Source organism: Lentzea sp. NPDC051838 (genome assembly GCF_040681245.1).
Taxonomy (GTDB): domain Bacteria; phylum Actinomycetota; class Actinomycetes; order Mycobacteriales; family Pseudonocardiaceae; genus Lentzea.
Map to the genome: position 1 here is coordinate 57672 of NZ_JBFAYI010000011.1, position 57671 is coordinate 115342.

A 57671-nucleotide genomic window follows, 5' to 3' on the forward strand; every position below is an offset into this window, starting at 1 on the left:
CGTCGCTGACGTCGGCCACCGCGCCGCCCACGGCCAGTTTCGCCTCGTTGGTCGACCCGGCGCAGCTCACGGTGATCGCCGCCGCGGTGCAGGCACGGCAGCGGGTGCGGTTCGGGTACGTGACGCAGGAGGCCGCTGTGTCGAAGCGGCACGTGGAGCCTGTTCAGTTGGTCGCGCTGGGGCGGCGCTGGTACCTCCTCGCCTTCGACGTGGAACGGGACGACTGGCGGATCTTCCGGATGGACCGGATCTCGGACGCGCTGAACACCGGGGCGCGGTTCACCGCCAAGCAGCCGCCGGGTGGGGACGCCACCAACTACGTGACGCAGAAGATGTACGAGTCAGCGCCGACCTACAGGGCGCGGGCGACGCTGCGGTTGCCGGTGGACCTGGCGCGGGCACGGCTGGCGGACTTCGCCGGCGATCTGGAAGCCCTCGGCGACGACGAGTGCGCGTGGCACAGCACCGAGGACACGATCGACTACCTCGCGTTCCGCCTGACCTTGCTCGGATGTGAGTTCACCGTGCACGGCCCGCCGCAGCTGATCGACCACCTGCGCGGGCTCGGCGCGCGGATCAGCCGCTCGGTGGAGACGCCCTGATGCCCAGGACCGGCTGACCGCCCTGCACACCGGCGTAGGACCGGTCCCACGGCCAGCGGCCAGACTCGTCGGCGTGGACGAGTTGCAGGGCCGCGATGCCCTCGCCGTACAGCCTGGCCGACACCAGCAGGTGCGCCCACGGCCGCTCCACGCGCACCACCTCCAGCTCCGGGCCGCCTGCCAACGCGAACCGCCGGCCTGGAGACGGGACGCAGCTGTGGGTCAGGTGTTCGGCCGTGTCGTCGAGCAGACGGCCCGCCTGAAGGACGGGCATGCCCGTGACGACGAGCTCGGGCAGGCCGTGCGCGGTCAGGCCGACCGTGTAGGCCCAGGGCGGGTGGGCCCTGTCCCGTTCGATCGCCTGGACCGCCCAGCCGCGCACGTCGATGCAGCGACGCAACGTGGCCAGGTGTTCTTCCATGCGGCTGGCGGGGTGGTCGCAGTCCCAGCACATGAGGGGCTCCTCGGGGTCGGGGTGAGTGGGCGAGGTCGTGCCTCGTCCAGTGTGCCGAGGAGCACCGACAAGATCGTTTGGGCAGTTCGTGGACAGAAAGTGGACAAACGATCTGTCGGCCGTCTGGATCGTTAATCTGCGACGCACGGAGGATCGTCCATGCGCCAACGAACGCTTCTCATCGCGTTGTCTGCCATCGCAATCGTCGCGGCGGCGGGCATCGTGATCGTGCTTCAGCCGGGCAAATCCACAACCGAACGACAGCAGCCGGGCTTCGTCGTCTCCTTCGCCGCAGCGGAAAGCGCGCTCGGAGACGACCGCGAGAACCAGCTCAGGGACTGGGCGCGGATCGGGCTCGCGTCCCACCTCGACCTGGACACGCGGGCGATGCGCGACGCGTTCTTCGACGCGTTTCCCATCAGGGACAACGGGTTCGCGGACCTCGCCAGGCAGCCGACCGGCCCCGGCAGGAGCCTGCTGCACCAGGACACCCTCCACCTGCTGATTCCACGCGACGACGTCAACGACAAGCGCACCGCGGGACTTCTGCTCGACCAGCACCGCACCGACACCGGCAGCGACCCGCGCAAGGTGCAGCTCCACCGGTACGAGATCGGCGACAGCACCATCGCGATCACCGACGAGGACGTCCAGCCCACCAACGACTTCCGCGCGAACAACGGTTATGTCAGCGAACGAATAGACGGCGGACCGGGCGAATTCCTCACCAAGGCGAAACATCTGTCCACACTGGAGCTGCGCGGCGACGAGGTGTGGGCGGGCGGCTGGACCTGGCCGGGCCCCGACGTCACCGCCGAGGACATCTCGGTGCTGCAACGCGCCTACGCCAAGCAGGAGCAGCCGGCGTTCTCCCTCGACCCGCCGCGCGAGACCCCGACGCGCGAGGACGTCCAGGCGGCGCTCAAGAACGTCCCCCGGCAGACCGTCGACCAGCTCCTCGCCGGGCAGGTCGATCCGCAGCTCGTCCAAGCAGGACTCTTCGACCAGGCCACGCCACAAGAGCTGCAGGCCGCAGGACTCCCGACCGACCGCACCGACCTGTGGACGATGCTGAACGTCCTGGAAAACCGCCCGCTCTACAACGAAGCCCGGTACGAAGGCGGCATCCAGGGCACCGAAGTCGGCATGACCCTCTTCTACACCGACCTCATCGCCAAGCAGTGGGTGGACGGTGTCGGCGACGGCGTTCCGACGATCACCGGTTTCGTGCCGGACAGCAAGGCCGTCACGCCACCAGCGCACTGCGCGACCAGCCCGACCGCCGAGAGTGGCCGCCTCTGGTTCGGCCAGAACGACAAAGCCTTCAACTTCACCAACGACAAGGCGTCGCTCGGCGCGCAGTCCACCAGGCTCTTCTCCCGTTCGGACGGCGCGGAAGGCGAGGTCGAGCCGAGCTACGCGTTCGGACGAGGCTTGAGGTGGTGGGACGAGCACTACCAGGAAGTCGCCGACCACGAGGCTCAGTACGCGCGGCTCGACCAGATCATGCGCTGGAGCGGCGCGCTGGAATGGCTGCAGAGCAAGGGAAAACAGCTCCGCGAGACCGAACCGAAGAACAGCCTCAAGTTCGCCGACTGGTACCACGACCGCAAGGACCTCAAGGAACGCGGCGACGTCCGCCCGATCCAGCCGCCGTCCGCGAAGCACGAAGCCGTGCTCACCAAGCCGTCCAAGGCCTACAAGAACTGCGGCTTCTACGGCGTGCGCGGCGGTGTCTCGCTCGGCGACGGCATCGCGCGCATCGGTGACGGCTACAAGGCCGACCTGCCGGAACCGGCCAGGCGTGCCGGACCGACCGAGAAGTCCTCGACCCTGGACAACGCCGGCGGAAAGATCACCGAGGTCAGCGTCGGCAACCAGCACGAGGTCGTCGACCGCGTCGAACGCACCCTCACCACCTCCGACGGCACGGCCAGAACGGAGACCAAGGCCACCGGCCGCGAAGTGATTCCGTTGGGCGAGCTGAAGGTCATGCAGCCGGCGACGACCGTGCGTCAGCTCGCCACCAGCCTCAAGGCCGATCGCGGCACGATCGACTACCGCGTCGACTACCAGGGCAACCACCTCGGCACCCTCACCACGGCCAAGTCCCGGTCCTTCATCTCGATCGGCTGGACCAAGGGCCTGGTGCACAGGATGATCCGTGCGCTGCTCCCGAAGCAGCACGGCACCGACGCCTTCTACAGCCAGCGCGACACCAACGGCGACACCCAGTACCGCATCGGCGGCAAGGACGAGCCGTGGCTCACCGTCGGACCCGATCGCCCGCCAACAGGATTCGCTCTCCGCACGGGCACGCAGAACCCCGACGGCATCACCACCCACCTGCTGGGAGAGCTGAAGCCACGAGCCCCGCCCACGGGCGAATACATGACGCTGAAGTCCACAAAGGACAACGCGCCCACGGTCTCGTTCAGCGACACCGCACCGACAGGCCGCCTGATCACCGTCCACACCCCGGAAGGACGGACGTCCCAGCTCCACGTCGACAACGACCAGGTCACCGTCCCCACCAACGATCCCGTGGTGGGCCACAACGGAACAGACGAAGCCGCAGCCATGCTCCGCGAGATCGCGGACGCCATCGCCACCCCAGGCCGGACGGACGGCCTGTTGCGCGCGGTCAAGTTCGGCGACGTCGGCGCCATGATCGGCGACAAGGACGTCTACCTGAGCTCGTCGGCACAACAGTGGTCCACCAGGGTCCTGGAAGCCCTCAACGGCGACACCACCATGCGCATCACCGACGGCATGGCGATCCACGTCGACAAGTCGCCGCTGCACCACGTCAGCACCAACAAGGCCGCTCTGAAGGACGTGCTCAACGCCTCCAACACGACCGTCTACGTCAACGAGAGCTTCCGAGCCACCCTGGGCACGAAAGACGGCCCGGTCGTCGCGGACGCGCTGCAGCAGGACATGACGGTCACCATCAGAGAAGTCACCGCGGAGAAGCTGCAAGAGATCCCGGCGGACGTTCTGGTCCACCGCAACGCCGAGTGGTCGCGCGTCGACACACCGCCGAGGTTCGGCGGTGTCTCCACCAGCCTCGACATCGTGATCACGCTCAACTCCAGCGTCCCACCGAGCAGCTCACCAGCGACGCCGAAACGCCCAGCCGCGCGGATCGTGCTGATCTGCCCGGAGGACGACAACGCGACCGGCTGCGGTGACTGACGTGGAACTCGAACCCGGCACGCCGCTCGCCAACGCGATCAGGTCCGCGCAGCAGGCCGCCCGGCGCGGTGACGCGCACGGGGTCGACCACGCCTACCGCAAAGCCGCCAAATTCAGCCGGATCATCGCCCACGACCACTGCGCCACCCTGCTCAACCTGGGCGAGCTGGCACTGGCCGCCGAACGGTGCGACGAGTACCTCACCACCACCGACGACACCGAACTGCGCGTCCTGCGCGCGCAGATCCGCAGTGCCGCGACGGATCACGCCGAGGCAGCACAGGACGTGCGCGACCTGCGCAAGGGCGACCTCACCGAACTGCAGCGGGCGATGCTCGCCCGCGTCGCCGCCCTGGCCGCCGCCGACCGGTACGACTACCCCACCGCGGAAAGCGAGCTGGACGCGGCGGAGCGCCACTTCCGCCGCGCGGGCCACTCCGAGCACCTGGAAGCCATCGGCGGCGACCGGCTCCTCCTCGACGTCCGCAGGGGCACCCGTGTCACGAAGATCGACGGCCCGGCCCCGCGCACCCCCGCCGATTTCCTGCTGCGGTCCGCGATCCTGCGCCGCGACGTCCGGTACGAGGAAGCGCTGGCGCTGATGACGAGGTGCGTCACCAGCTTCGACGTCGAGCCCGCACTGCGGTTCGCCGTCCTGCGCGAGCTGGCCGTGCTGCTCGTCATGACCAAGCAGGCGGGCGTGGCACTGCGACTCCTCCCGCTGCTGGTGGCGGAGGCGGGCCCGGAGGTGCTCTCCAAGCTCCCGGACGCCACGCAGGCGCTCAACCCCGAACGCCGGCTCGACCGCGTCCGCCGGTTGATCACCGAGGACGAGCTCACCAAGGCGGAAGCCCTGCTGGGCGAAGGAAACTCTCCGCTCTGGCACCTCACCGCTGCCGAGCTCGCCTACGCCAGGGGCAGGCTCGACCAGGCCGCGCGGCACTTCCACCGCGCGGCCCGCACCGACCTCTGCGAACTCAAAGCCTTGGCACTGCGCAAACTCGGTGACACCTACGCCGACGCGCGGGACGAGGACCGAGCCGCGAAGTACTGGTCCGCGTCCCACCACCTCGAAGAGGACATCGCGAGCCAGCAGGACAGCCCCGGCATCAGGATCGCGATGATGCGGCTGGCCAGGGACGAGCACGACGGCCGGGTCCTCGCCGCCGTCCGCCGGGTGCGCCGGGACGGCGAGAAAGCCCTGGCAGCACTGGCAGTCGCCGTCGAAGCGGCCAGAGGCGCCACGATCCTCACCGAACCACGCGGCCTGCCGGGGTTCACCGACCTCAAGGCCGCCAGGCTCTGGCTCGGCAGGGTCGTCAAACACCTGCCGCGCAACCAGGTCGTGTGGATGATGCACGCGACACCGGAACAGCTGCACCACGTGATCATCGGCCGCAAGATCGTCCACCTGACCAAAGACGTCCACGTCAGCGAGCTCGCGAAGACGATCCGCGAAGTCAAGGCGTGGAAACCGAAGTACGACCCGGCGATCCTCGGCACCCTGCTCACCGAGCTGACGTCGTTGATCGCGCTGGAAGACGTCATCAAGGCACTGCCGCCGAAGACCACCAGGATCGCCGTGGTGGCGGGAGATGTGCTCGCGGACATCCCGCTGGCAGGCCTCCCGGTTCCCGGCACCAAGCTCTACCTGGGTCTCACGCACGCCCTGTCGAACCTGCCGTGCCTCTCCGCCCTGTCACCCCTGAAGCACCGCTCCCAAGGGCAAAGAGGCGACGACACAGCGATTTTCAGCCCCGACCCGAAGCTCCGGCAGTCCACGGCGAGCGGTGAGAAGTTCCGGGAAGCCGCGGAACTCGAGTCCACGCTGAAGGAACACCGGTTCCAACGCATCCGCATCGACGCCCACGGCACGCACGACCGAATCGACCCCGCACAGTCGTGGCTGACCTTCGGCGAAGAGCGGGTCACCGCGGAAGTGCTGGGAAACCTGGACTTCAGCGCGTGCGGCACGGTCGTGCTCGGCGCGTGCGAGTCCGGCATGGCCCAGCAACGGGGCCGCGACGAGAAGGTCGGCTTCGTACGGTCGGCCATCACCGCGGGCGCCGGAGCGGTCGTGGCGGCGCGGTGGCGGGCCGAGGACGAGGCCGCGCAGAAGGTGCTCGACGCGTTCGACCGCAACCTCGCCAAGCTGCCTCGCGACCGCGCTCTGCAGCACGCGCTGCGAGAGGTGGGCGACCGCCATCCCGCGGACTGGGCGTGCTGGTCCCTCTACGGCGACGCGGGTGTCCAGACCAAGGCAGGCCCGCTCCGCAGAAGACTCAGGAAGAACGGAGAACCCGTGCCGCTCGAAACCCGTCCCAAGGTGTTCCTGTCGTTCGCCGGCAAGGACCGCCCGCACGCCGAGCAGCTGCGCGCTGACCTGGAGCAGCGCAACGTCAACGCCTACCTCGACGAGAGGGAGATGGCGCCGGGCGACAACGTGGTTCTCGGCATCAACGAGGCGCTGGCCACGTCCGACTACTACGTCCTGCTGTGGTCGGCGAACACCCCGAGCCGCGACTGGGTGACCGAGGAGTGGACCGCCGCGTTCAACCTCCAGGTGACGCGGCGCCGCGCGTTCCTGTTCATCGTGCGGCTCGACGAGGAACCGCTGCCGCCGCTGCTCGCACCGCGCAAGCACATCGATCTGGTGGAGGCCGCCGATCGGCTCGTGGCGACGTGGCGCTCGGACCGCAAGTCCGAGCTTCCCGTGTTCCCGCAACCGGTTCCGCCCGCGCCGGACGGCCCGACCGTCGCGCTTTCGGTGCGCAGCCACGACCTCGGCGTCACGCACGTCGTCATGACCCCGTTGCACCTGACCGGGGCCGAGCTGTACCGGGCCGTGCACAAGGCGTTGCAGCTGCCGAAGGAACAGGCGACGTTCAACGGCACGATCGGGATGCGGTTCTCCTACGAGCTGTTCCAGCAGGAGAAGCCGATCCCGGACGACCAGTCCACTGTGGAGCTGGTGTCCGACCTGGTGGACATCGCGGTCCGCGTCGAGTCGTTCGGCCCGCGCGGCCCCTACAACAACAAGGAGTTCCGCCCCGACGACGAGCTCGACGAGGGTCTGGACGTGGACCAGCAACGCATGCTGCTCGTCGCCGCCTTCCGCCATCTCCTTCCTTAAAACGATGAAGGGAACCTTCATCCACCTCACGTGGATGAAGGTTCCCTTCATCTCTCACATCAGGACCTGCGTCGGCGTGCCATCAGGGTGATGAACGCGCCACCGAGCAGCAGGGCCAGTGCGGTGCCGAGCAGGCCCCACACGGTCGCACCCGTGCTCGCCAGTGGCGGTGCGGGCGGCTTGGGCAGCAGACCCGCGTCGAGCGTGAGGTCGACGCGCTTGTCCTTGCCCAGCTTGACGACGTGCGTGCACCCGGAGGCCGGATCGGCGTCCGAATCCTTGCCGTCGTCACCGACGTTCGGCGTGGTCAGCTTCCGACCCGCCACCAGACCCGTCAGAGGATCGGCGTTGAAGCAGACCTTGTACTCACCGTCCGGCAGGTCGGTGAACAGGTACTTGCCGTCCTTGTCGGTCTTGGACTGCGCGACCGGCTTGCCGCTGCCGTCCTGCAGGAACACCGGCAGATCCGGAACTCCCGGCTCGCCCGCGTCCTGCACACCGTTGGAGTTGTTGTCGTACCAGACGAAGTCACCAACGCGGTTGGTCGGCGACACCAGACCCAGGTCCTGCGTCAGGTCGACACGCTTGCCAACACCAACCGTCACCGGCGGCGTGCAGCCACTCGCCGGGTCGACGTCCGAGTCCTTCGCGTCGTCGCCCACGTTCGGCTTGGTCGCGAGGTATCCGGCGTAGGCGCCCGGCAGAGCACCCATCTCGAAGCACACCTTGTAGGTGCCGTCCGGGATGTTCGGGAACTCGTACTTGCCGTCCTTGTCGGTCTTGGTCGGGTCGCCGACGGGCTTGCCGTCCTTGTCGACCAACTTCACCGGCACACCAGGCACACCGGGCTCACCCGGATCCTGCACCCCGTTGCGGTTCGTGTCCGACCACACGAAGTCGCCGATCTTGTTCGGCGGCGCGACCAGACCGGCGTCCAGCGTCAGGTTCTTGCGCTTGCCCACCCCGAGCACCACGGGCAACGTGCACCCGGTCGCCGGATCGGCATCGGAGTCCTTCACGTCGTCACCCGCGTTGTTCTTGGTGAGGGTGTAGTCCTTCACCGCGGCGGGCAGGTTCGCGACGTCGAAGCACACCGTGTACTCGCCGTCCGGCAGATCCCGGAACAGGTAGATGCCGTTCGCGTCGGTCTTCGTGGTGGCACCGGTGTTCAGCTTCACGGTCACGTCGGCCACGGGCTTCTCGCCCTCGTCCTGCAGACCGTTCTTGTTCGCGTCGATCCACACGAAGTCGCCGAGCAGGTTGATCGGCGCGTGGATGCCGGCGTCCACGGTGAGGTCCTCGCGCTTGCCCACGCCCAGCGTCACCTCGGGGGTGCAGCCGGTGTCGACGTTCGCATCCGAGTCCACCGCGTCATCGGAACCCGCGTTCGGCAAGGTGTAGAAGAAGTCCTTCACCGCGTCCGGCATCGGGCCGAAGCACACCGTGTACTTGCCGTCCGGCAGATCCTCGAACACGTACTTGCCGTCCGGACCGGTGGTCGTGGTCTTGTCACCAGTCTTGACCGGCACGTTCGGAACACCAGGTTCGCCGTCGTCCTGCACGCCGTTCTTGTTGTCGTCACGCCACACCAGGTCACCGAGCCTGTTCGGCGGCGAGACCAGACCCATGTCCAGGGACAGGTCGACGCGCTTCCCGACTCCCAGCGTGGTTTCCGCCGTGCAGCCCTGAGCGTCCGCGTCGGAGTCAACGGCGTCGTCATCGCCCGCGTTCTGCGTGGTGACCTTGTAGTCCTTCACCGCCGCAGGCAGGTTCGCGATGTCGAAGCACACCTTGTACGTGCCGTCGGGCAGGTCGTTGAACAGGTACTTGCCGTTCGCGTCCGTCTTCGTGGTCGCGCCGGTGTTGAGCTTCACCGTCACGCCCTCGACCGGAACGTCCGACCCGTCCTGCAGACCGTCCTTGTTGACGTCGATCCACACGTAGTCACCGAGGCGGTTGACCGGCGGAACAAGACCCATGTCGATCGTCGGGTCCTCCGGCTTGTCGACGTTCAGCGTCGTGTCCGGCGCGCAACCCGTTGCCACGTCGGCATCCGAGTCCTTCGTGTCGTCGCCACCGAGGTTCGGCGTCGTCGGCACGTAGTCCTTCACCGCGTCCGGCATGTTCGCGATGTCGAAACAGACCTTGTAGGTGCCGTCGGGCAGGTTCGGGAACTCGTACTTGCCCTGGTCGTTCGTGGTGGTCGTCTTGTCGCCCACCTTCACGACCACACCGGGCACACCGGGCTCGTTCGGATCCTGGACGCCGTTCTTGTTCTCGTCCTTCCAGACCGTGTCACCGAGCTTGTTCGGCGGCCTGATGCCCAGGTCGAGCGTCAGGTCCTCCCGCTTCGCACTGCCCAACGAAGTGTCGGGCGTGCAGCCCTGAGCGTTCGCGTCGGAGTCCTTCGCGTCATCCCCGCCCGCGTCGGGTCGAGTGACCAAATAGGACTGGTACGGCGCCGGCATGTTCGCGATGTCGAAGCACACCTTGTACGTGCCGTCCGGCAGGTTGTCGAACACGTACTTGCCCTGAGCGTCGGTCTTGGTCGTCAGGTCGCCGACCTTGACCGTCACGCCCTCCACCGGAGTCTCGCCGGAGTCCTGGACGCCGTTGCGGTTCGCGTCGACCCAGACGTAGTCGCCGAGCTTGTTCGGCGGCGAGACCAGACCCATGTCCAGGGTCAGGTCGACCCGCTTCCCCACGCCCAGCGTGGTTTCCGCCGTGCAGCCCTGAGCGTCCGCGTCGGAGTCCTTCGCGTCGTCACCACCCGCATTGGCAGTGGTGACCTTGTAGTCCTTCACCGCCGCAGGAAGGTTGGCGACGTCGAAGCACACCTTGTAGGTGCCATCGGGCAGGTTGTCGAAGATGTACTTGCCGTCGGCGCCGGTCGTCGTGGTGGCACCGGTGTTCAGCGTCGCCTTCACGCCCTCGACCGGAACGTCGCTGGCGTCCTGCAGACCGTCCTTGTTGACGTCGATCCACACGTAGTCACCGAGGCGGTTGACCGGCGGGATGATGCCGAGGTCGATCGTCAGGTCTTCCGACTTGTCGACGTTCAGCTCGGCCTCGGGTGCACAACCCGTTGCGGGGTCGGCATCCGAGTCCTTCGCGTCGTCGCCACCGAGGTTCGGCGACGTCGGCACGTAGTCCTTGACCGCGTCCGGCATCGGGCCGAAGCAGACGACGTACTTGCCGTCGGGCAGCTTGTCGAAGACGTACTTGCCGTCCGGACCCGTCGTGGTGGTCTGGTCGCCGGTCTTCACCGGAACGTCGGGCACGCCGGGCTCGTTCGGGTCCTGCACGCCGTTCTTGTTGTCGTCACGCCACACGAGGTCGCCGAGCTTGTTCGGCGGCCTGATACCGGCGTCCAGAGTGAGGTCTTCACGCTTGTCCGGACCCAACGTCGTGGTCTGCGTGCACTTCGACGTCGGATCGGCGTCGGAGTCCTTCGCGTCGTCGGACCCGGCGTTCAGGCGCGTCAACAGGTAGCCCGCGTACTCGGCCGGAGCGGTCGAGATGTCGAAGCACACCTGGTACGTGCCGTTGGGCAGCTGGTCGAAGACGTACTTGCCATCGGCACCAGTCGGTTTCGGCTGGCCCACGGTAGCGCCCGTGCCGTCCTTCAACGTCACGGTCACGCCGGGAACACCGGGCTCGTCGCCGTCCTGCAACCCGTTGCGGTTGGTGTCCTTCCAGACGAAGTCACCGAGCTTGTTGTTCGGTGGCACCAAACCCGCGTCCAGCGTCAGGTCCTCGCGCTTCGCGGCACCCAACGTCGTCGTCGCGGTGCAGCCGTCGGCCGGATCCGCGTCCGAGTCCTTGGTGTCGTCACCGGCGTCCTTGCCGGTGAACACATAGCCCGCGTACTGGGCGGGCAACGTCGACAGGTCGAAGCAGACCTTGTAGACGCCGTCGTCCAGCTGGTCGAACAGGTACTTGCCGTCCGCACCCGTCGGCTTCGTGGCGACCTGAGTACCGTCGCCCTTCTTCAGCACGACGGTCACACCCGGAACACCGGGCTCGTCGGCGTCCTGCAGACCGTTGCGGTTCGTGTCGACCCAGACGAAGTCACCGAGCTTGTTCGTCACCTTCGCGACGATGCCCGCGTCGATCGTGTGATCGGCCGTACCCGCCTTGCCCGTGGTCACCGACGTCTTACCGGCGGTGTCCACATTGGAGTCGATGACCCGGTCGGGTCCGGACTCCTTGGAAGTCCACTTGAGATCGGCCGCGGCGGGAGCACCCGGCAGGCCTGCCGGGTTCACCCCGCTCAGGTCGAACGTCAGGTTGTAGCAGTTCTCCGGCTTCAGACCGTCCGCGACGCCGAAGTAGTACTCACCCTTGGTGTTCGTCGTCTTCACCGGCAGAGCGGCACCACCGGCACACGGCGTCGCGGTGACCGTGACACCCGCGACCGCCGGCTCGTCACCGTCCTGCGTGCCGTCGCCGTCGGTGTCGAACCAGACCCGGTTGCCCAGCTGGACCGGCGCGAGATCGCACAACGCTTCCAGGTCCGCGAGACCGTTCGCCTTGCCCCAGCCTTCCGTGGTCTGGTTGGAGATCTCGTAGGAGTTGGAGTGCTGCGCGTTCTCCATCGTGCCGTCGGCGCGGTTGAACCAGCCGACACCGCCCGTGGTGATGGTCAGCGGGTCCATGATGATCGCGGGCATGCGGTCGGCGGACTTCACCAGTGCCGTCGCGCCCTGCGAGGTTTCGTGGTGCGGGTTGTACTCAGCGGTGCCACCCCAGTACTCGCCTGGGTAGTACTCAATGACGTCCGCGGCCTCGTTGCCGGAGTTGCCGTTCGTGCGGTTGTTCGGGCAACCGCCGCTGCCCTCCCAGTTGTAGGTGTTGCCGGACTTGCAGGCGCGGTTGAGGTCACCGCCGCTGAAGCCCTCCCAGCCCTTGTTCGGCTCCTGACCGTTCGGCGCGGGCATCTCGAAGCCGGTCATGTCACCGAAGCGGTCGCGGAAGTCGAGCACCAGGTCGCCGTTGGCCTCGACCTCGATGTCGGTCAGCAACGCCATCGGCCGCGCGGCGCAGTTCGGGCAGTCGCTGTTGCCCTTGAGGATCTGGGCCCACGAGTCGTTCCACGGCAACCACTTGTTGCTACCGGGCACCAGGTTCGACGCGAAACCGCGCGGGAAGTTCAGCGTCTTGGTGAGCACCGCGGCACCGAACGCGCCGTTCTGGAACGGGTACACGACGGCCTTCATGTCCGCCGCGTTGTTCGTGCTCTGCGCCGAGCAGACGCCGCCGAGGTAGACGACGCCGTCACGAACACCGATCGCGCCGGGACGCCAGTCGGCGGGGCACGCCGTCGCCGGAGTCGCGTAGGAAGCCTTGGGCGCAGCCGCGGTCGCCTGCGTCGCGTCGTAGACGTAGAGCTTCTTGTCCGCCATGTTGACGACGTAGAGCTCGCTGCCGTCCTCGGACAGGTCGATGTCACCCAACGACTCCGTGCCGGGCACGCTGTAGAACGGCCCGTCGAAGTTGGTGTTCATGTTGTGCGGCTTGGTACCCGCGTCCGGCACGGTGGCGAACAGCGTCGCGGCGCCACCGGTCGACGGCGTCACGTAGATCGCGCCCTGGCCGCTCGGACCGTAGGCGGCGAGCCGCTTGGCGAACGCGCCCGCGAAGATCCGCTTGTCCTGCTTGCGGTACGCGAGACCGAACACCGTGCCGATGTCGCTCTGCTTGAGCAGCACCGAAGGAGTCGGGTTCTTCTGCCGCGCGGTCCACGGGAACGAGATCAGCGAACGCGCGTTGTTGTCGGCGCCCGGCTTGACCGCGTTGCGCTGGCAGGAGGTCACGAGCGTCGGGTTGGCCTGGCAGTAGTCCGCCGGGTTCCACAACGCCGTGGTGACGCTGACGTTCTTGCCGCTGGAGACGTCCACGAACATCGTGTTGCTCTCGAGTCCGGTGCCCGCGGGAGCCGGGACGAGAACGCTGCCCGCGGGCGGGTTCACCTGCACGCGGTACTTGCCGCCGCTGACCGGGCCGAGCCCGACGGCGACGTTGCCCGCCGCGTCGGTCGTGCCGGTCGCGGTCTTGCCCGACGGATCCGTGACGAGAACGGAAGCGCCCTGCACACCAACTTCCAGAGCGGCTTCGTACGTGCCGTTGGCGTTGACGTCGCGGACGACCTTGACGGTCAGCGAGCCGTCACCAGGGCCGGCCTGAGCTGTCGGTACCACCACGGCGGTCGAGGCGGCCACCAACGCTGCCAGCGCGGCGGCAAGTGGTCGTTTCACGAGAGGACGCTCCTTGTGCAGCTGAACGAGGGAACTTCGGGGGTGACCGGGCCTCCCTGCGGAGGCCCGGTCAGTTACCGCGTACTAGCTACGGCGACGGCGGGCCTGCAGCAGCAGGAACGCGCCTCCACCGATCAGGGTCAGCGCTATGAGGAGCAGGCTCCACACGGTCGCACCGGTGCTGGCCAGCGGCGGTGCCACCGGTTTGGGCAGCAGACCTGCGTCGAGCGTGAGGTCGACGCGCTTGTCCTTGCCCAGCTTGACGACGTGCGTGCATCCGTTCACCGGGTCGGCGTCGGAGTCCTTGGCGTCGTCACCGACGTGCGGCGTGGTCAGCTTGCGGCCGGCCACGAGGCCCGTCTGCGGATCGGCGTTGAAGCAGACCTTGTACTCACCGTCGGGGAGGTCGGTGAACAGGTACTTGCCGTCCTTGTCGGTCTTGGACTGCTGCACCGGCTTGCCGCTGCCGTCCTGCAGGAACACCGGGAGGTCCGGCACACCGGGCTCGCCCGGATCCTGCACACCGTTGGAGTTGTCGTCGTACCAGACGAAGTCACCAACGCGGTTGGTCGGCGAGACGAGGCCGAGGTCGAGGGTCAGGTTCTCCCTCTTGCCCACGCCGACCGTCACCGGAGGCGTGCAGCCCGTCGCCGGGTCCACATCGGAATCCTTACCGTCGTCGCCCACATTCGGCTTCGTAGCGAGGTATCCGGCGTAGTCGCCCGGCAGTGCGTTCATCTCGAAGCACACCTTGTAGGTGCCGTCCGGGATGTTCGGGAACTCGTACTTGCCCTGGGGATCGGTCTTCACCGGCTCACCGACCGGCTTGCCGTCCTTGTCGACCAGCTTCACCGGCACACCAGGAACACCCGGCTCGCCCGGATCCTGCACCCCGTTGCGGTTCGTGTCGGACCACACGAAGTCGCCGATCTTGTTCGGCGGCGCGTAGATGCCCAGGTCGAGCGTGTAGTCACGGCGCTTGCCGACGCCGACCGTGGTGGTCAGCGTGCAGCCCGTCGCCGGGTCCACGTCGGAGTCCTTCGCCACGTCACCGGCGCGCGGCTTGGTGACGACGTAGTCCGCCACCGCGGCAGGCATGTTCTTGATGTCGAAGCACACCTGGTACGTGCCGTCCGGCAGTCCGTCGGTGAAGTAGTACTTGCCGTTGGCACTGGTCTTCTGGGTGCCGAGTTCCTTGCCCTGAGCGTCCTTCAGGATCGCGGTGACGCCCTCGACGGGCTTCTCACCCTCGTCCTGGAGGCCGTTCTTGTTGGCGTCGATCCACACGTAGTCGCCGACACCGTTGGCGGGCGGGTGGATTCCGGCGTCGACGGTCAGGTTCTCGCGCTTGCCGGGACCCAGCTCCACCTCGGGGGCACAGCCGGAAGCCGGGTCGGCGTCCGAGTCGTGCAGATCAGGCTCTGGGGCGACGTCACCGACGTTCGGCGTGGTGAAGACGAAGTCCTTCACCGCGTCCGGCATCGGGCCGAAGCACACCGTGTACTTGCCGTCCGGCAGATCTTCAAAGACGTACTTGCCGTCCGGACCGGTGGTCGCGGTCTTGTCACCAGTCTTCACCGGCACGTTCGGAACGCCGGGTTCGCCGTCGTCCTGCACGCCGTTCTTGTTGTTGTCCTGCCAGACGTAGTCGCCGAGCCTGTTCGGCGGCGCGACGAGACCCGTGTCGAGGGTCAGGTCGACGCGCTTCCCGGTGCCCAGCGTGGTTTCCGCCGTGCAGCCCTGTGCGTCCGCGTCGGAGTCCTTCGCATCGTCACCACCGGCGTTCTGCGTGGTGACCTTGTAGTCGGCCACCTTCGCCGGGAGGTTCGCGATGTCGAAGCACACCTTGTAGGTGCCGTCGGGCAGGTCGTTGAACAGGTACTTGCCCGTCGCGTCCGTCTTCGTGGTCGCACCGGTGCTCAACTTCGCGGTGACGCCCTCGACGGGAATGTCGCTGCCGTCCTGGAGGCCGTCCTTGTTGACGTCCACCCACACGTAGTCACCGAGGCGGTTCACCGGGGAGATCAGACCCAGGTCGATCGTCGGGTCCTCCGGCTTGTCGACGCTCAGCGTCGTCTCCGGCGCACACCCGGTCGCGGGGTCGGCATCCGAGTCCTTGGCGTCGTCCCCACCCTGGTTCGGCGTCGTCGGCACGTAGTCCTTCACCGCGTCCGGCATCGGGCCGAAGCACACGACGTACTTGCCGTCGGGCAGGTTCGGGAACTCGTACTTGCCGTTCTCGTCGGTCGTGGTGGTCTTGTCGCCCACCTTCACCGTCACACCGGGAACGCCGGGCTCACCCGGATCCTGGACACCGTTCTTGTCGGTGTCGATCCACACGAAGTCGCCGAGCTTGTTCGGAGGCCTGATGCCCAGGTCGAGCGTCAGGTCCTCGCGCTTGGCACTGCCCAACGACGTGTCCGGCGTACAACCGTCGGCACCCGCGTCGGAGTCCTTCGTGTCGTCGCCACCCGCGTCCGGCTTCGTCACCAGGTAGCTCTGGTACGGCGCGGGCATGGTCGCGATGTCGAAGCACACCTTGTAGGTGCCGTCGGACAGGTCCTCGAAGATGTACTTGCCGTCCGCACCGGTCTGGGTGGTCTTGTCACCCAGCTTGACGGTCACACCGGGAACCGGGGTCTCCCCCGAGTCCTGCACGCCGTTGCGGTTGGCGTCGACCCAGACGTAGTCGCCCAGCCTGTTCGGCGGGGAGACCAGACCCAGGTCGAGCGTGAGGTCCTCGCGCTTTCCGCTGCCCAGCGTGGTTTCCGCCGTGCAACCGTCCGCACCCGCGTCGGAGTCCTTCGCGTCGTCGCCCGCGTTCTGCGTGGTGACCTTGTAGTCCTTCACCGCGGCAGGCAGGTTCGCGAGGTCGAAGCAAACCTTGTACGTGCCGTCCGGCAGATTGCTGAACAGGTACTTGCCCTGCGCGTCCGTCTTCGTGGTCGCGCCGGTGCTCAACTTCGCCGTGACACCCTCGACCGGAACGTCGGTGGCGTCCTGCAGACCGTCCTTGTTGACGTCGATCCACACGTAGTCGCCGAGGCGGTTCACCGGCGAGACCAGACCCATGTCGATGGTCAGGTCTTCCGGCTTGTCCACGTTCAGCTCGGTCTCGGGCGCACAACCCGTTGCGGGGTCGGCATCCGAGTCCTTCGCATCGTCACCGCCGTTCGGCTTGGTGACCTGGTAGTCGGCCACCGGAGCCGGCAGGTTCTTGATGTCGAAGCAGACGGTGTACTTGCCGTCGGGCAGCTTGTCGAAGACGTACTTGCCGTCCGCACCCGTCTGCGTGGTCTTGTCACCCAGCTTCACCGGCACGTTCGGCACCGGCTGCTCGCCGTCGTCCTGCAGGCCGTTCTTGTTCGCGTCGATCCACACGTAGTCGCCGAGCCTGTTCGGCGGCCGGATGCCCGCGTCGAGCGTCAGGTCCTCGCGCTTCTGCGGTCCGACAGTGGTGGTCTGCGAGCACTTCGACGTCGGATCGGCGTCGGAGTCCTTGGCGTCATCACCCGCGTTCGGGCGGGTGAGCAGGTAGCCCGCGTACTCGGCCGGAGCGGTCGAGACGTCGAAGCACACCTGGTACGTGCCGTCGGCGAGGTTGTCGAACAGGTACTTGCCGTCCGGACCGGTGACCTTCGGCTGGCCCACGGGGTTTCCCGCGCCGTCCTTGAGCGTCACGGTCACGTTCGGCACGCCCGGCTCGTCGGCGTCCTGGACACCGTTGCGGTTGGTGTCCTTCCAGACGAAGTCGCCGACCTTGTTGTTGGGCGGCGCGATACCGGCGTCGAGCGTCAGGTCCTCGCGCTTCGCGGCACCCAACGTCGTCGTCGCGGTGCACCCGTCGGCCGGATCCGCGTCCGAGTCCTTCGCGTCGTCACCGGCGTCCTTGCCGGTGAACCCGTAGCCGGCGTACTGGGCGGGCAACGTCGACAGGTCGAAGCAGACCTTGTAGACGCCGTCTTCGAGGTTGTCGAAGAGGTACTTGCCATCGGCGCCAGTGGGTTTCGTGGCGAGCTGGGTGCCGTCGCCCTTCTTCAGCACCACCGTGACGCCCTGAACACCAGGCTCATTGGCGTCCTGCAGGCCGTTGCGGTTCGTGTCGACCCAGACGAAGTCACCGAGCCTGTTGGTGACCTTGGCGATGATGCCCGCGTCGATCGTGTGGTCGGCCGTGCCCGCCTTGCCCGTGGTCACCTGGGTCTTGCCGTCGGTGTCCACATTGGAGTCGATGACCCGGTCCGGGCCGGCTTCCTTGGTCGTCCACTTCAAGTCGGCCTTGTTCGGGTTGCCCGGCAGGCCTGTCACGTTCACGCCGCTGAAGTTGAACGCGAGGTTGTAACAGGTTTCCGGCTTCAGGCCGTCCGCGGCGCCGAAGTAGTACTCGCCCTTGGCGTTCGTGGTCTTCACCGGCAGCGCCGCACCACCGTTGCACGGGGTCGCGGTGACGGTGACACCCGCGAGGGCGGGCTCGTCGGCGTCCTGCGTGCCGTCGCCATCGGTGTCGTACCAGGTGCGGTTGCCGAGCTGGACCGGTGCGAGATCGCACAGCGCCTCGAGGTCGGCGAGACCGTTCGCCTTGCCCCAGCCCTCGGTCGTGGCGCTGATGACCTGGTAGGACTGCGAATGGTCGGTGTTCTGCATCTGACCGGTCTTGCGGTCGAACCAGCCGGTTCCGTTGGTTCGCACCGAAAGCGGGTCCATCACGTTGGCGGGCATGCGGTCCTCGCCCGGTACGAGTGCGACCGCTCCGAGCGACGTCTCCTGGTGAGAGACGTTGGAAGTGCTACCGGTGGTGAAGTACTCGCCGGGGTAGTACTCGATCACGTCGGCACTCTCACCCCCGCCGATCGGCTCCGCGGGGCGGTTGTTCGGGCAGCCGCCGGTGCCCTCCCAGGTGAAGGTGTTGCCGGACTTGCAGGCCCGGTTGAGGTCACCGCCGATGATCGCGTTCCACGTCTTGCCCTTGTCGCTGCCGTCCGGTGCCGGGGTCTGCTGACCGACCTGGTCACCGAACCGGTCGCGGAAGGCCAGCACCAGGTCGCCGTTCGTCTCCACGCCGATGTCGGTCAACATGGGCATCGGCCAGGTGATGTTCCTGGAGTCCGGGTCGAACTGCGCGCCGGACTGGGGCTTCGAGTCCGGGTCCCAGGTGTCCTCCCACGGGTGCCAGAACTCGCTGCCGTCCTTGTTCACCATGGCGAAGCCGCGCTTGAAGTCCAGCGTCTTGTTCACCGCGGCCGCGCCGAACGCACCCGCCTTGAACGGGTACACGACCGCACGCAGGTCGCTTGCCTTCTTGGTGGACTGGCCGGAGCAGACACCGCCGACCCAGACCGTGCCGTCGCGGACGCCCAGTGCGCCCGGTCGCCAGTCGCTCGCGTTGGGGCAGGCGCCAGCCGGGATGTCGTAGGAACCCTTGGCAGCGGCGGCCGTCGCGCCGGTCGCGTCGAAGACGTAGAGCTTCTTGTCGAACATGTTCACGACGTAGAGCTCGCTGCCGTCGTCGGAGATGTCGATGTCACCCAGCGACTGCTTGCCTGGCACGCCGAAGAACGGGCCGTCGAAGTTGGTGCCCATCGCGTGCTGCGTGGCACCCGCGTTCAGCTTGGCGAACAGCGTCGCGCTGCCGCCCGCCGCCGGGGTCACGTAGATGGCGCCGGGGCCTTCGGGGCCGTACTTCGCGAGCCGCTTGGCGAACGCGGCAGAGAAGATCCGCTTGTCCTGCTTGCGGTACGCGAGGCCGAACACGGTGCCGAGCTGGCCCTGGTTCGCGAGGTTCGCCGACGCCGCGGTGCCCCGTGCGGTCCACGGGAACGACACGAGGTCACGACTCGCCGGATCGTCCTTGAACGTCGTGATGTCGCGCTGGCACGCGGTCACCAGGGTCGGGTTGTCCTGGCAGTAGTCCGCCGGGTTCCACAGGCCCGTGGTGACGGTGACGTTCTTGCCGCCGGAGACGTCGACGAACGCCGTGTTGCTCTCCAGCGTGCCGCCCGCGGGTGCCGGCACGAGGGTGCTGCCCGCCGGCGGGTTGACCTGCACGCGGTACTTGCCGCCGCTCACCGGGCCGAGCCCGACCGCCACACCGCCGGACGCGTCGGTCGTGCCGGTCGCGGTCTTTCCGGCGGCGTCGGTGACGAGCACCGAGGCGCCCTGCACCGGCACCTCCACGGCGGCGTCGTAGTTGCCGTTGCCGTTGACGTCGCGGACGACCTTGACGGTCAGCGAGCCATCACCGGGACCGGCGTGCGCCGCGGGTACGACCACGGCGGACGAGGCGGCCACCAGTGCGGCGAGCACTGCGGCGAGCGGTCGTTTCACGAAATCGCTCCTAGACAGCAGGGACGGGGGCACACTTCGGGAATCTGGAAAATGCCACCGTTTCCGCAGGTCCGCCCGGCTACCCACCGCAGGTTGTCCCACTTATCGGTGAACTTGCCTCGCAAAGTTGGCCGCATGAAGACGTTTACTTGTCGCTTTCCGTAGAACGCCCTTCCCGTTTCAGGTGAAGCGTTCTCCACTTCCGTGGAATCAGGTTTAGAGCTGACCGTTGCCGTCCGCGACTGTCCACATGGGAGGTTCGCTCTTCTGGGTCGTTCGTGAGTGCGGATGTCACGGCTTGACCACACGGCACATGGGGCTGAACGGGTGAACACGCGTGGCGGACTCAGCCTTTCCTGGCTTCAGCGCCTGTAACCGGTGAAGGTCGCCTTCGGGCGGTGAACGACTCGTTTCGACGCTGAAGGGGAGGCCGTTGAGCACACCGGAGCCGGACCAGGGCTTCGCGGAGTTCTTCCGCACCTGCCTGCCCGTGCTGACCAGGACGCTGACGGCCCTGACCAGCGACACACGCGCCGTGGACGATGTCGCGCAGGACGCGTTGGTGATCGCGGCGAGCCGATGGCACGACATCCGCTCGTACGACAAGCCCGAGGCCTGGGTGCTGAAGGTCGCCATCAGGCTGATGCGCCGGTGGCAGCAGCGGGTGTCGCGCGAAGCCCCGTTGGATTTGGTGGATGTCGTGGAGCAGGTGCACGACGTCGAAGCTGTGCACTCGGCGTTGCGGTCGCTGTCGCCCCGGCACCGCGAGGTCGTGGCGTTGCACCACCTCCTCGGCTACTCGGTCAGCGAGATCGCCGCGGTGCTGGTCGTCGGCGAGTCGACAGTGCGGACGCACCTCACCCGCGGCCGGGCTGAGCTGCGGCGAATTCTCGGAGGTTCCTCATGAACGAGCTCGTGCGCGAGTTCGAGGTGGACGAGGCGGTCGAACGGATCTACCGCCGGGGCGAGGCGCTGGAACGGGCTGGTGATCTGAGCGGGGCCGCTCAGTGCTTCCGGGTTGCCGCCGACCGGGGCCTCGGTGACGCCTCGGTGCGCCTCGCTCGTGTGTTGTTCCTGCTCGGTGAGGTCGTGGAAGCCCAGCACTGGTACTCGGTTGCCGTCGCCGACGGGTTCGACGCGTCGTTGGTGCAGACGGATGTCGTTGCACGGCAGCAGTTCCTGGAGCACGCGGCCCGAATCATGGTTGGCGCGCCGACGTTCGACTGGGTGCCGGACGTGTTGCCGGTTGGATCATTGGATGTCGACGTCGTACGCGCACGGACTGACGCGCTGCGGACGTTGGACGAGCAGTACGGCGGCATTGCTTGCCACGCCTCGGTTCTGGAGCATCTCGCTTTGGTCGAGCCGTTCATCGTGACCAGCTCCACGCCGATGTGGACGGCAGTGGCGGAGGTGCACGAGCTGGCGGGGTGGACCGCGTTCGACAGCGGTATGCCCGGCGTTGCGCTGCCGCACTTCTCGCGCGCGCTGACGTTGGCCCGACAGGCCGAGAACGAGTCGTTGATCGCCTCGGTGCTGACCCGCGCGGGTCGAATGTTCCTGCACCACAACGCACCTGACGATGCGCTGAAGGCGTTCCAGCTCGGGTTCGTGGCGGCGCACAACTCGTGGGCCGACCGGCACGACCTGTCCGATCCGGAGAACGCGATCGCGGCACTCACCACAAAAGTCGATACGTACAGCGGTGGCATGGTCCGCGCCCGCACGATGACGCTGATCGCCTTGGCACGCAACCACCTCGCCGTCGGCAACACCGCGACCGCCGCGTCGTTCGCGGAGAAGGCGCTGGCAGCGGGAACGAACCTGCGCTCGGCGCGCACCGCGGACCAGCTGCGGCGGCTCGACCGGGAAGCCAGAATCGCCGGTGCCTCGGCGGTGAGCGAGCACATCGCGGCCCGCTGACGTTCACCCGTTCCGGCCGATACACGCGTGCGCGCAAACAGGTAGGTTCTGCGCCATGGCCGAGCCTTTCTCGTGGGTGCCCGCAGGGATCAACACGGACGTGCCGAGCGCCGCGCGCGTCTACGACTTCCTGTTGGGAGGTGGCCACAACTTCGCCTCGGACCGCATGGTCGGCGAGAAGGTCCTGCAGATCCTGCGCGACGGCCGCGCCATCGCCTCGTCGAACCGCTCGTTCATGCGCCGCGCCGTCCTGCTGATGATGGAGCAGGGCATCACCCAGTTCCTCGACCTCGGCTCGGGCATCCCGACGGTCGGCAACGTCCACGAGATCGTGCAGGCCGAGAACCCCGACGCCCGCGTGGTCTACGTGGACTACGACGAGGTCGCGGTCTCGCACAGCCAGCTCATCCTGGAGGACAACCCCAACGCGGGCGTCGTCCAGGCGGACATGTGCAAGCCGGCCGACGTCCTCTCCGACCCGGTCGTGAAGGACCTGATCGACTTCTCGCAGCCGGTCGGCTTGCTCATGGTCGCCGTGCTGCACTTCGTCTCGGACGAGAAGGGCCCGGCCGAGGTCGTCGCCCACTACCGCGACGCCATGCCGCCGGGCAGCCTGATCGCCCTCTCGCACCTGACCGCCGACTTCAAGCCCGCCGAGATGGGCGCGGTCGTCGAGGCCATGAAGCACAGCCGCGACCCGATGTACTTCCGTTCGCGCGCGGAGTTCGAGCCCCTGTTCTCCGGCTTGGAGCTCCTCCAGCCGGGCGTCGTGCCGGCACCGTCGTGGCACCCGGAACTCGGCCCGGCCGGAGAAGGTGGCCCGGAGGACGTCTACGTGGGCGTCGCTCGCAAGCCTTAGCGGAACTTCCAGGCCTGCGCGGCGGAACCGTTGCAGGACCAGATGTTCAGCCGCGTGCCGGGCGTGGTCGACGCGACCGGGTCGTCCAGGCACAGGCCGGACTGCGGGTTCTGCACCGAGCCGTCGGTCCGCACGCGCCACTGCTGCGCGCCGGTGCCGTTGCACTCCCACAGCTGCACGATGGTGCCGTTGGTGGTGCCGCTGCCGTTGACGTCGAGGCACTTGCCGGAGATGGCGATGGTGCCGTCGGCGACGACTCGCCACTTCTGGGCGTAGGAGTTGTTGCACGTCCAGATCTGGACCGGGTTGCCGTTGGCGGTGCCGCCGCCGTTGTTGTCCAGGCACAGGTTCGATGCCGCGGCGAGCTCGACCGAGCCCGTGCCGGACGGGAAGCGGTCGGCCGGCAGCTGCGGTGTGTTGCGGTGGTAGAAGTCGACGGCCAGGTAGTTCGGGGACTTGCGGGCCGCGGGTTCGCAGAAGCGCTGGGCCCGGTTGACGGCCTTCGAGTTGTCGGTGGCGACGGTGCCTTCCATCGGGACGTCGCGGAAGTGGTTCATCACGAACAACGGGCGGAAGTTGGCTTCTACAGCGGTCAGCGGCTTCTCGCCCCAGCGGGAGTAGCAGGACCAGTCGGACGTGCCGGTGCCGGAGCCCATCGACCAGTAGTTCTCGACGGTCCAGTCGCGCTGGTAGAGCACGCCGGAGTCCTCGCGGCCGTCGCGGCCGTGGTCGGTGAAGATGAGCAAACGCTTGCCACTCGCCCTCATCTGGGACAACGTCGGCCAGCCGTTCTCGCGCACGCCCTCGGCCCGGTAGAGCACGTCGTAGAGGCCCTGCACCGATGCGAGAGAAGAGCGCAGCGTCGCGGCGTCTACGTAGTCCTCCAGGAAGACCGTGACGATCTCGGTCGGGCGTGCTTTGAGGAAGTCGACCATGCGCTGGAGGTCGACGCCGAGGGCGACCGGGCGGCTCACCAGGGTGCAGCTGTTGTGGCAGAGGATCGCGCCGTCGGGGGTCTGGTGGATGTCGAGCATGAAGCCGCGCACGCCGTCGTTGAGCTGCTGCACGATGCCGCGGGACTGGTTCGGCGCGATGTTGCCGAACGTGAAGCCGCCGTCCACGCCGTTCGCGTAGGCGTTGTGGGCGGTCAGGAACGTCATCTCGTCCAGGCGCGGGTCGGCAGGGGGCTGGACGCGGACCGGGTTGACCGGGGTGAGGAACCAGGTGTCGTTGCCGGTGCCGACGCGGACCTGGTCGGTGCCGGACGCGATCAGGTAGCGCGCCGAGCCGGGGTCCTTCAGCCGGTATCTGTCCTGGTCGTCGAGCGTGGCGACCCACTGGGCGTCCGCGCTCGAGCAGCTGACCATCTGGGCGGCGTCGCCGGAGCGTCCGAGGCACAGGCCGCCCTCGGAGAGCGTGCTGCCGTTCCAGGTGAACTGCTGGCGGTCCTCGTCGCCCTTGGGGCGGTGCTGGACCACGGACGAGCCGGAGACGGCCGTGTTCTGACCGGTCACGGCGCTTTGCAGGTAGTACGAGCCGTTGGGTGCCGCCTGCGCGTCGACGGGGACGAGCAGCAGCGACAACAGCGCGAGTGCAGGGATGATGCGCATGGGGTGAAGGCTCACTGATGGGCGTGAACGTGAAAAGACTTCACACCGAAATCCGTCCGAACTGAGACATGTGTGGTCCGGACCACAAAACCGGATGCAGCGGACGACGGCCTTGAGGGGGTTTCCCGAGCCGTAGAAGTTCACGGACAACGAAGGGGGCGGCGTGGGGTTCGACCAGTTCGTCGCTGAGCGGCTTGACCGGCTGTTGGCGTATGCCACGGCGATCACCTGCGACAAACACCTGGCGCAGGACATCGTGCAGAACGTGCTCATGCGCGCGCAGGGCAAGTGGGAGCGCATCGGAGCGATGGACGCTCCCTATCTCTACGTGAAGCGCATGGTGACCAACGACTACCTGTCGTGGCGGCACCGCAGGGCCGCGCGGGAGATCGCGGTGGAACGGAGTGAGCTCGCCAAGCACGTGCCGTCCGCGGCTGACCCTGCCGACGCGCACGCCGAACGCGAGGCCATGCGCGCGCGGATCGCCGTGTTGCCGCGCAAGCAACGTGCGGCGTTGGTGATGCGGTTCTACGAGGACTGCTCCGACGCGGAGATCGCCTCAGTGCTCGGTTGCGCGGAATCGACCGTGCGCAGCCAACTCTCTCGCGCGCTGCAGACGCTGCGTGCCCACGAAATCGCCCGGTCCGCCACCATGGGGGTGCACTCATGAACGACCTCATCCGCTCGGCCATCGCCGCGGAGGCCGACCAGCGTGTCGACTCCCGGACCGTGATGGCCGAACTGCACAAGCGCAAGAAGGCCCGCAAGCCGTTCGGCCTGATCGTCGGCGTCGCGACGCTGACCGTGGCCGCTGCCGCCGCGGCGGTGATCATCCCGACGGCCGTCAGGAAGACCGACGCCTCGCCCGCCATCGCACCGGCACCCGCGGCTACCGGCCAGAACGTGCTCCTGCTGGGCCTCGACGACTTCAACCACGCGGACGCGATCGTGTTCGCGCACTTCGGCGAGGACGGGACGGTCAGCGCGGTGTCGTTGCCGCGGGACGTGGCGGCGCGCGGGGAGAAGCTCAACGGTCTGTTCCTGGAGAACCCGTGGTCGCTGACCGGCGCCGTCGAGGAGCTGACCGGGCAGAAGGTCGACCACTACGCCGCGGTGAAGATGTCCGAGTTCGGCAGGATCTCGCAGGCCGTCGGCGGTGTCGAGGTCTGCCTGTCCGCGCCGGCCAAGGACAAGTTCAGCGGCACCGACCTGCCCGCGGGCAAGCAGACTGTCCAGGGTGACCAGGCGATCGCGTTCCTGCGTCAGCGCCACGGTCTGGAGAACGGTGACCTGGACCGCGTGAAGCGGCAGCAGGCGTTCCTCACGTCGCTCGCCTCCAAGATCACCAAGGAGAACGCGCCCCGGCTCGCCCAGGAGATCAGCAAGTCGATCCAGGTCGACCCTTCGTTCGACGTGCTGGAGTTCGCCAAGAGGTTCCAGGGGCCGGTGACGATCAAGTCGGCGACGCTGCCGGTCGGCGAGGCGAAGGCCACGAGCAACGGGCAGGCGTTCATCGTCGACCCGAAGGACGCGAAGGAGTTCGTCGGCAAGCAGTTCGAGGGTGGTCAGCCGGCTCAGTTCGGGTGCGTCCGCTGACGTTCACACCAATGGAGCATCAAGTCGCCCGGATGCGGTGTCGATGACCAGCATGTAGCCCGCCAGATGGCCGCTACGATCAATTCGTGCGCGAACCACTTGAACGTGACTCCGAGATCGCGCACATTCGTGAAGCTCTCGACGCAGCCACCCGTGGTGAGGGTCGTGTCGTCGTCATCGAGGGTCGTGCGGGCATCGGCAAGACCAGGCTCGTGCACGAGTGCCGTGAGCTGGCCAAACAGCGTGGATTCGGCCGTCTGCAGGCTGTCGGCGACGCCCTGGAGAGCGCCATGGCGTGGGGCGTCGTCCGGCAGATGGTCGAGCGGTCGGTGTCGCGGTACTCGGGCGAGATCCGGGAGAAGATCCTGGCCGGGCCGTCCGGGGCGGCGCTGAAGGCACTCGACGACGCGGCGCTCGATCCCAGCGAGGCCGAGCTGGCCCGCACGTTGCACTCGTTGTGGTGGGTCGCGGTGGACCTCTCTTCCACCCGCCCGCTGCTGATCACGGTCGACGACGCGCACTGGGCCGACCTGTCGTCGCTGCAGTTCCTGGTCTACCTGTCACGACGGATCGCGGACCTGCCGATCACCCTGGTGGTCGCGACCCGGCCGCCGGCGGACAACTTCGGGCCGCTCGCGCAGCTCAGCGTGTCGGCGGACAGGTTGCTGCCGCGGCCGCTCACCACCGAGGCGCTCGGCGAGCTGGTCGCAGGGCATCCCGACGTCGTGCAGGCGCTGCACGCGGCGAGCGGCGGCAACCCGTTCCTCACCGAGGTGCTGGTCGACGAGCTCAAGGCGCTCGGGCTGCCGCTGAGGGACTCGGCCACGGCCGCGAAGATCAGCGGGCTCGGGCCGAGCACCGTCTTCCGCGCCACGCTCGGCCGGTTGCCCGCGGACGCCGTGGCGCTCGCGGGTGCCGTCGCCGTTCTCGGGTCGCACGCCGATCCGTGGCAGGCCGCTTCTCTCGCGGACGTCAACGATCTGCCTGGCGCCGTCGAGGCGTTGGTGGCGGCCAACGTGATCGTCACCCGCGAGCACCTGGAGTTCGTGCATCCCGTTGTGCGCGAAGCGGTGTTGACGGGTCTCGGCCCGATCGCGCGCGCCTCACTGCACGCGCGCGCCGCGAAAGCGTTGTGGGAGGGCCATTCCCCGGCTGATCGGGTGGCGGCCCACCTCGTGCACGCTCCGAAGGGGACACTCCCGAACGCGGCCGACGTGCTGCGCAAGGCCGCATCGCAGTTGTTGGCGGCCGGCGATCCGCACACCGCCGCCGCGCATCTCCAACGCGCCGTGGACGAACGTCCGAACGACGCCGCCCTACGAGCCGAACTCGGCCGCGCGCTGCTGCGAACCGGCGACGCCGTCAACGCGCACCGCCACCTGAAAGCCGCGGCGGCCGGACTCGCGGATGCCGAACTGGTGGCGGCGGCCGCGTCGGCGACCGCCGTGGTGGAAGGTCCCCAAGCCGCCATCGACGAGCTCACCGACGCCATCGCGGCCCGGCCGGCCGGCGAGTCGCGCCTGCACCTCGAGGCACGGCTGGCGGTGTTCCGCTCGTTCCTGCCCGACTACCGGCAGGCCTCGTCGATGCACCTCAGCGCCTATGCCGGCCTCGCGGGCAGCACGCCGGACGAACGAACGTTGCTCGGCCTCCTCTCGCAGATGGGCCGCTACGAGGTGTGGCCGCACGACGAGGTGGCGGCGACGGCGACGCGTGCGCTGGCCAACGGCGCGTACCTCGACGACGCGACGGGTAGCACCGACGCGATGGTGGCGTGGCTCGTGGCGTTGCTCGCGTTGATGGCCGCTGATGGCGTGGACGTTGCCCGGCGCGAGATCGAGCGTGCGCGGCTGAAGGTGCGCGCGCACGGCTCTCCGGTCGAGTTCGCGATGGTCACCAACGCCTCGCAGTTCCTGAACTGGCGCTGCGGCAACATGCAGGCCGTCGAGGCCGAGGCGGAGGGCGCGCTCGCCGCGATCGCCCACGAGGACCCGGTCTCGCAGGTCATCGGACTGCGGGCCACCTCGACGCACTTCGCGGTCTACGCGGCGCTGGAACGCGGGGACGTCGACGCGGCCCAGGCCGTGATGGACGCGTTCGACCTCAACGACGCGACCACGATGATGCCCACGATCTGGCTGCACGAGCCCCGCGGCCTGATCGCGCTGGCTCGCGGCGACGCGGCACGAGCGCTCGACGAGGCGTACCGGCAGCGCGACGCGATGGCGGCGGTCCAGGTGGATCCGCCGACGATTCCGTGGCGCGGGGTGGCCGTCCGGGCGTTGCTCCAGCTCGGCGAGCCCGCCTGCGAGCTCGCCACCGAGCAGCTGGGCATCGCGCGGAAGTGGGGTGCCGCGACGGAGGTCGGCGCGGCGCTGCGGTTGCTCGCGCACACCTCCCCCGACGGCCGGCTGGAGCTGCTGACCGAGTCCGTGTCCACTTTGGAGGGCTCACCGGCTCGTCTGGAACTGGCCCGCTCGCTCGTCGACCTCGGTGAGGCGATGCGGGTCGCGCGCCGGCGTTCGGACTCGCGGGAACCCCTGCACCGGGCCATCGACCTCGCGAGCGAATGCGGTTCCGCCGTGTTGCGCGCGCGAGCCGTCGAGGCGTTGGAGGCGATCGGCGACCGGCCGCGCAGGCAGGTGGTGATCGGCGCCGAGTCGCTCACGGCGTCCGAGCGCAGGGTCGCCGACCTGGCCGCGGCGGGACGGGCGAACCGGGAGATCGCGCAGGAGCTGTTCGTGACCCCCAAGACCGTCGAGAATCACCTCGGCCGGATCTACACGAAGCTCGGAATCGCAGGTCGCAGGGATCTCGCTCGCGTCCTTGCCTAGTACAGAGGGGTGTGGGGGTAGGCCTGATACACCCATCTTTTCTCGCGGAGGGTTGAGGGATCTCCCCTCATGCCTTTGGGGGTCCGTCCCGGCGAATCTTGTGTCACCACAGGGGAACACAAGATCTCAAAGGGGACACCGAAATGATCCGCAACGCTCTGCTCGCCGCCGCCGCTCTTACCGCCGTCGTCGCCCCCGCGGCCAACGCGGACCCGATCGTCGGCCAGCCCGCTCCGTGCGTGACCGCCTCCGACCTGGTGGGCCCGGACTTCAACGTCCGCAAGTGCGGCGTGAGCGATGTGGACCAGTTCCGCGTCAACCTGGACAACAACGGCAACGCCTACTGCGGCCCGACCTCGCTCTACAACGTCCTGCACTACTGGGCGCACGTGAAGGGCGCCCCGATCGGCTGGGGCCCCACGCGGGTCAGCGACATCGACCCGCAGGACCAGAGCGACTACGACCTCAACACCGCCGCGATCGCCAAGATCGGCTGGGACGCCAAGTACAACGGCGCCACCAACCTGACGAACCTGCGCACCGCCTGGGACAACGCCACGAAGCCCGCCCGTGACGCCGGCTGGACGACCTCCCGCGGTGTCGTCAGCACGCTCGAGAACCCTGACTTCGCCGGTGAGCTCGCCAAGAAGCTCAACGAGGGCCCGCTGCAGCTCGTGTACGGCCGCTACAAGGACGCTCCCGGCGACTACGCGTTGCAGCGCAGCGGCGGCCACATCGTCACGGTCGTGTCCGCCACCGGCACGTTCGGCGGCAACACCATCAAGCTGAAGCTGGCCGACCCGGGCCGTGCGGGCGACCACGGTGACGCCGACTACCTGACGACCCAGTCCGACTACGAGGCGCTCGACGTCACGCTGACCAAGCGCGCGTTCCGGCAGTACTCGCCGTCCAAGGACGACGAGAGCACCGCCGAGGACGAGTCGATGGAGCCGGGCACCTACAAGTGGGTGACGCGCTGGGAGCTCACCGGTCCGCGCTACCTCAGCGACACGACCCGTCAGATGGTCGAGGGCTTCAACTGGTTCGACATGGCCAAGTAGTTCCGAGCCGAGCAACTCTTGAAGGAGAAACCGAAATGATCCGCAACGCTCTGCTCGCCGCCGCCGCCCTCACCGCCATCGTCGCTCCCACTGCTTCCGCCGACCCGATCATCGGCCAGCCCGCCCCGTGCGTCGGCGCTTCCGACCTCGTCGGCCCGGTGTTCACCGTTCGCAAGTGCGGCGTGAGCGACGTGGACCAGTTCCGCGCCGGCCTCGAGAACAACGGCAACGCCTACTGCGGCCCGGCCTCGCTCTACAACGTCCTGCACTACTGGGGCCACGAGAAGGGCGCCCCGGTCGGCTGGCTCACCACCAAGGTCGGCAACCTCGATCCGAAGGACCAGGCCGACTACAACGTCATCACCAACTCGATCGGGCGCATCGGCGTCGACGCCAAGTACAACGGCGGCACCAACATGACGAACCTGCGCACCGCGTGGGACATCGCCACCAAGCCCGCCCGTGACGCCGGCTGGACCACCTCACGCGGTTACGTGAGCACCAACGAACAGATCGACTGGGCGGGCGAGCTCGCCCGGAAGCTCAACGAGGGCCCGTTGCAGTTGGTGTACGGCCGCTACAAGGACGGCCCGCAGGTCGGCTCGCTGCAGCGCACGGGCGGCCACATCGTCACGGTCGTCGCCGCTTCCGGGACGTTCAACAACACGACCGTGCAGCTCAAGCTCGCCGACCCCGGCCGCGCGCTCGACCACGGCCAGGGCGACTACCTCAAGACCCAGTCGCAGTACGAGTCGCTCGACGTCTACCTGGTGCGGCAGAACATCTACGAGTACGTGCCGGTCAAGGACGACGAGAACACCCGCGAGGACGAGTCGCTGCAGCCCGGCACCTACCGCTACGTGCAGCGCTGGGAGCTCTCCGGCCCGCGCTACCAGAGCAACACCACCCGCCAGTTCGTCGAGGGCTTCAACTGGTTCGACATGGCGAAATGAGTTCCAGCGATCCTCAAGGGCCGCACTCTTCAAAGGGTGCGGCCTTTCGCCATAACCTGGCCGGTATGGGGAGCCGCGATCGGGAACAAACGCGCCGCCGGTTGCTGGACGCCGCGTTCGTCGAGTTCGCGGCCTACGGAATCGCCGGCGCGCGGATGGAGCGCATCGCCCGCATCGCCGGGTGCTCCGCAGGCCTCGCCTACACCTACTACGGCGGCAAGGAAGAGCTGTTCGACGCCGTGCAGTCCGAGGTGGTGGACGCGGCCTTCGTGCAGTTCGACGCCGTGGACCTGCCGGGGTACGCGGCCCGGTTGTACGACCGGCAGCACGAGCACCCGGAGTTCGCGCGGCTCGCGACGTGGCACCGGTTGGAGCGGCCGGGGCGGGTGAGCCGGTCCGCGGAGATCGAGGCGATCCGGAACGCACAGAACTGCGGGCTGGTGTCCGGACGGTTCTCGGCTGAGCAGGTTTTGGCTCTGGTGCTGGCGATCGCGTCGATGTGGGCCAACGTTCCGGCTGACGGCAGTGATCACGTGATCCGCAGGCGGACCGTCGAGGACGCCGTTCGGCGGCTGGTCGAGCCGTAGCTCAGTCGGTGTCCGTGACGCAGAGGACGGTGACCTCGGCGTTGGCGAGGTCGGTCAGCACGTACGTGATGTCCCAGGCGATGTCGTGGAACCACGGCGTCCACGGGGCGTGGCTGATGTCGACCCGGAAGTCCTCGAACCGGTTCTGCGTCAACGCTTCGACCGCGGCGGTGGCGATCGCCTTGGCTTCCCGTGCCGGACCGTCGAACGCCTTGTACGCACCGCCGTTGACGATCAGCCCGGCGAGGAGTCCGTCCAGGCACAGCGATCCGGCCCACTGCTCCTCGAAGCTTCCGTCGTCCGGCTTCTCCGGGATCTTCAGGTCGCGGAGTCCTTCCCGGACCACCGCGTCGCTGAAGAAGAACCGCAGGAAGTGGTAGTCGGCGAAGCGGTTGCGCGAGAGGTACCAGGCCGTCGCGTCCGGGTAGGCGACCGCGCGGAACCTGGCCAGCAGGTACCCGCCGTTCACGTGGGTGGCCGCGAGCTGCCGCAGGAGAGGTTCGAGCGCCGGTTCGGTCACCGGTACTTGCGACCAGACGATCTGATCCCGCGAGGCGACGATCTCCGCGAAGTCGGGTACGTCGGCGTCCCAGTCGATCTCGTTCCAGCTGCGCGGCATGAACTGAGGTTAGCCTGGCTGTATGCGTGTTCTCGTGGTTGCCGCTCCACTGCTCGGTCACGTCTTCCCGTTGATGCCGCTCGCGCTCGCGTTGCGCGATGCGGGACACGAGGTCGTGGTCGCGACCGGTGGCGAGGCGTTGCGCGTGCACGACTCCGGGCTGCACGTCGAGGACGTCGTGCCGGCGAACGTCCGGTTCGGACCGATCGCGTTGCGCATCATGGTCACGCATCCGTTGGTGGCCAAGAGGGAGATGCGGGGCAGCGGCAGGCTGGACTTCGTGTCACGGCTCTTCGGCACGGTCGGTGACGCGATGACGAAGCCGTTGCAAGCGCTTGCCTCGAAGTGGAAGCCGGACGTCGTGGTGCACGAGCCGTTGGCGGCCGCCGGGTCCGCGCTGGGTGTGCCGTCGATCGTCCACGACGTTTCGTTGTTCGACGGGCTGGAGCTGACGGCGGCGGTCGGTGCGCGGATGAAGGCCGAAGTGCGTTCTCCCGCAACGGTTCTGCGCACGGCACCACCGAGCCTCGCTCAGTTTCCCGGCGGCGACCTGATGAGGTTCGTCGCCTACAGCGGTGACGGCGAGGTGCCGCAGTGGCTCGCGGAACCCGCGGGCAAGCCGCGCATCCTGGTGAGCCGCAGCACCGCACCCGGTCCCGGCGCGGGCCGGATGATGGACGCGGTGGTCAAGGCGGCCGCGCACGTCGACGCGGAGTTCGTGCTGGTGCGGGCGAACCGCGTGGAAGGCTTGCCGGACAACGTCAAGACGGTCGGGTGGGTGCCGATTCCGCGCGTGCTGCCGTTCTGCGACGGCATCGTGCACCACGGCGGCGCGGGCACGTTGCTCGGCGCGCTCGCGGCCGGGGTGCCGCAGCTGGTCGAGCCGGGCCCCGGTGATCGGACCGTGCACGCGGACGCCATCACGCGCAGGACGGCCGGGCTCAGGGCACACCCGAAGGAGGTCACGCCCGACCTGCTCACCCAGCTCATCGAGGACGCCAGGCTGCAACGGGCCGCGTCGGAGGTGCGGGACGAGATCGCCGCGATGCCGGCGCCGTCCGAGATCGCGTCCAACTGGGAAGAACTAACCCCGTTGAAATAAAAGAGCACCTATCGTGGGCCGTGTGCGCATTCTCTTCTCGAGCTTAGGCTCGCACGGACACATGTACCCCTTACTCCCGCTCGCGAACGCCGCCCGCGAGCAGGGACACGAGGTTCTCTACGCCGTCGACCGGGAGTTCCTGGAACTCGCGCGAAATCAGGGTTTCACCGCGATCGAGGCGGGTATGCCCATCTGGGAGGCGTTCAACCAGGCGAACGCCAAACACGGCACGGCGGAGTTCAAGCGGGAGATGCTGCGGCAGACCGCGGTCGACGCCTTCGGCTCGATCCTGCCGCGCAAGTTCGCCCAGGACCTGACGCCCGTGCTGGAGCGGGAGAAGCCTGACCTGGTCGTTTTCGAGCTCATCAACCCCGGCGCCGGCATCGCGGCAATGCAGGCGGGAATTCCGGTCGTCTGTCACGGTTTCGGGAAAATGGACGAGACACTGGTACCCGAAGCCATGCAGGACCGGTTTCTGGAGTACGTGAACGAGCTCGGCATCAGCGTGCCGAATGGGCATCATTACGGACTCGGATCGCCTTACATCGACGTCTTCCCGCCGTCCATGCAGGATCTTGACTATCTTTCCGACGTGCACCGGATTCCGCTGCGCCCGGTTCCGTTCGCCGAACCGGGTGAATTGCCCGGTTGGGTGATTGAGCGCGCGAAACCGCTCGTGTACCTGACTTTCGGCACCGCGTTCGCGAACCAGGAGGTGCTGGAGAAAGCGATCGCCGGGCTGTCGGGACTGGATGCCGACGTGCTGGTCGCCACCGGGCCGCTGGTCGAGCCCTCCGCGTTGCCCGACGTGCCGGACAACGTGCACGTGCTGCCCTGGGTGCCTCAGGCCGATCTGCTCGCGCACGCAGATCTCGCCGTGCACCACGGCGGCGCGGGCACCACGGTGGCGGCCATGGCGCGCGGCGTGCCCCAGCTGATCCTGCCGCAGGGCGCCGACCAGTTCCGCAACGCCGAACTGGTCGAGAACAGCGGCCTCGGCGCACGGCTCGTCGGCGAGCAGTTCACCGCGGACGCCACTGCCGAGCTGACAGCGAAACTCCTGCGCGACAGCCACCCCGCGGTGGCGAAGGTCGCCGCCGAGATCGCCGCGATGCCGGCCCCGGACGAGGTCGTGCCCGCACTGGTCGAACTCGCCGGCTGACGTGGGAAACCGGTGCCTACTCGCTGGGCACCGGTTTCAGCGCGGACAGGGCCTCGTCCACGGAGTCGTGCAGCGACAACACGTCTGCGACACCCGTGACCTGCAACGGTCTCTTGACGGCACGATGCGGCGCGACGACGTGCAGACCCTTGCAGTGCTCGTCGGCGAACTCGTGCGCCGTGATCAACGTGGAGATGGCGGTCGAGCCGAAGAAGCTGACCCCGGTGAGATCCGCGACGACCGCGGGACCATCCGAGGAGATGCCGAGCCGCAGAGCGTCCAGCACGACGTCCGCAGTGTCGACGTCGATCTCGCCTTCCACCGCGACGACGACAACTCCGGCGACATCCGCGGCTCGCACTGTCAGCAGGGGTGATTCCTTGGACTGATCTTCGTTCACCAGCACTCCCCGGTGGCCGAAGCACGTAGATACCGGTCCGAGCACGCTGCTGAACCCGGTTGAGGCTCCGACGTTACGGCTGTTGCTTCCGCACTACAACCTACCCGCTCACCGCGTACCGGAAGTTCCGCGCACTGCCGACCACGAACGGCCGAACCTCGTCGAACACCGCCGCGTGCTGCTTCTCGGCACCGAGCCGGGGCGAGATCAGCTTGATCAGGTAGGCGGCGTCGCCGGTCAGAGCGCCTCCGAGCGGGGTGACGCCGACGAAGATCGGCACGTCCGAGTCGGCGGCTTTCTGCCGAACCCGTTGCAGCGCCTCCAACGACAGATCACTCAGCAGAACGTTGTCACCTTGGTAGGTGTGCGGCGGGAGCGGCTTGCCGGCGGCTTCCGCGAAAGGCTTGCGGCCGAACTCCTCGGTGAGCCTCGGGGCCACGCGGAGGTGGTCGACGTCGAACGGCCGCGTGCTCGCGAAGGTGATGCGGACGGCCTCGCCCAGCGTCGTGAGCGACGCCGTGACGTGGCTGGGCAGGTCCCACTTGTGGAAAGCCTCGAAGACCTGCGCCGCGTGTGCCGCGTCGAAGTACATCTCCCCCGCGTGGACCTGGTCGATCTCCAGCAGGTCGAACTCCAGCGCGACCACGACCTCGCCGACCTTCTCCGTCTTGCGAACGCGGTCGTTCGCGAAGCCGAACTCCCTAGCCAGCAGGCCGTAGCCGCCGCCGAGGGTGTAGCCGACGACGCCGACGTCGCTCGCGTCGCCGCTGAGCGGGGCCAGGCCGTGGGGTGCGGCGGCCTCGACGACCTGCTGCCACACCGCACCCGCCTCGACCCTGGCGATCTTGGCCTGAGGGTCGATCTCCACCTCGTTCATGCGTTTGGTGGAGATCAGAACGCCGCTGGTGGCCGTCGTCAGGCCGTGGCCGGTGGTCTGCACCGCGTACTCGAGGCCGTGGTCTTCGGCGTACCGGACGGCTTCCTCGACGTCCCGAACCGTCTCCACCGCGAAGATCACCTTCGGTTCGTGGCGGAGTCCGGTCTGGAAGCCGCTGCGTTCTTCGTCGTATCCGGTGTCTCCGGGAAGGAACTTCTGCATGCTTCGAGCATGGTTGCGCTGCGGTTATAAGTCCAAGATCTGGTTGTGCTTGCTTCTATAATCGTTGGTTATGGAGCTTCGGCAGCTTGAGTACTTCGTGGCGGTCGTCGAGGAGGCCTCGTTCACGCGGGCAGCGGAACGGGTGCACGTCGCGCAGCCGGGCGTGAGCGCGCAGATCCGGCGGCTGGAACGGGAGCTCGGGCACGACCTGCTGGACCGGTCGGGGCGCACGGTCACGATGACCGACGTCGGAGCCGCCGTGCTGCCGTTGGCGCGGGCGGCCCTGCGGTCTGTCGAGTCGGCGCGGCGGACCGTCGAGGAGATGGCCGGGCTGGTGCGCGGTGCCGTGCGGGTGGGGATGGTCGTCTCGTGCGGGATCATGGACCTGCCGGAGCTGTTGTCGTCGTTCCACTCATCGCATCCCGGTGTCGAGATCACGTTGTCGGAGGCCAACTCCGATGCGCTGGTCGAGTCCCTTGTGGATGGTCAGCTGGACTTCGCTCTCATCGGGTACGCCGGTGACGTGCCGGACGGGCTGTCGGTGCGAGTGCTGGCGGATGAACCGCTCGTGGCGGCGGTTGCTGTCGGTGATCCTTGGTACGGCAGGGAATCCGTCACGGTGGACGAGCTGCTGACGCGCGGGCTGATCTGCCTGCCCGCCGGGACGGGGCTGCGCGGGGCGTTGGACGCGGCCTGCGGTGGACGGCCGCCGCGGATCGCCCTCGAAGCATCGGCACCACCGATGGTGATCACGCTGGCTCAACGCGGGCTCGGTCCGGCGATCCTGGCGTTGTCGATGACCGACGGGCTGCATCCCGTCCGGATCACCGACCCGTCGCCGCGCAGTCAGCTGGCGTTCGCGTGGCGCACCTCAGGCCCGCACAGCCCGGCCGCGCGTGCCCTGATCAGGCTGGCGGAAAACCGCGTGACAACGGATCTTTAGCGGTGTCATGATCGACGCATGTTCCTGACGGCTGAGCACAACACGTTCGCGGGTGTTCCCGCGGGCGCGCTCGCCGTTGCCTCGGCACAGCTGGCCGGCGCTCGAATCTGACCCTTCTCCAGTCCCCTCCCCAGGACCGCTGGAGGAGGGTCGTAGCGGTCGATCGGTCTTGGAAATCCCAGCTGCACCTTCGAGGACAAAGGAAATGAAGCAGGAGTTCGTGCGCGCCAAGCCGCACCTCAACATCGGCACCATGGGACACGTCGACCACGGCAAGACCACGCTGACGGCCGCCATCACCAAGGTTCTGTCCGAAATGGACCCGTCGGGCACCACCTTCACCGCGTTCGACCGCATCGACCGCGCCCCGGAGGAGCTCGCCCGCGGCATCACGATCAACATCGCGCACGTCGAGTACGAGACGCCCACGCGTCACTACGCGCACGTCGACATGCCCGGCCACGCCGACTACGTGAAGAACATGATCACGGGAGCGGCGCAGCTGGACGGCGCGATCCTGGTCGTGTCCGCCGAGGACGGCACCATGCCCCAGACGCGCGAGCACGTGGTGCTGGCGCGGCGGGTCGGCGTACCTCACGTCGTGGTGGCGCTGAACAAGGCCGACGCGGTGAGCGACCCGGAGCTGCTCGACCTGGTGGAGCTGGAGATCCGCGACCTGCTGTCCACGTACGGCTTCGACGGCGACGCCACACCGGTGGTCCGCGTGTCCGGCCTGCGTGCGCTCCAGGGAGACCCGGAGTGGACGGCGTCCGTCGTGCGGTTGCTGGAGGCGGTGGACGAGCACGTGCCGGTACCTGAGCGGGATCTGTCCGGACCGTTCCTGATGCCGATCGAGAACGTCCTGACGATCACCGGTCGCGGCACCGTCGTGACGGGTGCCGTCGAGCGCGGTGTGCTGGGCCTCGGCGACTCCGTCGAGGTGATCGGTCTCGGTGACGCCGTCTCGTCGGTCGCCACCGGCATCGAGACGTTCGGCAAGCCGATGCGGCAGGCCCAGGCGGGAGACAACGCCGCGGTGCTGCTGCGCGGTGTTCGTCGTGGCGAGGTCAGGCGCGGCCAGGTGCTGGCCCTGCCGGGCAGCGTGGCGCCGCACACCAGGTTCCGCGCGTCGGTGTACCTGCTGTCGGCCGCCGAGGGTGGCAGGCACACGGGCATCGCCTCGAACTACCGGCCGCAGTTCCACTTCCGCACCGGCGACGTCGTCGGCGTGGTCGAGCTCGACAGGACGCTGGCACTGCCAGGAGACACCGTCGAGGTCACGGTGGAGCTGGGCAAGGCGGTGGCGATGGACACCGGGCTCGGATTCGCGATTCGCGAGGGCGGCAAGACCGTGGGTGCCGGCACGGTCGGCGAGATCCTCGCTTAGGGCGGCGGTGACGACCCGAGAAGGTGGTCGCGCTGCCTTGATGGAAGCGCGGCGGGACTTCGGTTCCGCCGCGCTTTCTCACGCTGCTGCGGCCTCCATCACGTAGACCGCGTACGCGGACCGGATGATCGGCTGGGCGACGTTGCGCACCCGTACCCCGCCCGGCGTCATGCCCTGCTCGGTACCGAAGTGCGCGTGCCCGTGCACCGCGAGATGTGTGCCGGTCGCGTCGATGGCCTCTCCCAGCAGGTACGAGCCGAGGAACGGGTAGATCTCCGGTGGCTCGCCGCGCAACGTGTCCGGCACCGGCGCGTAGTGCGTCAGCGCGACCTTGATGTCGGTGTCCAGTTCGGACAGTGCCTGCTCCAGGCAGGCAGCGATGTCACAGGTGTGCTGGATGAACGCCTTCATCTCGCGCTCGCCGAACGCACTCCCGCACTTGCCCGCGAACCCGCCGCCGAACCCCTTCACGCCCGCGACACCGAGCGTGCAGCCGTTGATCTCGGCCACGAAAGTCGACCCCTCCAGGACATGAATGCCCTTGTCCTGCAACGTCTTGGTGACCTGAAGAGGCTTGTCGTCCTGATGGTCGTGGTTGCCCAGCACGGCGACAACGGGCACCGCCAGATCCGCGAACTCGTCGGCCACCACCGCGGCCTCGGCCACGGTGCCGTGCCGGGTCAGATCGCCGGCCAGCAGCAACACGTCAGCGTGCTCGCCGACCTTGTCGAGCGCGGGCCGGAGCCCGCCGCGCATGTCCTCGCCGAGGTGCACGTCCCCCACCGCCGCGATCCGGATCATCGCAGGTCCTCCTCACCGTCCGGTTCACCAGCGGGGGTCACGCGCACGTCGTTGAGGATCGTCAGCTCGGGCGCGACCTCGTGCAGGACCTCTTCCAGCGCGCGCCGGCGGTCCTCGCACGCCACGTCGCCGGAGACCATCGCGTGGTCGCCGCGCACGACGATGCGCACGCCGAGCTCGGCTGTTCTGGGGTCCTCCGCGACCGTCCTACGCAGGTTTGCCGCGAGGTACTGCTCGGATTCCATTGCCTCTCCCGATGATCTCCAGGCGTTCGATGAGCACCAGGAACGCTTCGGCGTACGGGGAGTGCTCGGTTTCCGAGCGCACCTGGTCCCAGTCGATCTGCTCTCTGAGGGCCCGCGCGAACGGCAGCAGCTCGCTGAAGTCGCAGCGGTGCCCGTCCAGCACGAGCAGCTTGCTGGTCAGCACGAACGTCGCGGGCATCACCGGCAGCATCACCGAACCGACCGGCATCTCCTCGGCCATCGCGAGGATCTCGTCGGTGACGGGGCGTTCGTTGGGCCGGAACAGCAGGTCCACCAACGAGTCGCCGTCGTAGACCTTGAGCAGCCAGTCCTCCGGCGGCTCCGCGGCCCGCAGCCCGCGCTGCACCAGAACGCGAACCGCTGCTGCAGCGTCCTCACGGCGCACCAGCAGATCCACGTCGTGCTCACTCGCAGGCCCGCCACGCGCGTAGCCCGCGCATCCGCCTGTCAGGGCGAACGGGATCTCCGCGCTGCGCAAGGCGTTCGCGACTTTGGTCAGCGTCCGCAGCAGCTCGTCCTGCACGTCGCTCATGCACCACCGGTTACCCCGGCAGGCTCGAAAGCGAACCTCAGACCTGATCGGTGGCGAGCCGCGCGTGGGTCTCGGTGTCGTAGCGCACGCCGTCGTAGAGCAGCCGGGCCCGTTCGACGCCCTCGCGCCGGAACCCCGCGCCGACCGCCACGCGGCAGGACGCCGGGTTGTCCAGCCGGTGCGCCAGCTCCAGCCTGAACAGACCGAGCTCGTCGAACGCGAACTTGCTGAGAGCCCGGCAGGCCTGGGTCGCGAGTCCCTTGCCGCGAGCCTCTTCGCGCATCCAGTACGACACCCAGCCGGTGAGGTGACGGTGTTCCACCTGCGACACGGCGACGTTGCCCACCGGCACACCGCGGTCCAGCACGGCGAAGGCGTACGCCGTGCCCTCGTCGCGCCGCTCCTCGAGCATCGCGATCCACTCCTGAGCGGCGGCGAGCGAGTCGATCGGTGTCGTGAACTGGCGGTCCATCTCGGGTTCGGCGGCCGCGGCCAGCACGATCGGAGCGTCGGAGGGCAGCCAGGGCCGCAGCAGATCCACCTGTGCAGCATCTGAAGTTGTGCGGCTCACTGCAACTCAAATAGGACGTCAGACGTCAAAAGGACAAGCCAACCCCAGGAGGCGCGGATGTTCATTTTCGGCTGGCGAACCACGATCGAGCAGCTGCGCATGCTGACGCTGGTGTGCGGACACTGCGGGCACCAGGCCGCGCACAACATGTTCCGCCGCTACACCAAGCCCACGTTTTTCTTCATCCCGCTGTTCACGATCAGCAGCCACTACGGCCTGCAGTGCACCTTCTGCGGTGTCTCCTACGACATCAGCAAGATCCACGCCCGTCAGCTCGGCGCGCACGCCTGACAACCGGACGCGTCCTCGTCGGTGGTGACGCGCCCGCACTCGGGGCAGATCAGCTCGAGTAGACAGGCCGGCTCAGCTTCAGGGACACGGCCGAGGTCCACAGCCATCCGATCGTGGCGACCACGTACAACAGAACTGTGCCGCCGGGGTTGCCCAGGAAAGCCATCGGGACCATCAGGAGCACGCCCGTCAGGCCGCTCACCACTGCCAGCCATCCCCCGAGCCTACGCGCGAACACGAAGCACGCGCCGATCCAGCCGATCATCGCGAGGCCGAACGCGACCGCGTGCAGCATGCCGTGCCACGACATCGAGTCGGGCACGGTGTCCGGTGTGCCCAAAGGAAAGCCCAGCCCCGGATCAGCCGTGAAGATCCCGCCCAAGATCATCCCGACGCCCATCAGGCCGATCAGCCGCGCACCCCACCGGCTGAACTTCGCCATCCCCGTCGCCGCGATGACGAACAGCGCGCCGCTCACGATGAAGTTCGCGATCTGGATCCAGCCCAGCGAGCCCAGGCTGAGCATGCTGAACGGGTGCCGCGACAGGTCGAAACCCTCGCGGGTGAGGGCCTGGGCGTACCCGACGACCAGGTAGAGCGGACCGGCGACGACGCCACACGCGATGCGGGACATGACTTCCTCCAGTGGTTGTGATGGCGAGAACGGAACCACCGACAAGTTTTTTTGTCAAGACTAGAAGGACTGTCTTGACGAATGGAGTTGTCGGCGCCAGGATGGGACCATCCACCGAAGCGACGAGGGAGAACCGATGGGCCACGCGTTCGAAGGCATCGACGACATCGAGGTGCCCGCGTCCGTCGAGGACGTCTGGACGGCCATCGCCACAGGGCCGGGCATCGACTCGTGGTTCATGGGCCGCAACGAGGTCGCGAACGGCCAGGTCAAGATGGCCTTCGGCGGGTACCAGCCGACCAGTGCGATCACGGCGTCGGAACCGGGCAGCCACTTCGCCTACAACAGCGGCGAGGCGCCCGACGGCCGGTTCATCGCCTACGAGTTCCTCATCGAGGGCCGCGAGCACAGCAGCACGGTGCTGCGGATGGTGACGAGCGGCTTCCTGCCCGGCGACGACTGGGCGGACGAGTTCGAGGCGATGCAGCTCGGCGGCGCGCTGTTCGTCCGCACGTTGCGCGAGTACCTGAGCCACTTCGCCGGCCGCACGGCCCGTCCGATCACGGTGTTCGGGCCGATGATCAGCGACTGGGACGAGGCCTGGAAGAAGCTCGACGCGGCGCTGAGCGAGAAGCTCCCGAACGCCGTCGAGTTCCACCGCAACGCCCACACGCTCGCGCTGCGCACCGACAAGGGCATGTACCGCTTCATGCGCGGGTTCTTCGGCCCGTTCATCGCCGCACACAACATCTTCGAGGGCGACGAGTCCGAGCAGGACTGGCAGAGCTTCCTCGACACGACTCTGGGAGAGCAGAAATGACGCGCTTCACGACCTCCGCCGACGGCACCCAGATCGCGTACTCGGTCACCGGCTCCGGACCCGCGCTGGTCCTCGTGGACGGCGCGCTGTGTCACCGCATGTTCGGCCCGTCCACCGAGCTGGCCTCGGTGCTGGACAAGAACTTCACGGTCTACACCTACGACCGCCGCGGCCGCGGCGCGACCGGCGACGGCGCGACGCCGTGGGAGGTCGACCGCGAGATCGAGGACCTCGAGGCGGTGATCAAGGAGGCCGGCGGGACCGCGTCGGTGTTCGCCGTGTCGTCGGGCGCGGTGCTGGCACTCGACGCGGCGACGAGGCTGCCGTCGATCACCCGGCTCGCGGTCTACGAGCTCCCGATGGTCGTGGACAACACGTACACGCCACGCCCCGCCGACATCGTCGAGCAGATGAACGGCATGCTCGCTCGCGACGACCGGTCCGGCATGCTCGCGAAGTTCATGAAGATGGTCGGCGTGCCCGGCTTCGGCCTCGCGATCATGAAGCTGACCCCGGTGTGGAAGAAGCTCAAGCTGGTCGCCCACACGCTGCCGTGGGACCTGCGCATCCTCGGTGACGACGGCCGCGGCTCGAAGCTCCCGGTCGACCGCTGGAAGATCAAGGTGCCGACGCTCGTCATGAACGGCGGCAAGAGCCCCGAGTACCTCCGCAACACGATGAAGAACACCGCGGAGGTTCTCGGAGACGTGGAGTACCAGGAGCTCGCGGGTCAGACGCACATGCTCAAGTCCTCGGCCGCGGCACCGGTGCTGGTGGAGTTCTTCTCGCGGGCCCAGCGCACCGCGGGTCCCATCGCGTAACCGGCCACGACGAACAACCCGCCGACCAGCAGCCACCCGATCGCGCCCCAGCCGAGCACGACGGTGGTGAGCAACGCGGGGCCGACCATGCGCGCGACCGCGGTTCCGGTCGCGAAGAAGCCCTGGTACTGGCCCTGCCGGTCGGAGGGGGCGAGGGAGAAGCTGATCTCCCACGCACCGGAGGCGAGCATCATCTCGCCGAGCACCTGCAGTGCGGCGGCCGCGACCAGCATCGCGGCCGCCTGCCAGGCGCCCATGCTGAACGCCGTCACCGCGAACACCGCGCACGACGCGAGCATGACCAGTCCGGCGTGCTTGACGAGCGTTGAAGCCTGGCTCAAACCGTTGGCACGCTTAGCGATCCGCACCTGGAAGAGCACGACGGCACCGGTGTTGAGCACGAGCAGCGCGGCGGCGAGCCACGTCGGCGCCTCGGTCCGCTGCACGATCCACAGCGGGATGATCAGGCTCAGCAACGGCATGTAGAGCAGCATCACCGCGTTGATCACCGTGATCAGTGCGTACGGGCGGTCCTTCAGCACGTCGAACTTGCCCTTGGCGCGGGTCATCACGGTCTCGGGCAACGTGCTCAGGATCAGTGCCGCGACGAGGAACGCGAGCACGTCGAGCACGAACACGGCGGTGTAGGCGATCTCGGTGCCGAGGTGCAGCGCGAACCCGCCCATCGCCGCGCCGATCGCGATGCCCGCGTTCGCCGTCGACTGAATCCGCGCACGGGCCCGTGTGCGTTCGGCGGGAGTAGTGAGGCCGGCGAGGAGGGCCTGCCTGGACGCCTGCAGACCGCTCTGGAAGCTCGCGTACAGGCACATGACCAGCACGAACGCGGCGAAGTCCCGGGTGAAGAGCAGGATCCCGATGCTCGTGGCCGTCAGCGCGGCGAGCACAACGGCAGTGGTGCGCGGACCCAACCGATCAGCAACGTGTCCCAACGCGACACCCGCGACGGCTCCGACGCCCCACGCGAGGGTCAACGCGAGGCCGACCCGCGCCGCGCTCAGGCCGACGACCTGGGTGAAGTACAGGGCGGAGACGACGAGAAAGCCGCCGTCACCGATCGAGTTCGTCAGCTGTGCGTACGCGAGTCGCCTGGTCATGTCCTAGACCGTATGGCGACGATTGGCCCTAGTCGTGGGACATCTGAATGCTGCTTCTTTGGGCCAATTTCGTACCGACCCACGACACGAAGAACGCCAGCGCGCCGATGATCACCGCGACGGACACGCAGCTCAGAGCCACATCGCCGTAACCGTGCGAGCGCGGGTCGAGGAACGGGTACGGGTACCAGTCCACGATCGGCCCGCGCACCAGCGTGTAGATCAGGTAGGCGAGCGGGAAGGCCAGCCAGGTCCACGCCCGACGCGTTCGTTCCGGTGCGAGCAGCCACTCCGCGACGACCAGGATCGGGACGACGACGTGCAGCACCCAGTTCGCATAAGCGGGTGTCTGCACGTCCACGCCCCTCAGCAAGATCGCGTAGACCAGGCCGGTCGTGGTCATGTAGAGCACGGCCGCGCCACGGATCTGCGCGGACACCGGCTGGAACACGCCCAGCAACGCCACGACCGCCGCGAACACGTTGGACAGCACCGTGAAGTAGCTGAAGTGGTTGACCAGGCGGAACTTCTCCCCCAGCACGACCACCAGGTACACCTCCGCCGAAAGAACCAGCAGGAACACGGCCATCCGGAGCAGTCTGATCACGGTCAGCATTAGAGCGCGGTTTCGAGCACCTCGCTGGCCGTGCTGATCCGCCGGCGACGCGCCGGGAGCCCGAACGTCGGGTGCGAGACGCTCCAGGCCGCGCTCTTGCAGATGAACTCCTTGATGCGGACCGCGGCCTTGCCGGTGACAGCTGACGGCTTGGGCTCGTCGTCGGGAGTCACCCACTGCATGACGGCGTCGTTGCGACCGAGGCTGATGCACTGGCCGTTGTAGCCGATCTTGTTCTTCGGAACCGCACGGCCGGTCAGGCGCGCGGCGATGGCGTCGGCCGCGAGGTGAGCAGTCGGAACGCCCGACGCGCACGACATCCGCAACGCCTTGCCGCTCCCGCCATGCGCGAACGCCGCGTCACCGACGGCGTAGACGTCCGGGTGCGAGACCGAACGCATGGTGTCGTCGACGACGATCTGGCCCGCCGCGGTGACCTCCAGGGTCGTGGCCGCGGCGATGGGGTGGACGGCGAACCCGGTCGTCCACACGGTCACGTCGGCGTCGATCGTGCGGCCGTCGACACCCTCGTGCACGGTGATGCCGAGCCGGTCGACCGCCTTGCGCAGGTGCTGCTGAGCCTTGTCGCTCAGCCAGTCGCCGAGCCCACCGCGCACGGCGAACGACACGTCGAGGTCAGGCCTGGCCTCGGCGATCTCGGTGACCGCTTCGATGCCCGTCAGGCCACCGCCGACGACGAGCACGGTCGCGCCCGCACCGAGGTCTTCGAGTCGCGCGTGAAGTCGTTGCGCGGCTTGCTTTCCGGCGATGTTGTACGCGTGCTCGGGAGTGTCCGCGGCAGTGCTGCCGAGGGCGTAGACAAGGGTGTCGTACGCGATCTCGCCGGTGTCGGTGTCCACGATCTTGCGCTCGGCGTCGACCGCGGTGACCCTCGCGATTCGAACCTGCACGCCGGTGCCCGCGAAGACGTCGGTCAGCTTGCGCGGCTTCAGGTCCTGGCCGGTCGCGAGCTGGTGCATGCGCACGCGCTCGACGAACTCCGGGTCGGCGTTGACGAGGGTGACCTCGGCGTCGAGCTTCCTGGCGAGGCGTCCAGCGGCGTTGGCTCCGGCGTATCCGGCTCCGAGGACGACGATGCGGTGCGTCATGGTTTCGCTCCTGTCTGGTTGGTCGCTTCCTGAACCGGACAGCGACGCGAAACCTGACAGGAGCGGACTGTGAGCTGGGTCACCAGCTGTCGACGAGCGGTTTCCCGTGGTCGGAGGCGGCCCAGTCACGTGCGAGGCGGTCGAGCTTGGCGGGGTTGGCCAGGGTGTGGACGGCCGTGACGCCCTCGGTCGTGACCTCCAGGGTGACCACGACGACGACCCGGTCACCGACCACCAGCACCAGCGCGGGCACGCCGTTGACGACCTCGGCGAACAGCGAGGGGCTGCCGCCGACCAGCTCGCGCTTGTCCTCGTCGATGGTGAACAGGGTGCGCAGGAACCTCGCGACCCTGAGCGCACCGATGATCGGCTTCGGCAGGCTGACGAACACGCCACCCCCGTCGCCGGCGTGGATCGCGTCGTCGGCGAGCAGCTTCACGAGCTCGTCCGTGTTGCCGCTGAGCGCCGCGGCGAGGAACTCCTCGACGATCTTGCGCGCCCCGGCCGCGTCGACCTCCACGCGGGTCTTACCGGTCGCGAGGTGTTGCTTGGCGCGCCGGTAGATCTGCTGGCAGTTGGCCTCGGTGAGGTCGAGGATCTCGGCGATCTCACCGTGCCCGTAGCCGAACGCCTCACGCAGCACGTAGACGACGCGTTCGTTGGCCGAAAGCCTCTCCATCAACGTGAGCATCGCGATCGAGACCGACTCGCGCTGTTCGACCGTCTCAGACGGGCCGAGCATCCTGTCGCCCGCGAAGACCGGCTCCGGCAGCCACTGACCCACGTAGGTCTCGCGCCGCGCCCGTGCCGAGGTGAGCCGGTTGAGGCAGAGGTTGGTGAGCACCTTCGTCAGCCACGCCTCCGGCGTCTCGACGAGCGCGTGGTCGGCGGCCTGCCAGCGCAGATAGGTGTCCTGCACCGCGTCCTCGGCGTCGCTCGCCGAACCGAGCAGGCGGTACGCGATCGCCTCCAGCCGTGGCCTGGACTCTTCGAACACCGCAAGCTCACGCGTCCCCACCAGCATGCGTCGCAGTCAATCACGGATGCATGCGAGCGCCCTTGAAGATTTTGTCGACGGCGTTCTTCTGGCCGTGGATCGCGATTCCGACCAGGTCGAGGTCCTGCGTGTGGACCTTCCGGACCGCCGCGCGGTTGTCCTCGTCGTTGCCCGTCGCGAACAGGTCGGCGGTGAAGATCGACATGGGCTGGTTGCGGCTGAGGGCACGCGCGTGGGCCTTGGTGAGCATCTCCTGGTCGCCCTGCAGGACCACGACGGGCTGGCCGAACATCGGCAGGTAGTGGACGTCGTCGGCGTCCACGTAGGGCTCGCCGAGGAGCTCCTTCGGCAACCCGCTGACGAGGAAGGCGGTGACGTTCAGGGCCTGCCAGCCGGCCAGGTCGTCCCGCAGGAGCACAGCGATCTTGGTGTCGAACATGGCACTGAGGATCGCGGGCGTCCTGGCCAGCGGTCTTGTACGTTTTTGACATGGACGTCGTGGCTTGGAAGCCGGACGTGGAAGGCATTCGGGAGGTCTTCCACGCCCACTTCACCACGCACGCGTACCCCACGCACACGCACGACGCGTGGACGTTGATGCTCGTCGACACGGGTGCGATTCGGTACGAACTGGACCGTCACGAGCACGGCGCTCTCGTCTCCGGCGTGACGCTGTTGCCGCCGCACGTGCCGCACGACGGCCGTTCCGCGTACCCGAGCGGGTTCCGCAAGCGCGTGCTGTACCTCGACGGGCCGGTGCTGCCGCAGGAGCTCATCGGCAAGTCCGTCGACACCCCGATGCTCACGGATCCGTTGCTCCGGCAGCGGCTGCACCAGCTGCACCTGTCGCTGGAGGACCCGTTCGAGGCGTCGAGCCGGTTGGCGCTGATCACCGAACGGATCCGGCACGACTTCGCGGGCACGTCCCCTGTCGTGCACTCGGATCCGACGCTCGCCGACCGGTTGCGGCACCTGCTCGACGCCTCGCTGCCCGACGGGATCACGCTCTCCCAGGCCGCCGCGGAGTTGCAGGCCAGTCCCACGCACCTGGTCCGGGCGTTCGGCAAGCGGTTCGGGCTGCCTCCGCACCAGTACCTCACCGGGCGCCGGGTCGATCTCGCGCGCCGGCATCTGGTCGACGGGCTGCCGGCGGCCGAGGCGGCGGTGCTGGCCGGGTTCCACGACCAGTCGCATCTCACGCGCCATTTTCGCCGTGTCCTGGGTACGAGTCCCGGACGCTTCGTACGCTGACGTCGTGCAGGTTGGCATTCTCGGGCCCGTTGAGGCGCATTCCCCGGACGGCAAGGTCTCGGTGGGTGGGCCGCGGCCGCGCACCCTGCTCGCGATGCTGGCGTTGCGGGTGGGTGAGATCGTCCAGCTCGACCGGTTGATCGACGAGCTCTACGGCGACGAACCGCCTTCGGACGCCGCGAATGCGTTGCAGGGGCAGGTGTCTCGGCTGCGCCGGGCGCTCGGGGACGCGTCGCTGATCGAGTTCCACCCCGCTGGTTACCGGTTGGCGCTGGCGCCGGACCAGGTCGACGCGCACCGATTCGCATCACTGGCAGCGGAAGGCCAGCAGGCGTTGGAGCACGGTGATTCGCAGGGTGCGGAATCCCTTTTGTCCGAAGCACTTCAGCTGTGGCGCGGACCGGCGCTCGCGGACATCGACGCTCAGGACCACGCGACGCGGCTCGAGCAGCAACGGTCGGCCGCCACGAGTGCGTTGATCGCCGCGCGGATCCGGCTCGGCAAAGCGGACGTGCAGGAGATCTCGAACCTCGTCCAGCAGAACCCGTTGGACGAACGCCTGCGCGGCTACCTCATGCAGGCGCTGAACCAGCAGGGCCGGCAAGCCGAGGCGTTGCAGGCGTTCGAGGACGCGCGCGAGCTGCTGGCCGACGAGCTGGGCACCGATCCGTCACCGGAGCTGCGCGCGATCCATCTGCAGATCCTGCGTGGACAGACCCACCGCGAGCTGCCCGCGCAGCTGACCAGTTTCGTTGGCAGGCAGGAAGAACTGCAGCGGCTCGCGTCGATGACGTCCCGGTTGGTCACGTTGACCGGGCCGGGTGGCGCGGGCAAGACGAGGCTCGCGTTGCAGAGTGCGGGAGAGAACGCGATCTTCGTCGACCTGGCGCCGGTGAAGGACGTCTCGGCGGCGACGCTGCAGGCGTTGGGACTCAAGGAAACCGTGCTCGCGCCCGAAGATCGGCTAACGCTGGCGCTGCGCGAGCGGAACACGTTGCTGATCCTCGACAACTGCGAGCACGTGATCGTCCAGGCGGCACAGCTGGCGCAGCACCTGCTCAGCACGTGCCCGAAACTCCGGATCCTGGCCACGAGCAGGGAAGCGCTGGGCATCACCGGCGAGATGCTGTGCCCGGTGCCGCCGCTGAAGCCCGAGCAGAGCGTGACGCTCTTCGTCGACCGCGCCCGGCTGGTGAACCCGGCTTTCGTGCAGGACCAGGACACCGTCGAGATCTGCCGCGAGCTCGACGGCCTGCCGTTGGCGATCGAGCTCGCGGCCGCGCGCACCCGGACGTTGACGACCGAGGAGATCTCCGCCCGGCTCGGCGACCGCTTCCGCTTGCTCACCAAGGGAAACCGCGCCGCAGCGCCGCGCCACCAGACCCTGCGCGCGGTCGTGGAGTGGAGCTGGGACCTGCTCGACGACGACGAACGCGACCTGGCCGCGTGTCTGGCGACGTTCGGCGGCGGTGCCTCGCTGGAGGCCGTCGAACAGGTCTGCGGGCACGATCTCGAAGTGCTGGAAGCGTTGGTGGACAAGTCTTTGGTGGAAGCCACCGACGGTCGCTACCGCATGCTGGTGACCATCCGGGAGTTCTGCTCGCAGCACAAGCGCGTCGACGCCGAGCACGCCCGGTACTTCCTCGACCTGGCCCGGCGCGCGGATCCCGAGCTGCGCAAGCAGAACCAGGTGCGGTGGTTCGCGCGGCTGACCGCGGAGCACGCGAACTTCCTGCAGGCGGTGGAGTGGGCCACCGAGCACGACCCGGAGCTGGCGCTGCACCTCGTTTCCGCGCTGTCCTGGTACTGGTACGTGAAGGGCAGCCGCACGGAAGTCGAAGGACTGGCACAGAAACTCCTCACCGCGGTTTCCGAGCAGGTCACCGAGGAGTACGCGATCCTCCTCGCCCTGGCCGCGCCGGAACGCGTCGGGAACGTGCTGGAGGGGTTGAACGGCCCGATCAAGCAGCCGTTCGTGCTGATCGCGTGGGCCATGCTCAACGGCCCGCCCGACCCCGGCGCGCCGCGCACCGAACTGCAGGACGAGGTCGAACGCAGCGACGACCCGTGGATCCAGGGCCTGATGGCTTTCAGCAACGCCCACCTCGGCTGGGTGGTGAACGGCGACCGGGAGGGGGCGATCTCCAGCGCCCGCGATGCGCTGAGGCAGTTCCACGACCTCGGCGAACGCTGGGGTGCAGCACAGGTCCTGGACGTGCTGGCCACCCTGACCGAGGACCCGCGGGAGGCGCTCGACCTGACCGACGAGGCACTGCGGGCCGTCGGTGAGCTGGGCGCCAAGGAAGAGCTCGCCGAGCTGCACGGGCGCCGCGCGGACCGGTTGCTCGACATCGACGCCGCCGAGGCCGAGCGCGAGTACCTGCTGGCGTTGGAGATGGCGACGCACGCGGGTCTGGCCGCGACCCGCGCTCTGGCGAACGCGGGCCTGGCCAGGATCGCCCAGCGCGCGGGAGACCTGGCCAAGGCCGAACAGCTGTTGCTGGAGGCGCAACGAGAACTGGGTTTCGGGTGGATGCACCACGCCGCCAAGCGCCACGTCGAAGCCGCGCTGGAGGAGCTGCGTTCGTCACCGAGCCAGTGACGCGCCCCAGAACGTCGGCCGGGTAATTCACGCTCAGCAGGGCACCTCGCGGCACCGCCCCCGCGCCCCCATACGTCCAGTATGAGGACGCGGGGGCGGCACCACGATGCACCCGTCTGACCGCGAATTCGCCTGGCAACGTTCTGGGTCACGCCACCAGCACGTACTCCGGGAGCTTGATCGCGGAGGCCCGCAGCATGTCGATCCTGGCGAACATCGGCGCCTTGGGCAGCATCCCGAACAGCCTGTCCCGAGCCCACATGCCCAACCGGGTCGCCGGCGCGAGCATTCGCCCAGGACTCCCCTGGCATCCGCGCGCGTAGGGCCCGATCAACGCCTCGTACCGCGCGAATGCGTCCCCGCCCGCTGCCATCTCCCCGGCCAGCACGTAGGAGGAGACGACCGAGATACCGGTTCCCATACCTCCCAGCGTGGAGCCGTACCCGGCGTCGCCGATCAACGTGACCCGTCCCGAGCTGACCGTCGGCATCCGCACCTGGCTGATCGAGTCGAAGTAGACGTCCGGCGCGATCACCTCGTACGGCATGAGCTCCGGCGGCACCGAGGACTTGAACATCAGCCAGCCCGGCGCGGTGAGCACGCCCGGTGCGCACGTCAGGTCGCGGTCGTCGCCCTCGTCGTCCCAGATCGCGAAGTAGTACCCCTGGAACTTCGGCCGGTACTCGGGGAAGACCAGCCGCCGTACCCCGGACCGCATCCCGTCCGCGCCGATGACGAAGTCGAACCTGCGGTCCGGCCCGTGCTCGAACGTCACGTCCACGCCCGCGCCGTCGTCGTGCAGCGCGGTGATCCAGTCGCCGAACACGTACTCGGTGTCGTCGGCGCTCGCGTCGTAGAGGATCTTCGACAGGTCGCCGCGGAGGATTTCCACGTCACCGCCGAGGTAGGACGTGGGCAACCGGCACCGCTCACGTCCTGAGGGGTCGCGGAACACCATGTCCGGCAACGAAACACGCGCGGCGAACACCGCGTCGAGCACACCCATCCTCCGGAGAACGGACAGGTGTGCCTCGCCGCGGAAGTCCACGGCCTGACCGCCAGGGCGTAGCGACGGCGCCCGCTCCACCACCGTGGGCGAGAAGCCGAAGCGTGCCAGCCAATGGGCGAGGGCGGGCCCGGCGATACCCGCTCCCGAGATCAAAACGTCCATGACCGGGAAGGGAACGCCGGACCGCTGACCGAACGCCTACGGTTCGCTGATGATCTTCAACATCTGCTGGACCTGGCCCTGCCTCGTGTTCATGACACGCTCGGCGTAGGCCGTGGCCTCCGGGTTCTGACCGTCCTTCTTCTCGGTGAGCGCCATCTCGACGGCAGCTCCCTGGTGCCCGGTCATCAGGTTGAGGAACGTCAGGTCGAACTCGGCTCCGCTCTTCTCCAAGGTGGCGTCGATGACCTTGTCGTCGAGCAGAGGCTGGCCACCGTGCTTCGCGTGCAGGTCCGCGCCGCCGCCCTCCGGTTTGCCCCAGAGCTTCAACCAGGACTTGAGCATCGAGAGCTCTTCGCGCTGAGTCGTGTTGATCGCGCCGGCGAGGTCCTTGGCCTCCTGCTTCGAGGCCTTCGCGAGTCCCAGCTGGGACAGGCTGATGCCGAGCTGCAGGTGGTCGACCATCATCTGCACGAACACCACGTCCGCGTCGTTGAACCGCGCACTGGCGGCCGGCGGGGGTGGTGCGGCGGAGTTCGCACCGTGTCCGTGGGCTCCTTGGCCCTCCGGCACGATCGCCTCTCCGCCGCACCCCGCCAGCGCCAGGACCGCGGCCGCAATCGCGATCACCAGGCGCTTCATCGGATCAGATCTTCTGCCACAGCGACGCCACGTTGGGCGGTTCCCAGCCTGTCAGCGAGGTGTGGGCCTGGATGCACTTGTAGCTGGACCCGCCGTAGGTCACCGTCGCGCCGGTCGCGTAGTACGTGTTCGGCGCCCACGTGCCACCGGCAGGCGGAGGCGTCGTGGTCGTGGTGGTCGGCGGGGTCGGGTTGGTGGTGGTCGGCGGAGGGGTGCCGCCACCGCTGATGTTGAGGTCGATGCACGAGTAGAACGCCATCGGCGTGTCACCGATGTTCCAGATCGCCCGGAGCTTCTGACGGCCGGAGAAGCCGCTCAGGTTGATGGTGTGCCGCACCGGGTCGACCGGCGCCGCGTTGCCGCCGTCGACGAAGCCCACGCGCGTGCCACCGATGTAGTACTCGTAGTCACGCGTGCGGTGCCGGGCGGTGAACGTCCAGGTCATCGTCAGGCTGGTGCCCGTGTCCGTCGCCTTCCAGGGGCGGCTGTCGTCGTTCAGCACCTGGAAGTTGTTGGCGGCGCCACTGCAGTCCGTCCGGCCTTTCAGTCCTTCCGCGCTCTGCGGCTCCCACTCGGGGCCTCCGCAGTTCGGCACCGCTCCAGACGCACACTGCGCCTGCCGGCTGGGCGGTGACGACACGTACCCGTGCGCACTCGCCGAACCGACCGGCGTGATGAGCACGATTGCAGGGACAGCGGCCATGACCAGCGCCGCTTTTCGGGTGAGTTTCATTCGTTCCGAACTCCTTGGATCGTTCCCAGGCGGGGTGGGCCCCGGTTGCAGGGGGCGGGAAACGGGGAGCGCTCTAGATCGCTCACCGATCCAGTTTCGGTGTGGTCTAGACCATAAACCTGGGTTCAGAAAGTGGTCAAGACATCACGAGCTGTGGACCTGAAACTGGTTGCTGTCAACAAGTCCACTCGCGCGACTGGTCTTACGCTCCGCCATTCGGGTCAGCGATACCGTGTGCAAAACGTCCGCCGCGCGGGTAGTCCCTCTTCATGCGCGACTTCACCCAGCCCGCCAGGACGACCGGCCCCGGCGTCGTGACCCACGGCCCGGCCGGCGCGGCGACGATCCTCGTGATCGATCCAGCCGGCGAGGCCCCGCACGACGGAATCCCGGCGACCTGGCGCCCGCTGGCCGACACCGTGCGCGTCGTGTGGCTGCGCGTCCCGGCTGCACCTTCGTGGAAGTCCACAGTGGACAAAGTCCTGAGCCTGCACAGCGACGACACCTCGACGTTGTTCGACGTGGTGACGAGCGGCCCTCTCGCGGCAGACGTGCTCGACCTGGTGCGCGGACACTCCGACCAGGTGCGCTCCGTCCTCCTGGTCGACCCGGAAGCCGACTTCCCGTCGGCCCGCGTGATCGTTCGGAGCGTTGCGTCGCCCCCGCTCCCGCTGGGCCACCCGGACGTGGTGTCCGGCGTGGTCAAAGCCCTTTCGGACCCAACCACTTAGGTTCCGGAAGTTTCACTGAACCGGACACATCGGCCACCCGTATGCCTCGTCAGGGGAACACCGAGACGGGAGGCTTCATGCGTGCGCGTCTGCTCATCATGGTGCTGGCACTGCTGGCGCTGACGGGCTGTTCGACCTTCAGCGGCGCCAGCTCAGAGGGACCGGCGGCCAACGAGGACGATGCGACATTCTCGCTGAGGATGATCCCGCACCACCGGCAGACCATCGAGATCTCCAAGATCGCCCTGGAGAAGTCGAAGGACGAGTTCGTCATCGACGTGGCCGACAAGATCTCCAAGGCCGAAGCCGGCGAGATCGAGCAAATGGCCACCTACCTGCGCTCCTGGAACATCCAGGTCCCCGGCGACGACGCCGCCGCCACCCACAAGATGGCCGGCATGATGACCGTCAAGGACGTCGAAGGCCTCAAGTCCGCCCAGGGCAAGCAGTTCGACGACCTCTTCCTCGCCGCCCTCTCCCGCCACCTCCGCAGCGGCGTGGACATGGCCAAGGACGCCCAGGCCAAGGGCGAGCACGTGGGCTCCAAGGCGCTGGCCGGCAAGATCATCGTCTCGCAGTCCGAAGTGATCGACCAGATCGCGGCCAAGAAGAAGGCCTGACACCCCAACAGCTTTCCGCCGCTCGAAGTGCACGCCCTCCGCGCCGCAGCGGTGGGCGTGTCGGCGTACCGGGGACTGCCTGCGCCGGGAGCCGAGCCATCAGGAGCCTGCCGAATCAGGTCGAGCACCCGCCAGGGCAACGGGCGGGGAACGCGGTGGCGGGTGCCGGCTGGACCGGGAGCGAGCCACGAGCGGGCAACGTCCCGCGCGGCTTCCCGCAAAGCCGAAGGCAAGCGGCGATGGCGAAGCCGAGCCGAATGAGAGCACTGCCAACGCGGGAAACCGGTAATGACCGCCGCCTACCAGCGCAAACGCAACCACCTAGGCGAAGCGGCGATGACGAAACCAAAGCTCGTCAGGAACCACGCGCCCACGCTGGAACGCGATGCACCAACGCAAGCCGACCCGCAACCGAAATCAAGAGGCGCCCGTCCCCTCCCCCTCAATACCCTCGCGACCATGTACCCACAGGTGGAGCCCTACGACCAGGGCATGCTCGAAGTAGGCGACGGCCAGCAGATCCACTGGGAGCTGAGCGGCAACCCCGACGGCAAACCGGCAGTCGTCTTCCACGGCGGTCCCGGAACCGGCTTCAACCCCCGATGGCGCCAGGACTTCGACCCCGAACACTGGAAACTCGTTCTGTGGGACCAACGCGGCTGTGGTCAGAGCACTCCGCCGGCCAGCGACCCGGCGACCAGCATGGAGCACAACACCACCCAGCACCTGATCGACGACGCCGAGAAGCTCCGCGAACACCTCGAAATCGACAAGTGGATGCTGATGGGCGGGTCCTGGGGCTCGACCCTGATCCTCGCCTACGCCATCCAGCACCCGCACCGCACAAGCGAGATCGTCATCCCGGCCGTCACCGCGGGTCGCCCTGAAGAGATCGAGTGGATCACCCGCGGCCTGGGCATGTTCTTCCCCGACTACCACGAGGCCTTCGTGAACGGTGTCCCGGCAGAGGATCGCGACGGCAACCTCGCCTTGGCCTACAACAAGCTTCTCAACTCCCCGGACGCGCAGACACGGGAGAAGGCCGCCTGGGACTGGAACAAGTGGGACCTGTCCACGATGACCGGCGGTGACAACGACTTCGCGGGCACGCGCTACGAAGACCCGGTCATGCGCTACCAGATGGCCAGGAGCGTCAGCCACTACTGGGGCCACGACTGCTTCCTCGAGCCCACGTACATCTTCGACAACCTCGACCGGCTCAAGGGCATCCCCGGCGTGCTCATCCACGGCCGCAACGACTTCGGCGGACCCTTGCACACCGCGTGGGAGATCGCCAAGAGGTGGCCCGACGCCGAGCTGGTCATTCTGAACGACGCGGGCCACCAGGCGAAGGACGGCAACAGCATGGACCAGGCCATCACGGCTGCCGTCGAGAAATTCCGTTAAGGCGCAACGGGTCCGGGCCGGTGATACAGATCCTCACCGGCCCACCGGATCCGGTCGGAGAACCCGAAGCCAGGCGCGGCAACGAAGTTCGCCGCATCGTCCACAGAGCCCGAGCCGACATAGCGAGCACGCAACGGATACGGGAACACCGGGCGCGTCCGCACGATGTTGCCCGCCTGGTCACGGCCGGACGCGATCACCTTCTCCGGAGACTTCCCGCCTTCGACCCACGAGACCAAGGCGGAGAACGGGTCGAACTCGGTCAACGTGTCACCACCGGCGCAGTGCCACATCGACGGCACCACGAACAGCCGCGCCCAGTCCTGCGCACGACCGCCGGTCAGACGTTGCCAGTAGTCGAGCGTCCCCTCGAACGGAATCCCCTGATCTCCGGCGCCGTGCCACAGGATCAGCTTGCCGCCCGAACGCCGGAACTCCCGCAGGTCCAGCGACAACGCGTTGGCCTTGACGGTTTCCGGCACCAGTCGCCGGAACTCGCGCACGGTGAACGGGAACGACTCCAAAGAAGAACCCGGCTGACCGATCGGGTAGACGAGGTTCTTCAACCCGTTGTCGGCCAGCTCCCCGGCGATTCCCCTGCCGAACTCGGGCGAGGGGTTGAGCCAGAACGTCCACGAGATCTCCGAGCCGTAGGGCTGTCCGCCGGGGTAGAGCCGCGCACCACCGTCGGAAGGCCCTGCGTAGAGCCGACGCACACGCGCGATCTCGTCAGCGGTCAAAGAACCCGCCAGCGTCCCGGGATCGAAGTGACACAACCGCGGATCCTCGATCTGCCCGTCCACCAACCCGTCGAGCCCGTCGCACGCGGACATCACCGCCCCGTGCAACACGAACAGCTTGTCGTTCGGGATGGAGTTGCGCGCGATCCACGCCTGATACCCGATCAGCGCGGTGTAGTAGGCAGCCGGTGCCGCCGCGACGATCCCGTCGAAGTCGTGCGGATAACGCTGTGCCAGCAGCAGTCCCTCACGGCCACCGTTCGAGCAGCCGCTGAAGTACGACCGGGCGGGCGCACGACCGTAGAACGCCTTGATCACGGCCTTCGACACCTTCGACAGCACGTGTGGCGCACGGTAGAAGTAGTCGTCCCGAGCCTTCTGGTCGTGAGCCGCCCACGTCGTGTCGAACGGGTTCTCCGGAGGGGCCTGGTGACCGTCGTCCGTCGCCGCCACCGCCGCGTCGCCGAACGCCGGCCCGCAGCCCTGCGGAAAGGCCGGATCGCCGATGAAACCACAGAATCCGCCACACCCGTACTGCAGATAGCGGCCCTGATAACCCCGCAAAGGCAGCTTCAGCTGAAACCCGATGTGCGGCTCGATCGTCCCACGCACATCGCAGAACTCAGGAGTACCAACGACAACAGTCGCCGACGTGACCTGAGTTCGAGCGTCCGGCACGTCGAACGTGCGCACGAGGTCCGCACACGAACGAACCGGATGAGCAGAGGCAGCAGCGGGAACGATCCCCGCTGCCACCAGAACGAGAGAAACCCCTAGTACCAACAACCTGCGATACATATCGTCCCTTCCCCAGTAGACGTACGCACCCGGGGAAGTCTTGCAGCTATCCGACGTGCACGCGTGGCCGTCGAGACGGATCCGCCTCCGCCGACCGGATGATCTCGCGTACGACCGGAGGCGTATCTCCGCGACCCAGAATCAGGTAGCGGAACAGGTGCCCGAGCGGATTTCCTTCCGACCACTCGAAGTGAGCGTGCGGGGTCACGCCGGTCGAGTCGCGCAACGCCAGCAGGATCGCCGCGATCGCGTTGGGCGCGGCGGGAGCGGACGCACGCAACACCCGATGGCCCTCGACCTCCA

At 67.9% G+C, this 57671-nt stretch carries 46 protein-coding genes (2 of these 46 cut by a window edge); 24 read left to right on the forward strand and 22 right to left on the reverse strand.

The genetic code is table 11. The features are described 5' to 3' along the window. On the forward strand, window positions 1-602 hold the 3' portion of the coding sequence (locus tag AB0M24_RS23975) for a YafY family protein (RefSeq protein ID WP_363771757.1). The gene continues 358 nt to the left of window position 1, outside the view; 602 of the gene's 960 nt are visible here — the last part of the coding sequence; its start codon lies beyond the left edge, outside the window; it ends in the stop codon at window positions 600-602. Here AB0M24_RS23975 and AB0M24_RS23980 read toward each other — a convergent pair. Beyond that, window positions 577-1056, reverse strand: coding sequence for a DUF4262 domain-containing protein (locus tag AB0M24_RS23980; protein WP_363771760.1), 480 nt, complete (start codon window positions 1054-1056; stop codon window positions 577-579). The genes AB0M24_RS23975 and AB0M24_RS23980 overlap by 26 nt on opposite strands. 159 nt (window positions 1057-1215) lie before the next feature. On the opposite strand from AB0M24_RS23980, the gene AB0M24_RS23985 reads away from it, so the two are divergent. Both AB0M24_RS23985 and AB0M24_RS23990 read left to right on the forward strand, forming a co-directional pair. After that, complete coding sequence (locus AB0M24_RS23985) at window positions 1216-4254, forward strand: hypothetical protein (RefSeq protein ID WP_363771763.1); 3039 nt, start codon at window positions 1216-1218, stop codon at window positions 4252-4254. A 1-nt stretch (window position 4255) separates the two neighbouring features. Continuing rightward, window positions 4256-7387: a TIR domain-containing protein gene (locus tag AB0M24_RS23990; RefSeq protein WP_363771766.1), complete on the forward strand. Its 3132-nt coding sequence runs from the start codon at window positions 4256-4258 to the stop codon at window positions 7385-7387. Between the two features lie 59 nt (window positions 7388-7446). Here AB0M24_RS23990 and AB0M24_RS23995 read toward each other — a convergent pair whose 3' ends face one another. Beyond that, window positions 7447-13644, reverse strand: a complete 6198-nt coding sequence (locus AB0M24_RS23995; protein WP_363771769.1) for an SdrD B-like domain-containing protein — start codon at window positions 13642-13644, stop codon at window positions 7447-7449. An 84-nt stretch (window positions 13645-13728) separates the two neighbouring features. Then, window positions 13729-19968, reverse strand: coding sequence for an SdrD B-like domain-containing protein (locus AB0M24_RS24000; RefSeq protein WP_363771772.1), 6240 nt, complete (start codon window positions 19966-19968; stop codon window positions 13729-13731). Between the two features lie 433 nt (window positions 19969-20401). On the opposite strand from AB0M24_RS24000, the gene AB0M24_RS24005 reads away from it, so the two are divergent. Genes AB0M24_RS24005 through AB0M24_RS24015 form a run of 3 tightly spaced genes read left to right on the forward strand, consistent with a single transcriptional unit; the run spans window position 20402 to window position 22750 of the window. Continuing rightward, window positions 20402-20875, forward strand: a complete 474-nt coding sequence (locus AB0M24_RS24005) for a sigma-70 family RNA polymerase sigma factor (RefSeq protein ID WP_363771775.1) — start codon at window positions 20402-20404, stop codon at window positions 20873-20875. Beyond that, window positions 20872-21891, forward strand: coding sequence for a hypothetical protein (locus AB0M24_RS24010; protein WP_363771777.1), 1020 nt, complete (start codon window positions 20872-20874; stop codon window positions 21889-21891). Before AB0M24_RS24005 ends, AB0M24_RS24010 begins: the two co-directional genes overlap by 4 nt. Window positions 21892-21946: 55 nt before the next feature. After that, entirely contained in the window at window positions 21947-22750 is an 804-nt protein-coding gene (locus AB0M24_RS24015; RefSeq protein ID WP_363771780.1) for an SAM-dependent methyltransferase, read from the forward strand. On the opposite strand, the gene AB0M24_RS24020 is transcribed toward AB0M24_RS24015, so the two are convergent. Next, a complete protein-coding gene (locus AB0M24_RS24020; protein WP_363771783.1) occupies window positions 22747-24360 on the reverse strand; it encodes a ricin-type beta-trefoil lectin domain protein in 1614 nt (537 codons plus the stop codon). The genes AB0M24_RS24015 and AB0M24_RS24020 overlap by 4 nt on opposite strands. A 163-nt stretch (window positions 24361-24523) precedes the next feature. On the opposite strand from AB0M24_RS24020, the gene AB0M24_RS24025 reads away from it, so the two are divergent. The 6 genes from AB0M24_RS24025 (at window position 24524) to AB0M24_RS24050 (ending at window position 31391) form a co-directional block, all read left to right on the forward strand. Further along, the gene (locus tag AB0M24_RS24025; protein ID WP_363771786.1) at window positions 24524-25030 is read left to right on the forward strand and encodes a SigE family RNA polymerase sigma factor; all 507 of its coding nucleotides are present in this window, start codon (window positions 24524-24526) and stop codon (window positions 25028-25030) included. Next, on the forward strand, window positions 25027-25956 hold the full coding sequence (locus tag AB0M24_RS24030; protein ID WP_363771789.1) for an LCP family protein: 930 nt from the start codon (window positions 25027-25029) through the stop codon (window positions 25954-25956). Before AB0M24_RS24025 ends, AB0M24_RS24030 begins: the two co-directional genes overlap by 4 nt. A gap of 86 nt (window positions 25957-26042) precedes the next feature. Next, window positions 26043-28790: an AAA family ATPase gene (locus AB0M24_RS24035; RefSeq protein WP_363771792.1), complete on the forward strand. Its 2748-nt coding sequence runs from the start codon at window positions 26043-26045 to the stop codon at window positions 28788-28790. A 143-nt stretch (window positions 28791-28933) separates the two neighbouring features. Further along, window positions 28934-29851 (forward strand): hypothetical protein, encoded by a 918-nt coding sequence (locus AB0M24_RS24040; protein WP_363771795.1) that lies wholly within the window; start codon window positions 28934-28936, stop codon window positions 29849-29851. Window positions 29852-29886: 35 nt separating this feature from the next. Beyond that, window positions 29887-30804, forward strand: coding sequence for a hypothetical protein (locus tag AB0M24_RS24045; protein ID WP_363771798.1), 918 nt, complete (start codon window positions 29887-29889; stop codon window positions 30802-30804). Between the two features lie 65 nt (window positions 30805-30869). Next, a complete protein-coding gene (locus tag AB0M24_RS24050; RefSeq protein WP_363771801.1) occupies window positions 30870-31391 on the forward strand; it encodes a TetR family transcriptional regulator in 522 nt (173 codons plus the stop codon). A gap of 1 nt (window position 31392) precedes the next feature. On the opposite strand, the gene AB0M24_RS24055 is transcribed toward AB0M24_RS24050, so the two are convergent. After that, window positions 31393-32010, reverse strand: coding sequence for a hypothetical protein (locus AB0M24_RS24055; protein ID WP_363771804.1), 618 nt, complete (start codon window positions 32008-32010; stop codon window positions 31393-31395). Window positions 32011-32032: 22 nt separating this feature from the next. Here AB0M24_RS24055 and AB0M24_RS24060 point away from each other — a divergent pair, with 22 nt between their 5' ends. Then, window positions 32033-33112 carry a nucleotide disphospho-sugar-binding domain-containing protein gene (locus AB0M24_RS24060; RefSeq protein ID WP_363771807.1) on the forward strand — a complete coding sequence of 360 codons (1080 nt, stop codon included), beginning with the start codon at window positions 32033-32035 and terminating at the stop codon, window positions 33110-33112. Window positions 33113-33173: 61 nt separating this feature from the next. Next, window positions 33174-34274, forward strand: coding sequence for a glycosyltransferase (locus AB0M24_RS24065; RefSeq protein ID WP_363771810.1), 1101 nt, complete (start codon window positions 33174-33176; stop codon window positions 34272-34274). Between the two features lie 16 nt (window positions 34275-34290). Here AB0M24_RS24065 and AB0M24_RS24070 read toward each other — a convergent pair whose 3' ends face one another. Next, entirely contained in the window at window positions 34291-34674 is a 384-nt protein-coding gene (locus AB0M24_RS24070; protein ID WP_363771813.1) for an STAS domain-containing protein, read from the reverse strand. 100 nt (window positions 34675-34774) lie between these two features. Then, window positions 34775-35773: an FAD-dependent oxidoreductase gene (locus tag AB0M24_RS24075; RefSeq protein WP_363771816.1), complete on the reverse strand. Its 999-nt coding sequence runs from the start codon at window positions 35771-35773 to the stop codon at window positions 34775-34777. 70 nt (window positions 35774-35843) lie between these two features. Here AB0M24_RS24075 and AB0M24_RS24080 point away from each other — a divergent pair, with 70 nt between their 5' ends. Both AB0M24_RS24080 and tuf read left to right on the forward strand, forming a co-directional pair. Then, complete coding sequence (locus AB0M24_RS24080) at window positions 35844-36716, forward strand: LysR substrate-binding domain-containing protein (protein ID WP_363771818.1); 873 nt, start codon at window positions 35844-35846, stop codon at window positions 36714-36716. Between the two features lie 205 nt (window positions 36717-36921). Beyond that, entirely contained in the window at window positions 36922-38103 is a 1182-nt protein-coding gene (gene tuf, locus AB0M24_RS24085; protein ID WP_363771821.1) for an elongation factor Tu, read from the forward strand. Window positions 38104-38181: 78 nt separating this feature from the next. Here tuf and AB0M24_RS24090 read toward each other — a convergent pair whose 3' ends face one another. From AB0M24_RS24090 to AB0M24_RS24105, 4 genes are read right to left on the reverse strand one after another with little or no spacing between them, the layout of a single operon-like run. Next, the gene (locus AB0M24_RS24090) at window positions 38182-38904 is read right to left on the reverse strand and encodes a metallophosphoesterase (protein ID WP_363771824.1); all 723 of its coding nucleotides are present in this window, start codon (window positions 38902-38904) and stop codon (window positions 38182-38184) included. Next, entirely contained in the window at window positions 38901-39149 is a 249-nt protein-coding gene (locus AB0M24_RS24095; protein ID WP_363771827.1) for a BON domain-containing protein, read from the reverse strand. Before AB0M24_RS24095 ends, AB0M24_RS24090 begins: the two co-directional genes overlap by 4 nt. Next, window positions 39112-39702 (reverse strand): hypothetical protein, encoded by a 591-nt coding sequence (locus AB0M24_RS24100; RefSeq protein ID WP_363771830.1) that lies wholly within the window; start codon window positions 39700-39702, stop codon window positions 39112-39114. Before AB0M24_RS24100 ends, AB0M24_RS24095 begins: the two co-directional genes overlap by 38 nt. Before the next feature lie 37 nt (window positions 39703-39739). Continuing rightward, the gene (locus AB0M24_RS24105) at window positions 39740-40243 is read right to left on the reverse strand and encodes a GNAT family N-acetyltransferase (protein WP_363771833.1); all 504 of its coding nucleotides are present in this window, start codon (window positions 40241-40243) and stop codon (window positions 39740-39742) included. An 87-nt stretch (window positions 40244-40330) separates the two neighbouring features. On the opposite strand from AB0M24_RS24105, the gene AB0M24_RS24110 reads away from it, so the two are divergent. Further along, window positions 40331-40564, forward strand: a complete 234-nt coding sequence (locus AB0M24_RS24110; RefSeq protein ID WP_363771836.1) for a zinc-ribbon domain-containing protein — start codon at window positions 40331-40333, stop codon at window positions 40562-40564. Window positions 40565-40613: 49 nt separating this feature from the next. Here AB0M24_RS24110 and AB0M24_RS24115 read toward each other — a convergent pair whose 3' ends face one another. Next, entirely contained in the window at window positions 40614-41198 is a 585-nt protein-coding gene (locus AB0M24_RS24115; protein ID WP_363771839.1) for a DUF998 domain-containing protein, read from the reverse strand. A 136-nt stretch (window positions 41199-41334) separates the two neighbouring features. Between AB0M24_RS24115 and AB0M24_RS24120 the strand changes: the two genes are divergently transcribed. Next, window positions 41335-42018 (forward strand): SRPBCC domain-containing protein, encoded by a 684-nt coding sequence (locus AB0M24_RS24120; RefSeq protein WP_363771842.1) that lies wholly within the window; start codon window positions 41335-41337, stop codon window positions 42016-42018. Next, window positions 42015-42839 carry an alpha/beta hydrolase gene (locus AB0M24_RS24125; protein ID WP_363771845.1) on the forward strand — a complete coding sequence of 275 codons (825 nt, stop codon included), beginning with the start codon at window positions 42015-42017 and terminating at the stop codon, window positions 42837-42839. The genes AB0M24_RS24120 and AB0M24_RS24125 overlap by 4 nt, the downstream gene beginning before the upstream one ends. Here AB0M24_RS24125 and AB0M24_RS24130 read toward each other — a convergent pair. From AB0M24_RS24130 to AB0M24_RS24150, 5 genes are all read right to left on the reverse strand, one after another. Beyond that, window positions 42749-43954, reverse strand: coding sequence for an MFS transporter (locus AB0M24_RS24130; protein ID WP_363771848.1), 1206 nt, complete (start codon window positions 43952-43954; stop codon window positions 42749-42751). The two genes, AB0M24_RS24125 and AB0M24_RS24130, sit on opposite strands and share 91 nt — an antisense overlap. Window positions 43955-43982: 28 nt before the next feature. Then, window positions 43983-44561: a Pr6Pr family membrane protein gene (locus AB0M24_RS24135; RefSeq protein WP_363771851.1), complete on the reverse strand. Its 579-nt coding sequence runs from the start codon at window positions 44559-44561 to the stop codon at window positions 43983-43985. Window positions 44562-44569: 8 nt separating this feature from the next. Continuing rightward, window positions 44570-45679, reverse strand: a complete 1110-nt coding sequence (locus AB0M24_RS24140; protein WP_363771854.1) for an FAD-dependent oxidoreductase — start codon at window positions 45677-45679, stop codon at window positions 44570-44572. 79 nt (window positions 45680-45758) lie between these two features. After that, entirely contained in the window at window positions 45759-46703 is a 945-nt protein-coding gene (locus AB0M24_RS24145; protein WP_363771857.1) for an RNA polymerase sigma-70 factor, read from the reverse strand. 13 nt (window positions 46704-46716) lie between these two features. Beyond that, the gene (locus AB0M24_RS24150) at window positions 46717-47115 is read right to left on the reverse strand and encodes a DUF2000 domain-containing protein (RefSeq protein ID WP_363771860.1); all 399 of its coding nucleotides are present in this window, start codon (window positions 47113-47115) and stop codon (window positions 46717-46719) included. 50 nt (window positions 47116-47165) lie between these two features. Here AB0M24_RS24150 and AB0M24_RS24155 point away from each other — a divergent pair, with 50 nt between their 5' ends. Then, the gene (locus AB0M24_RS24155; protein WP_363771863.1) at window positions 47166-47927 is read left to right on the forward strand and encodes an AraC family transcriptional regulator; all 762 of its coding nucleotides are present in this window, start codon (window positions 47166-47168) and stop codon (window positions 47925-47927) included. Window positions 47928-47931: 4 nt separating this feature from the next. Beyond that, on the forward strand, window positions 47932-50529 hold the full coding sequence (locus tag AB0M24_RS24160; RefSeq protein WP_363771865.1) for a BTAD domain-containing putative transcriptional regulator: 2598 nt from the start codon (window positions 47932-47934) through the stop codon (window positions 50527-50529). 148 nt (window positions 50530-50677) lie between these two features. On the opposite strand, the gene AB0M24_RS24165 is transcribed toward AB0M24_RS24160, so the two are convergent. Genes AB0M24_RS24165 through AB0M24_RS24175 form a run of 3 tightly spaced genes read right to left on the reverse strand, consistent with a single transcriptional unit; the run spans window position 50678 to window position 53072 of the window. Beyond that, window positions 50678-51700, reverse strand: coding sequence for an FAD-dependent monooxygenase (locus AB0M24_RS24165; protein ID WP_363771868.1), 1023 nt, complete (start codon window positions 51698-51700; stop codon window positions 50678-50680). A gap of 36 nt (window positions 51701-51736) precedes the next feature. Beyond that, on the reverse strand, window positions 51737-52339 hold the full coding sequence (locus AB0M24_RS24170; RefSeq protein ID WP_363771871.1) for a DUF305 domain-containing protein: 603 nt from the start codon (window positions 52337-52339) through the stop codon (window positions 51737-51739). Between the two features lie 4 nt (window positions 52340-52343). Beyond that, the gene (locus AB0M24_RS24175; RefSeq protein ID WP_363771874.1) at window positions 52344-53072 is read right to left on the reverse strand and encodes a lytic polysaccharide monooxygenase; all 729 of its coding nucleotides are present in this window, start codon (window positions 53070-53072) and stop codon (window positions 52344-52346) included. A 269-nt stretch (window positions 53073-53341) separates the two neighbouring features. On the opposite strand from AB0M24_RS24175, the gene AB0M24_RS24180 reads away from it, so the two are divergent. From AB0M24_RS24180 to pip, 3 genes are all read left to right on the forward strand, one after another. After that, complete coding sequence (locus tag AB0M24_RS24180; protein WP_363771877.1) at window positions 53342-53803, forward strand: hypothetical protein; 462 nt, start codon at window positions 53342-53344, stop codon at window positions 53801-53803. A gap of 77 nt (window positions 53804-53880) precedes the next feature. Then, window positions 53881-54423 (forward strand): DUF305 domain-containing protein, encoded by a 543-nt coding sequence (locus AB0M24_RS24185; RefSeq protein WP_363771880.1) that lies wholly within the window; start codon window positions 53881-53883, stop codon window positions 54421-54423. A 459-nt stretch (window positions 54424-54882) separates the two neighbouring features. Next, window positions 54883-55830 (forward strand): prolyl aminopeptidase, encoded by a 948-nt coding sequence (gene pip / locus AB0M24_RS24190; RefSeq protein WP_363771883.1) that lies wholly within the window; start codon window positions 54883-54885, stop codon window positions 55828-55830. On the opposite strand, the gene AB0M24_RS24195 is transcribed toward pip, so the two are convergent. Both AB0M24_RS24195 and AB0M24_RS24200 read right to left on the reverse strand, forming a co-directional pair. Next, a complete protein-coding gene (locus AB0M24_RS24195; RefSeq protein WP_363771886.1) occupies window positions 55827-57326 on the reverse strand; it encodes a tannase/feruloyl esterase family alpha/beta hydrolase in 1500 nt (499 codons plus the stop codon). The genes pip and AB0M24_RS24195 overlap by 4 nt on opposite strands. A gap of 88 nt (window positions 57327-57414) precedes the next feature. After that, window positions 57415-57671, reverse strand: the 3' end of a protein-coding gene (locus AB0M24_RS24200; RefSeq protein ID WP_363771889.1) for an amino acid transporter. 1717 nt of this gene lie beyond the right edge of the window; 257 of the gene's 1974 nt are visible here — the last part of the coding sequence; its start codon lies off the right edge, out of view; it ends in the stop codon at window positions 57415-57417.

Excerpts from the sequence above, each read along its gene's own strand:
- AB0M24_RS23980 (WP_363771760.1), bottom strand. The coding sequence starts at position 1,056 with ATGTGCTGGGACTGCGACCACCCCGCCAGCCGCATGGAAGAACACCTG.
- AB0M24_RS23985 (WP_363771763.1), top strand. The coding sequence starts at position 1,216 with ATGCGCCAACGAACGCTTCTCATCGCGTTGTCTGCCATCGCAATCGTC.
- AB0M24_RS24010 (WP_363771777.1), top strand. The coding sequence starts at position 20,872 with ATGAACGAGCTCGTGCGCGAGTTCGAGGTGGACGAGGCGGTCGAACGG.
- AB0M24_RS24015 (WP_363771780.1), top strand. The coding sequence starts at position 21,947 with ATGGCCGAGCCTTTCTCGTGGGTGCCCGCAGGGATCAACACGGACGTG.
- AB0M24_RS24020 (WP_363771783.1), bottom strand. The coding sequence starts at position 24,360 with ATGCGCATCATCCCTGCACTCGCGCTGTTGTCGCTGCTGCTCGTCCCC.
- AB0M24_RS24030 (WP_363771789.1), top strand. The coding sequence starts at position 25,027 with ATGAACGACCTCATCCGCTCGGCCATCGCCGCGGAGGCCGACCAGCGT.
- AB0M24_RS24040 (WP_363771795.1), top strand. The coding sequence starts at position 28,934 with ATGATCCGCAACGCTCTGCTCGCCGCCGCCGCTCTTACCGCCGTCGTC.
- AB0M24_RS24045 (WP_363771798.1), top strand. The coding sequence starts at position 29,887 with ATGATCCGCAACGCTCTGCTCGCCGCCGCCGCCCTCACCGCCATCGTC.
- AB0M24_RS24050 (WP_363771801.1), top strand. The coding sequence starts at position 30,870 with ATGGGGAGCCGCGATCGGGAACAAACGCGCCGCCGGTTGCTGGACGCC.
- AB0M24_RS24055 (WP_363771804.1), bottom strand. The coding sequence starts at position 32,010 with ATGCCGCGCAGCTGGAACGAGATCGACTGGGACGCCGACGTACCCGAC.
- AB0M24_RS24060 (WP_363771807.1), top strand. The coding sequence starts at position 32,033 with ATGCGTGTTCTCGTGGTTGCCGCTCCACTGCTCGGTCACGTCTTCCCG.
- AB0M24_RS24065 (WP_363771810.1), top strand. The coding sequence starts at position 33,174 with ATGTACCCCTTACTCCCGCTCGCGAACGCCGCCCGCGAGCAGGGACAC.
- AB0M24_RS24075 (WP_363771816.1), bottom strand. The coding sequence starts at position 35,773 with ATGCAGAAGTTCCTTCCCGGAGACACCGGATACGACGAAGAACGCAGC.
- AB0M24_RS24080 (WP_363771818.1), top strand. The coding sequence starts at position 35,844 with ATGGAGCTTCGGCAGCTTGAGTACTTCGTGGCGGTCGTCGAGGAGGCC.
- tuf (WP_363771821.1), top strand. The coding sequence starts at position 36,922 with ATGAAGCAGGAGTTCGTGCGCGCCAAGCCGCACCTCAACATCGGCACC.
- AB0M24_RS24090 (WP_363771824.1), bottom strand. The coding sequence starts at position 38,904 with ATGATCCGGATCGCGGCGGTGGGGGACGTGCACCTCGGCGAGGACATG.
- AB0M24_RS24095 (WP_363771827.1), bottom strand. The coding sequence starts at position 39,149 with ATGGAATCCGAGCAGTACCTCGCGGCAAACCTGCGTAGGACGGTCGCG.
- AB0M24_RS24100 (WP_363771830.1), bottom strand. The coding sequence starts at position 39,702 with ATGAGCGACGTGCAGGACGAGCTGCTGCGGACGCTGACCAAAGTCGCG.
- AB0M24_RS24110 (WP_363771836.1), top strand. The coding sequence starts at position 40,331 with ATGTTCATTTTCGGCTGGCGAACCACGATCGAGCAGCTGCGCATGCTG.
- AB0M24_RS24115 (WP_363771839.1), bottom strand. The coding sequence starts at position 41,198 with ATGTCCCGCATCGCGTGTGGCGTCGTCGCCGGTCCGCTCTACCTGGTC.
- AB0M24_RS24120 (WP_363771842.1), top strand. The coding sequence starts at position 41,335 with ATGGGCCACGCGTTCGAAGGCATCGACGACATCGAGGTGCCCGCGTCC.
- AB0M24_RS24125 (WP_363771845.1), top strand. The coding sequence starts at position 42,015 with ATGACGCGCTTCACGACCTCCGCCGACGGCACCCAGATCGCGTACTCG.
- AB0M24_RS24130 (WP_363771848.1), bottom strand. The coding sequence starts at position 43,954 with ATGACCAGGCGACTCGCGTACGCACAGCTGACGAACTCGATCGGTGAC.
- AB0M24_RS24140 (WP_363771854.1), bottom strand. The coding sequence starts at position 45,679 with ATGACGCACCGCATCGTCGTCCTCGGAGCCGGATACGCCGGAGCCAAC.
- AB0M24_RS24145 (WP_363771857.1), bottom strand. The coding sequence starts at position 46,703 with ATGCTGGTGGGGACGCGTGAGCTTGCGGTGTTCGAAGAGTCCAGGCCA.
- AB0M24_RS24150 (WP_363771860.1), bottom strand. The coding sequence starts at position 47,115 with ATGTTCGACACCAAGATCGCTGTGCTCCTGCGGGACGACCTGGCCGGC.
- AB0M24_RS24155 (WP_363771863.1), top strand. The coding sequence starts at position 47,166 with ATGGACGTCGTGGCTTGGAAGCCGGACGTGGAAGGCATTCGGGAGGTC.
- AB0M24_RS24165 (WP_363771868.1), bottom strand. The coding sequence starts at position 51,700 with ATGGACGTTTTGATCTCGGGAGCGGGTATCGCCGGGCCCGCCCTCGCC.
- AB0M24_RS24170 (WP_363771871.1), bottom strand. The coding sequence starts at position 52,339 with ATGAAGCGCCTGGTGATCGCGATTGCGGCCGCGGTCCTGGCGCTGGCG.
- AB0M24_RS24175 (WP_363771874.1), bottom strand. The coding sequence starts at position 53,072 with ATGAAACTCACCCGAAAAGCGGCGCTGGTCATGGCCGCTGTCCCTGCA.
- AB0M24_RS24180 (WP_363771877.1), top strand. The coding sequence starts at position 53,342 with ATGCGCGACTTCACCCAGCCCGCCAGGACGACCGGCCCCGGCGTCGTG.
- AB0M24_RS24185 (WP_363771880.1), top strand. The coding sequence starts at position 53,881 with ATGCGTGCGCGTCTGCTCATCATGGTGCTGGCACTGCTGGCGCTGACG.
- pip (WP_363771883.1), top strand. The coding sequence starts at position 54,883 with ATGTACCCACAGGTGGAGCCCTACGACCAGGGCATGCTCGAAGTAGGC.